Below are 46517 nucleotides of genomic sequence, written 5' to 3'. Positions count from 1 at the left end.
ATTTGTTGACTCGCAGTTGCCAGACCGCGAGACCTTTTAACAAATCAAAAGGAGTTTTGCTGTCATACTCATAGCTTTAAGCTTTTGGGAACCCCCCGCCTAGCGGGGGGTTTTCTTCATACAAAAACGGCAGCCGACGTTGCCGCCGGCTGTCGAAAAGGGAATATCCGCCGCTACGCGGGATCAGGCTTCTTTCATGCGCGTGATAAGCTCATTGAGCCGCTGGGACTGCGCGGCCAGATCGGAAACGGCCTTGGCGGCCTCGGCCATGGCTGCGGCGGTCTGCCGCGACATGTCGTTGACCTGGACGATGGAATGATTGATCTCTTCGCTGGCTGCGGATTGTTCCTCGCTGGCCGTGGCGATGGCGCTGACCTGATCCGCCGTGGCTTCCACCGTGGCCACGATTTCCTCCAGCGCCGAGCCGGACTGGTTGGCGAACTCCGTGGCCTGCTCGATCTGCTCCACGGCCTTGTCCACCGACTCCGTGCTTTTAACCGTGCTTTCCTGAATGGCCTTGATGGCGTTGCCCACATCATGGGTGGAGGCCATGGTCTTTTCGGCCAGATTGCGCACTTCGTCGGCCACCACGGCAAAACCGCGCCCGGCGTCTCCGGCCCGCGCCGCCTCAATGGCCGCGTTCAGCGCCAGCAGGTTGGTCTGGTCCGCGATGTCGGAAATCACGTTCATAATCTGGGAGATGGCCTGGGCGTGCTCGTTGAGCCGGCCCATGTCGGCCTTGACCTTCAGGGACGCCTCATGCACGGTCTGAATGCGCCGCAGGGAGCGCCCCACAACTTCGGAACCGGCCTGGGCCTTTTCCCTGGTTTCCGCCGAGGCGGAGGAGGCCGCACCGGCGTTTTTGGCCACTTCCTGCACGGTGGCGTTCATTTCGTTCATGGCCGTGGCCGCTTCGGACAGGCGCTGGGCGGATTCCGCCGCGCCCCGGTCGGACTGCTCGATCTGGGCCGCCAGTTGGGTGGAGGCGGAAGAAAGCACGGCGGCCACTTCCTCCAACTGCCCGGCGGCGGCCAGCATGCCCTCGCGGCGCGCGCCCTCGGCGGCCTTGCGGGCTTCCTCGGCCTCCTGCATGGCCTGGTGGGCCTCTTTCGTGGCCGCCATGGGCTTCCCGCGTCTTCTGCTCGCTTTCCGCAAAGAGCCGTTTGAGGTTCTCCACCATGCCGCCCACGCCCCGGGCCAGGCCGCCGATTTCATCCGAGCGGGCCGCGCTTTTTTCCAGGCTGCGGCGCTGGGTCTCGTCGATTTCAAAATGCCCCTCGGCCACGCGGGCCACGAAGCGCGAGCCTTCATCCAGCGCCCCGGCGATATTCCGGGCCACAAAGAAGATGATCAGGCCCACCACCAGACCGATGCCCAGCATCAGCACAAGGTTGCCGCGCAGCAGGGCCGCCGCGGGCGCAAGGATTTCGGCCCGCTCCACACCCACCAGCACGGACCAGTCCATACCGGGAATGGTGCGGAAATAGGCCACTTTTTCCTTGCCGTCCCAAATATAGCGCAGATGGCCGTCGCGCTGTTCCAGAACCTGTCTGACCCAGTCCAGCTTGCCGTCCTCGTCGCCGATGTATTTCTTGTTGGGGTGCATCAGCAGCAGACCCGTGCGGTCATAGACGAAACAGGAGCCGGTCCGGCCGATCTTGACGCTGTCCGTGGTTTCTTCGGCCAGGGTCTTGAGGTCCACAGTGGCGTAGAGCACGCCCAACACCGTATTGCCGTCCATGACCGGCGCCGAAATGATGGAGGTGATCTGTCCCGTGGTCTTGCTTTTCGTGTTCTGCACGGCGCTTTTGCCCTGCATGGACTGCTTGAAATAGAAGCGTTCCGCCAGATTCATACCGATGCCCTTGGCGGAGGTATGCCCGACCACCACCCCGTCAGGAGCGATCAGGGCCACGTCCGTGAGCAGAGGGAAGTCTGTGGAAGCGCTTTTGAGAGCCTGCTGCATGCCGGCCCGCAAAGAGGCCTTTTCCTCGTCGGATCCGGCTTTGAGAAAATTACGGATGCGGGCGATGGTCGCGGCATTCTTCAGCACATCCCGCAACAGGCCGGTCATGCTGTCCAACTGGCTGGTCTCACTGGCGACCAACAGATTCAGATCTTCAGAGATCTGGGCGTCCAGGGCGTTTTCCGCGCTTTTGTAGCTGAACCAGCTCACCGCGCACAAGCCCAGGAGCGCGGGCAGCAAAATAAACAGCAACAACTTGGGCAACAATCGCAATTTCATGCCATCTCTCCCTTCTTCGATCCGACGACGCGGACAGCGGCGTGAAAAAGGCGTCACAGCGCATGACGCAACCTTGACCAAGCGGCATTCGGCAAGACCGCCTGAACACAACGAAGGCCGGTGCAGATCCGGGCGAAATGAAGCCTATGCCGGATTTTCGCCGCGCGCGAAAATCCGACCGGATGCGCCCGTCAGTAAAAACGGCCTGTTACGCCGCAAAGCGGCATCTGCATGAGGACATACGGCCATCGTTGTGAAATTGGCGAACTGTTTCTCTGTGCTTTTCGCCATATCTTTGAAAAAGATTATAGCAATAGCGAATGTTCTTCCAGCCCCCGTTATTCGTTTTCTGTAGAAACACGCGGTTACAGGATGTATTTCCCTGTTATATCAAGGAAAACAAAGCCGCTGTGGAGAAGATATTTCCGACTTCCGGCTGGAATAAAAGGCAATAGTTGACATGGAGATGACAGAGAAGGCGCTTGTGGCCGCCGTTTTCGCGTTTTTCCGCTGGAAAGGCCGCCGGGAAAAGACACGCGGAAACAAACGGGGCTACGGGCGGAGCCAGAGGCGCAGCGCGTCGTCTTCGGCGTAGCGCACGTTGCCTGGGCCGAGTCCCAACTCCGCCCAGGCCGGACGCAATTCCTTGGCATGGCCCCAGAAATAGCCCTGGCAGGCGCGCGGCGCTTCCAGACGCTCCGCCAGCCGCCCTCCCGCTTCGCGGGCGGCCAGGCTCCGCACGGCCGTCAGCAGAGCCCGGCCCATGACCCGCGCGCCCAGCGCCGGATGGGCGGGACCGGCCAGAATCGCTCCGGCCAGAGAGGCCTCCGGCGCAAGGCCCATCCGGATGACCGGCCTATGGGCGGCCCGCGCCAGCAGCCAGCCTTGGGCCAAGCTGTCCAGCGTGCTTTCCATGTCCCAGGGCGCATAGTCCCCGGCGCGCCAGAGCCGGGCCAGACCGGTGCCCGCCAGCACCAGACAGGGGTAGAAACGCAACATGTCCGCGCCCGCGTCCAGAGCCCGGGCCACATCCGCGAGAAAAACCTCCGGGCTCACGCCGGGCATGCCCGGCAGCAATTGCACGCCCAACCGCAGGCCCGACGCCCGGACCAGGGCGCAGGCCCGCAGGGCCGTGGCGCCGTCATAACCGCGCCGGGCGGCCCGCAGGGCCGTGTCCGCGAAACTTTGCACGCCCAGTTCCACAACCGTGCAGCCTGCCTGCCGCAGACGGGACAATATACTCTCGTCCAGACAGTCAGGCCGGGTGGAGCAGCGGAAACCGGCAATGCGCCCCCGCGCCAGCGCGGTCGCGACGAATTCCAGACAGGCTTCCCGCTCCGCAGCGGGCAGAGCGGTGAACGTGCCGCCGTAAAAGGCCAGTTCCGCCGGCGGCAGGCCGTGCGCGGCGCGCAGCTCCAGTGCCGCGCCGGCCTTGTCCAGAATCCCGTCCGGACCGGCCTCCTGTGGGCTCCGGCCGGTCTGAATGTCCTGCGCGCAGAAAATGCAACGCGTCGCGCAGCCCCGGAAAGGCAGAAAAACCGGTACAATGGGCCGCGAACGCGCGGGCGGCGGCCAGGGCAGAGCCAGAGGCGCAAGGGATGGAAGCGGAGAAACGGACGGCATGGGGCCTCGCTGACTGCGGAATCAATGGCGAATAACTGCGCAAGCGGCCGGGCAAAAAAGAAAAATCTTGCTCAGGCCGGGACTTGCGTGTATTTATAAAAGAAAGTGTCACCTGTGTGAAGCGGATGCGCGCCATACTCCATGGCGCGGGGGATCGTCTGCGCGGCGGCGGGTGCCGCCAGCCGTATAAACGCAGCATGAACGGCCGGAGAAACTCACGATGAAAAAAACACTGACCAAAGCGGATATTGTGGAGGCCATCTACGAAGAGACCGACAAAAACCGCGTGGACGTGAAAAACGTGGTGGAGAAGCTCCTGGATATTATGAAGACCGCCATCAAGAAAGATCGCGCCCTGCTGATCAGCGGCTTCGGCAAATTTGAGTGTTATGACAAGGCGTCCCGCAAGGGGCGCAATCCGCAGACGGATGAGACCATCACCCTGCCGCCGCGCAAAGTGATGGTCTTTCGTCTGTCCCGCAAATTCCGCTCGGAACTCAACCCCTAGGGCGCTTGCCGCCTTTCAGGCGTGAACTGTTCTGCAACGGTTAATTTGAACATTACCCCCACGAAATACAAACAGTCCGATTTTATCCGCCGTAAATAAATACCATAAATGCTAAATAAAGCAAATTTTTACTAAATCAAAACGATTTATCCTTAGTGAGAAAGACAGGCTTTGCACGAAAGGAGTGTACTCTCAACAGTGTCCGACTGAAGTAAAAAGTCCGCGGTGGTGAAGCTGGAAGACAAAAGGCCGCTTCAGAACACGCCGGGGGCGACCCTCTTTGAGGGCCACGAGCAAGGGCCCACCCCGCAAAGGTTCGCGCGGGCATGTGGTTCACGGCGGCTGTTACGGCCCCGGACCGGCGGCGGGACCGAAGCATCGTTGCGTCGTCGCAACGCGCCGTGCGGGGATCCCGCGCCGGGAGTTGCCTATGCTGTTTAATTCCTATCCGTTTCTGTTCTGTTTTCTGCCCCTCCTGCTGCTGGTCTGGCATTTGACCGGCGGCTTCGGTTCCTCGCGGCTGGCCCTGGCGCTGCTGTTCTTTTCGGCCGTCTTCTACGGTCTGTGGGGCGCGGGATTTCTTCTGCTGCTGGCCGTCATGGTGGGCATGAACTACGCCTTCGGCCTGGCCCTGGCCGCGCCGGAAGGCCTCAAAAAGGGCGGTCCGCCGCTGGGGCTGTCCCGCAAAGGCCTGCTGGCTCTGGCCTTGGCCCTCAATCTGCTGCCGCTGCTCTGGTTCAAATATTCCTGGTTCCTGGCCCAAAATCTGGCCCTGCTCTTCCAGACCCAATGGGATTTCCAGCCTCCGGGCCTGCCTCTGGGCATTTCCTTCTACACCTTCATCCAGATCGCCTGGCTGGTCAGCATATACCGCCGCCAGATCGCGCCGCAGGGTCTGGTCCGCCACGCGCTCTTCTCCTCCTGTTTTCCCTATGTCATTTCCGGCCCCATCGTGCGCTATGAACAAATGGGCCCGCAGTTTGACGCCCTGGCCGGGCCCGACGCCGAAGGGCTGGCACGCGGCTTCAGCCTGTTCAGCATCGGCCTGGCCAAAAAAGTGCTGCTGGCCGACAGCATCGCCCTGTATGCCGACGCCGTGTTCAACGCGGCGGAAAAGGCCTTCCCCCTCAGCGGGGCCGAAGCCTGGCTGGGTTCGTTCTGCTATACCTTCCAGCTCTATTTCGATTTTTCCGGTTATACGGACATGGCGCTGGGTCTGGGCCTGATGCTGGGCCTGCGCCTGCCGGAAAATTTCAATTCGCCTTACAAATCCACGGGCATTGTGGATTTCTGGCGGCGCTGGCACATCACGCTCAGCGCCTGGCTGCGCGACTTTCTGTACATTCCCCTGGGCGGCAACCGGGCCGGGAGGCTCAAACAGTACCGCAATCTCTTTCTGACCATGCTCATCGGCGGGGCCTGGCACGGCGCGGGCTGGACCTTCATGCTCTGGGGGGCTCTGCACGGCCTGATGCTCAGCGTGAATCACTTTTTCCGCGCCCGGATCAAGGGTTCGCGCCTGGAAGCCGTCCTGGCCGCCGCGCCGCTGCGGCTGCTCTCCATCGCCTTTACCTTTCTGTGCATCAATGCCTGCTGGGTGGTCTTCCGGGCCCTGAGCCTGGACGGCGCGCTGCGTGTCTACACGGCCATGTTCACGGGCCCGTTCAACGCGCCTGACGGCGCGACGGCACAGGGTCTGAGCGGCGCATCCGCCCTGCTGGCCGGGTGGCTGCCCAACCACTATTTCCAGGGCTGGCAGCCCTTCGCTCTGCTGACGCTCTGCGCCGTGCTGGTCTGGGCCTTTCCCAACAGCCGCGAAATCCTTCAGGGCCGCCGCGACGGCTCCCGGCCCCGGCTGTCCTGGCGGCCATCCGGGCTCTGGGCCTCGGGCCTGGCCCTGCTGGCCTTCGCCGCGCTGATTCTGGTTTCGCGCCAGTCCACTTTTCTATATTTCCAGTTTTAGCGCCGGAGCCACACATGCGACTTTTCCGAATATTCAGAGCCAAGCCGGAGGCCGGCACGCCCCGGCACGAGCCCCGGACGCCCGCCCCCTCCCGCGTCCTGAGCGATGCGGCCTATCTGCGCCGGTATTTCAAAACCCTGCTGATCCTGGCCCTGCTGGGCGTCGTTCTGATTGTGCCCTATACGTGGTGGTGGCTGTATGAAAGCGGCGACGTGGCCGTGGAGCGCGCCGTGGCGGAACAGGCCCAGGACGGGTTCGCCCTGTTCGGCTCCGGAGTGTCCCAGGATTTCGTGGATTACAAATTACGGCTCTACGCGGCCGTCAAACCGGACATCACGGCCGTGGGATCCTCGCGGGTCATGCAGTTCCGCGCGGCCTATTTCCGCAAGCCCTTTCTGAACATGGGCGGCGTGGCGGGCAATCTGGCGGTGCTGCGCTCCACCCTGGACGCCATGCTGCGCATCCACAAGCCCCAGGCCGTGATTCTGGGCCTGGATTTCTGGTGGTTCATGCCCCAGTGGGAGGCCCGCCCCTTTGAGGACGTGCCGCCCACCAGGGGCTCCTACAATTACGGTTTCGAGAGCCTCAAAAAACCCTGGAGCTGGCTGCTGGACGGCAAAATTTCCCTCACAGAGCTGGCCGCCCCCCTGCTGGGTGCTTTCGGGCACGGGTTCAGGGCCGGGCGTTACGGCATCATGGCCCAGCAGACCGACGACGGTTTCGGTCCGGACGGCTCCTGGTACTACACGGCCGACGTTACCGGGCAAAAGCGCCCCTTCGACTATCAGTTCAGCGACACGCTCAGCCAGGTCCGCCACGGCATCAAGGCCTTTTACCGGGCCAGACCGGACCAGGAAGCCCCCAGCCCGGAACATCTGGACGCCTTTGCCGAAATCTACTGCCGGCTCAAGGCGCGCGGAATCCAGACCTTCGTCTTCATCGCGCCGCTTTCCGAGCGGGTGCTGGCGGCCATGCGCGAACATCAGGAGGGCTACCCGCACCTCTTCGCCCTGCGCGAAGCCCTGCTGGCGCGCGGCATCGACGTGCTGGACCTGACGGACCCGCGCGCCTTCGCCTCCGGCGACTGCGAATTCATCGACGGTTTCCACGGCGGGGAAGTGACCTACGCCCGGGTGCTGCGGGCCATGGCGGACCGCTGGCCCGCGCTGCTTTCCTATGTCAATATGGAGCGGCTCAATGCCGCCATCCGGGACCGGCAGGGGCACGCCTTGGTGCCCGACGAACGGCTTACCGGCCTGCCGGAAACGGATTTCATGCGCTTCGGCTGCCCCAAACGTCAACCATGAGGGGGAAATATGTCCCTTTTCCATTACGTTCTCCTTGCCGCGGCCGGTCTGGCCTGCCTTTTCTTCGACGCGGGCGCGGCGCACGCCATAAGCCAGACGGCTTCCCCCGGTCAGATGGCTGAAAAACCTGCCACCGCCGCCACGCGCGCGGTCAACGAAGCTGTGGCCGGAGAGCTGGATTTCAACGACCGGCAGGACTATGAGGACGCCCAGCGCGGCTTCATCGCCCCCCTGCCGGATCAGGGCCGCATTGTGGACAAAAGCGGCCGGGAAACCTGGAGCCTGGAAAAATACGCCTTTCTGGCCCCGGCCATGAGCCGGGACATGCCGCCCTCCCGCATCATGCCCACGCCCGCGCCGGACACGGTGAATCCCAGCCTCTGGCGGCAGTCGCAACTGGTGTTGCGCGACGGCCTGTACCAGGTCACGGAGCGCATCTATCAGGTGCGCAACGCGGACCTTTCCAATATGACCATTATTGAGGGCGACACGGGCCTGATTGTGGCGGACCCGCTGATTTCCGCCGAAAACGCGGCCGCCGCCCTGCATCTCTATTACGAGCACCGGCCGCGCAAGCCCGTGAAGACGGTCATCTATTCGCACAGCCATGTGGACCACTATGGCGGCGTGCTGGGCGTGACCACGGAAAAGGACGTCAAAAGCGGCGCGGTGCAGATCATCGCGCCCGAGGGTTTTCTGCGCGCGGCCATGTCCGAAAACGTCATGGCCGGCACGGCCATGGGCCGCCGGGCCCAGTACATGTACGGCGAACTGCTGCCGCCGTCGCCCACCGGCCATGTGGGCGCGGGGCTGGGCCTGAAGAATTCCTCCGGCGCGACCGGGCTCATCCCGCCCACGCGCACCATCGCCCGGAGCGGCGAACGCCTTGCGCTGGACGGCCTGACCTTTGTCTTCCTCCTGGCTCCCAATACCGAGGCTCCGGCGGAAATGCACTGGTACATTCCCGAACTCAAAGCCCTGACCGCCGCCGAGAATTGCACCCACACCATGCACAATCTCTACACCCTGCGCGGGGCCAAGACGCGCGATCCCCTGAGCTGGTGCCGCGCCATCAACGAAACCCTGGCCCAGTGGGGCAATGAGGCCGAAGTGCTCTACAGCATGCATCACTGGCCGGTTTGGGGCAACGCGCGGGTACGCCAAACTCTGGCCCTGACCAGCGACCTCTACCGTTACATCAACGATCAGACCCTGCATCTGGCCAATCAGGGCCAGACCATGCTGGAAATCGCGGAAAACCTGCGACTGCCGCCGGAGCTGAATCGCATTTTCGGCCTGCGCGGCTATTACGGCAGCCTGAACCACAACGTCAAAGCCGTGTACAATTTCTATCTGGGCTGGTTTGACGGCAATCCCGCGCATCTGCACTCCCTGCCGCCGCGCGAGGCTGCCCGCAAGTACGTGGAATACATGGGCGGGGCCGGGGCCGTCGTGCAGCGCGCCCGCAAGGATTTCGAGCAGGGCCGGTACCGCTGGGTGGCCCAGGTGCTGAATCACGTGATCTTTGCCGATCCCGGCAATACGGAGGCCCGCGCGCTGGCGGCGGACGCCCTGGAACAGCTGGGCTATCAGGCGGAAAGCGGCCCCTGGCGCAATTTCTATCTCAGCGGCGCGCGGGATCTGCGCGGCCTGCCTCCGGCCAGGGACAAAAACGCGGCGCAGAAGAGCAACAGCCAGTCGCGGGCCATGACTCCGGATCTCTATTTCGACTATCTGGGCGTGCGTCTCAATGCCCAACGGGCTGAAGGCCACAGGCTCAGCCTGCGGATGAACGTGTCCGATCTGGAGCAGATCTGGAATCTGCGGCTGGGCAACAGCGTGTTGCACGCCCGTCTGAGCACGGACGACCCCGACGCGGGGATCGAACCGGACGTCACACTGACCGCCGACATGCCCACGGTCATGGCCCTGTTTGAAAAACGTCTGCCCCTGGATCAGGCCGTAAAGCGGGGCATGATCCAGGGTGACCGCCAGACCCTGACGGAACTGCTGGGCCTGCTGGACAGCTTCACCCCCGACTTTCCTCTGGTATTGCCCGGAAAGGAATAATCGCGCATGTCCATTGTTTTTTCCCTCCGGCGTTTCCCGTGCCGGGTTCCGGCCGCATTCCTGGCCTTGGCTCTGATCCTGGCGCTGACCGCTCCCGGCGGCATTCCCGCGGTCCGGGCCACCGCTCCGGCGGATCAGGTTCAGACACCGCCCCAGACGCAGGTTCAGACGCCGCGTCCGGCAACGCCTCCCGCCGCTCCCAAGGCCGCGCCGACCCGCAAGAAAAAATCCAAGACACGCAAGAAAAACGCGGCGGCCCGGACCGCTCCGGCGGCAGCCGGTGCCGCCGCCGGAGCGGGCGCGACGACGCAAACACCCGCGCCCGACGCGCTCTCTCCCTCACAGGCGGAAGAAACTCCGGAGCGGGACCCGGCCCCGGCTCTGCCCGAGGGACCGGCGGGCGACGCCGCCCGCGCTTACGCCCGGGGGGATTTCCTCACGGCCAGGGATATCTGGCAAAAACTGGCCGAAGGGGGCGACGGCCAGGCCATGAACAATCTGGGCGTGCTCTATGACCAGGGCCAGGGCGTGGAACCCGACACGGGCCGCGCTTTGCACTGGTTCGCCCAATCGGCCAAGGCCGGGCACCCCTCGGGCATGAGCAATTACGGCCGCATGCTGGAGCAGGGGCGAGGCATGACCGCCAATCCCGGCGAAGCGGCCCGCTGGTTCGATCTGGCGGCCCGCCAGGGCCAGCCGGAAGCCCAGTACAACCTGGGCCTGCTGTATGAGCAGGGTCGGGGCGTGCCGCGGGACGACAAGGCGGCCGCCGCCTGGTACAGCCGGGCCGCGGCCCAGCAGCAGACCGAGGCCATGGCCCGGCTGGGGCATTTCTACCGCGCGGGGCAGGGTGTGGAAAAAAATTCCGCGCGCGCCGCCTTGCTGCTCTACGCAGCGGCTATGAACGGCGAAGACGGAGCCATCCGCGAGCTTGAGGAGATGGCCAAGGAGGGACCGGCCCGGCCGGCCGCCGTGCTCTTCGGCCACAAGCTGGACAATACCGACCGCGCCGCCATGCGCGCGGCCCTGAAAAAATCCGGCACGCCCGCCAGCCGCGAAAGCGACGACTTTATCTGCGACCTCTACGACGTGCGCCGCGTGGTTCCCGGCGCGGAGCAGATGGCCGCCTGTTACGGACCGGGAGCGACCGCGCCGCTGGGTTTTCTGAAAATCGACTATGCCGCGCCGGATAAAGCCACGGCCGGGCGCATCCTGCGCATGGTCGAAGAGCGCTTCGGCCCGCCCTCGGCCGGGGAGGGAGACGACGCCCGGCTCTGGAATCTGGGCTCCGTGGTGGTGGCCACCCAGTACGCGCCTACCCACCGCCAGATGAGCCTGATGTACATGGTGCCGCGCGTCTACCATCTGACCCGGCGGCCATGAGCCGGGCAGACAGAACGAGAAAGAGCACCGGCTTCAGACGTTCCGCAGGATTGTTGTTTTTTTGCCATATCCGCCGTTTCCGCGCGAACGGCGTTATCAAATGTTTTTGAACCGAAACCGGCCGCTGTCTTGCCCCTACGAAAAAACGCCACCCTGCAAGATTTCCGCAATGCCGGTCCCCCCGCCCGCATTCCGGCCGCACGGCGGCGTTCCCGGCAACCGGAAAGTACCGCTGCGGCCGCCGGCCAGCCAAGAGCATCCGCTGGACGGGGGAGGTTCTTTTGTCTATTATGTTGAATAATCACAATGTATTTGTATTTTGGTGAGATGGAGGCTTCATGGTGGATGACAGCGCGAAAAGCGGCCTTGCGAAGCGTATTCAGGTCAGACAGATCAAACAGACCATGGAAAAAACCGTGGCCGAGAGCAAAAATCAGGACAAGTCCTATGGCGAGGCCGTCATTGAGTATCTGCGCGATAACGGCCAGATCATCTGCATTTCCGACGACAACGCCTTTATAGATCTGCTGCGCGAGGTCGTCTGCACGCGGCTGAAAATGCCCACGGGCTGCCTGACCATCAGCAGCAACGCCGACATGCTGCTGCATACCGTGCGCCAGATGATCTCCACCAAGAACGCGCCCCTGCTGCTCATTGAACAGACTCTCAGAAACCGGGACATGACCTACCTGCTCCGTCAGCTCAAAAACGGCTTCCCGGAGCTGTGGATCATCATCGTCACCCACGAGACCAATAAGCAGCGTTTCGTCCTCCTGCACGAGAGCGGCGTGGACAACTGCATCGTCAAACCCATCGGCGTGCAGGCCCTGCTGGAAAAAATCGCCCTGACCATCAAGCCCCACGGCAAACTGGGCCGGGTGCTGGAATGGGCGCGCACCCTCATGGCCCAGGGCGAACATCTGCGCGCCCTGCAGGTCTGCAAACAGGCGCTGGATCTCAAGGCCAATTCGGCGGCGGCCCTGCTGCTCATCGGCGATATTTTCCGCGCCATGCAGCAATACGACAAGGCCTGCGAAGCCTATGAAAACGCCAGCCGCACCTCTTCCATGTACCTCGAACCCCTGCGCAAGCTGGCGGAAGTTTACGCGGATACCGGCAATACGGCCAAACAGCTGGCATGCCTGGAGCGGCTGGACGAACTCTCGCCCCTGAACGTGGAACGCAAGCTGACCATCGGCGAACTCTACCTCCAGCTGAACCGCCCGGAAAACGCCAAGAAAATTTTTGACCAGGCCATGCTTCTCTCGGACCGCGAAGCCACGGAATACGTCTCGGGCGTGGCCTTCCGGGTGGCTGACGTCTATATGGACAAGGATCCGCAGACCGCAGCCTCCTTTTTGCAGCGCGGCCTGGAGGCCAAGAAGGGATTCTGGGGTCCGGAAGATATGCTCACCTTCAACCGCGTGGGCATTCTGTTGCGCCGCGCCGGCAAATGGCGCGAAGCCGCCGAGGAATATCTCAAGGCCCTGAAGGTGGCCCCCAACGACGAAAACCTGCACTACAACCTGGGCATGGCCTATCTGGAAGGCAAAGACTTCGAAGCCGCCCGCTCCTCCACGCTCAAGGCCCTGGCCCTCAACCCGGACCTGCCGCGCAAATCCTCTCTGGTCGCCAGCAACCTGGCCACGGTCTTCGTACAAACCGGCGACAACATGCACGCGCTGCCGCTGTTGCGTCTGGCTCTGGAGCAGGACCCTGGCAACGGCACGGCCAGGGACATGCTGGCCCAGGTCGGCCAGGCGGACCAGACCAGCCGGGGAGAAAACTGATCCCACAATCCGGGGCCGCCCCCGTCCCTGAACGGAGCTTTCTGCACCGGCGTCGTCAGACGCCGGTTTTTTTGCGCCCGTCATCCGGCGGCGCGGACAGGACATTTTCACTGATGCGTCTTCGTCATATGTATTAAAAAGCATATTCCTTACTTAAAATACAACCTCTCTGTTATGCAGCAACAAACATATTGCGGATCATTGCATATACGCTATAGTTCAGCATACGTGTAGTGTATTCCGATTATCGCATCCTTTTCATACAGCCGAGGTCGCTATGGACAAAATTTTACGCATCAATGTAGACGCCGAGGGCGGACCCAAGATCAGGGAAGAACGTCTGGGCGAATATGCGGGGCTTGCGGGGCGCGCCCTGACCACCGCCGTCATCTGCAAGGAAGTGCCCCCCACCTGCCATCCCCTGGGACCCGAAAACAAGCTGGTCTTCGCGCCCGGCATGCTCTGCGCCACCACGGCGGGCTCCTCGGGCCGGATTTCCGTAGGCTGCAAAAGCCCGCTCACCGGCGGCATCAAGGAATCCAATGCCGGCGGCACCGGCGGCCAGTATATGGCCCGTCTGGGCTATGCGGCCATCATCATCGAGGGCCAGCGCCGCGGCGACGATCTGTACAAGGTCGTCATCAAGGCCAGCGGCGTGACCGTGGAAAAGTGCAATGAGCTGGCCATGCTTTCCAACTATCCCTGCGTGGCGAAACTGCGCGAGGAATACGGCGAAGGCCCCGGCTTTGTGACCATCGGCACTGCCGGTGAAATGCGCATGTGCAATTCCACCATCTGCTTCACCGACCCCGAAGGCCGGGCCACCCGCCACGCCGGGCGCGGCGGCGTGGGCGCGGTTATGGGTTCCAAGGGCATCAAGGCCATCGTGCTCGACCCGGCGGATACCCCGGTCATGCGCAAGGCCCGGAATGCCGAAGCCTTCAAGGACGCCTGCAAGCGCTTCGCCAAGGGCATCACCTCCCATCCGGTCACCGGCCAGGGCCTGCCCGCCTACGGCACCAATGTGCTGGTCAACATCCTCAACGAAGCCGGCGGTCTGCCCACCCACAACTTCAAGGAAGGCCGCTTCGCGGGCGCGGAAAAAATCTGCGCCGAAACCATGGTGGAGATCCAGAAAAAGCGCGGCGGCAACCCCACCCACGGCTGTCACCGGGGCTGTATCATGAAGTGTTCCGGCATTTGCGTGGACGAAAACGGCAAGTATCTCTCCAAGCAGCCGGAGTATGAGACGGTCTGGGGTCACGGCGCCAACTGCGGCGTGGACAATCTGGACGACATCATCCGCATGGACTACCTGGAAGACGACTACGGCCTGGACACCATTGAGACCGGGGCCACGCTGGGCGTGCTGATGGAAGCCGGGGTCATTCCCTGGGGCGACTCCAAGGCCTGCATGGAAATGATCCACGAGATCGGCAAGGGCACGCCCATGGGCCGCATTCTGGGCGCGGGCACGGCCACCACGGCCCGCTGCTACGGCCTGGAGCGCGCTCCCGTGGTCAAGGGCCAGGCCATGCCCGCCTACGACCCGCGCGCGGTCAAGGGCGTAGGCGTAACCTACGCCACCACGCCCATGGGGGCGGACCACACCGCCGGTTACGCCGTGGCCACCAACATTCTGGGCCTCGGCGGCAAGGTCGATCCGCTCAAGCCGCAGGGCCAGGTGGAGCTCTCCCGCAATCTCCAGATCGCCACCGCTGCCCTGGACTCCACGGGCTACTGCATCTTTGTGGCCTTCTGCATTCTGGACCAGCCCGAAACATTCCAGGCTCTCATCGACACTCTCAGCGCCTTCACCGGTCAGGAAATGACCGGCGACGACGTGGTGGCCCTGGGCAAGAACATCCTCAGGCAGGAACGTGAATTCAACGCGGCCGCCGGTTTCACCCGCGCCCACGACCGCCTGCCCATGTATATGCGCCGCGAACAGCTGCCGCCGCACAACACCACCTTTGACGTGAGCGACGAAGAGCTGGACAGCGTCTTCAACTTCTAAAAAACGTATCATGGCGGCCGGGTTTTGCCCGGCCGCCCTTTTTCGGATACTATCATCTCATGCCGGACGACCTGTCTCAGCTTGAATCAGCCATCCATGGCGCGGCCCGTGACGGCCGCATCACGGAACAGACCCTGCTTGAACTGGCCTCCGCCGCCGGGGTGGACCTGCTCGCGGCCCAGCGGGCCGCCTGCCGCGTCGGCATCTGGCCCGCACGCTATGTCCGCAACGCCCGGCAGCTCTCCCTCCAGGACCAGCTGGCCCTGCTGGAAAGCCGGGTCCTGCTGGTGGGACTGGGCGGTCTGGGCGGCTGGCTGCTGGAACTTCTGGCCCGCCTGGGCGTGGGCGCCATTACCGGCGTGGACGCCGACCGTTTTGAGGAATCCAATCTGAACCGCCAGTTGCTGGGCGACGCGGACAACCTGGGCCAGAGCAAGGCCGAGGCCGCCGCCGCGCGCATGGCCGTGGTCAATCCGGCAACGCATTTTACGCCTGTGGCCCGCTTCGCGGACGAAGCCCTGTCCGTCCGTCTGCTGCGCGGCATGGATCTGGCCCTGGACGCCCTGGGCGGTCTGGACTGCCGCCTGCCCTTGCAGGAGGCCGCCGCCAGAGCGGACGTACCCCTGGTCAGCGCGGGCATCGCGGGCCTCACCGGCTGGGTGGCCGTGGTTTTGCCCGGTCGGCCGGGTCCGGTCCAGTGGCTGGGAGCGGGCGCGGCGGAAAGCGCGACCGCGCCCGAGGAAGAACTGGGCAATCTCGCCCCCACGGCGGCCATGGCCGCGTCACTGCAAGCCGCCGAAGCCCTGAAGCTGCTCACGGGACGCCCTCCGGCGCCGGGCATGTTCATTTTTGATCTGGCGGACGGCGACGTTCAGCGCATCCGCCTGTAAATCCCGCCAGCCGCCGCATTAAGGAACGATTATGCGATTGAACGTCAAATGTTTCGCCACCCTGGCGGAAAAAAGCCCGCCGGGCGGCGTCTGTGAACTGCCCGAAGGCGCGGACGCGGCACGGCTCATGCTTACCCTGGGCGTGCCCGCCGCCGAGGTAAAACTCATCTTCATCAACGGCGTGGCCGCCGAACCTGACGCCGTGCTCCACGACGGCGACCGGGTGGGACTTTTCCCGGCCGTGGGCGGGGGTTAGGACACCTCACCTGAAGAAATCCCCCCCAAGACGCTTCATTTCCATCCGCCTCCAGTCCGTCTCAAACCGGCAACGCCGGATATGATCAATGCGGCGGCGTCAGAACGCTGATAAAAGCGTTTTGGCGCACATGGCCAGGATGAGGAAAAAAACCAGATTGCGGAACAACGCCGGTGGGCAGCGGGCCACAATCCGGCTGCCCAGCCAACTGAAGACCGCAATGACCGGGATCAGTTTCAGGGCAGAGATGATCAGATCGGGCGGCAGCATGCCGTTCAGGAAAAAGCTGACGGCCCTGACGAAATTGCTGATCAAAATCAACACGCAGCAGGTGGCGACGAAAACCCGGCTCTCCAGTTTGAGATGCACCATACTGAAGGCGTAGAACACGCTGCCCGCGTTGACGACATTGAACACCCCTCCCAGAAAGGAGGCCAGATACGCGGGTATGGCCGTTGCCGCGAATGAGGCCGGCAGACGGGCAGTCAGATGGTGCAGCCCCCTGCAGGGCAAAAGGTTGCTCAGGGCATAAGTCACGCCGATGACGCCGATCACTGTTTTCAGCGTATTGGCGGGCAGATGCTGCACAGCGAGGCTGCCGCACAGCACGCCGATGACGGAAAGCCCTGCCATGACTGTCAGGACAGGGGGGGCGATCCAGCGCTTCCAGTGACAACCGACAGCTATGATGTCCATGAGGAGCAAGAGCGGCGCGGTGGCGGCCAAGGCTTTGAACGGGTCGAAAATCAGGCTCAGGGCCGGAAGCAGAAAAAGCCCGGCGCCGATGCCCGCCCCACTTTTCAGAAAGGCGGCGAAGGCCGTAGCGACAAATAGAATTGTCAATTCCGCGCTTGTCATACATCCCTCAGAGGCGCTGCGGCCGCGACAAAGAAAAAGGCCCGATGGAGCCTTGCCTTCTCCATCGGGCCGGGGACGGGTTGGGTTACTTTTCAATGAACGGCTGGAGCAAATCCTTGAGGATCGCTTCGCGCCTTTCAAATATCTTGAGCATGGCCTGGCGGTCCAGTATGCGGTACGGGACGCCGGTCTTCTTCATGTTTTCGATCACGATGGGGTCGTTGAACATTTCGTAAGCCTTTTGGGCGGCCTTTTCCACGATAGCCTTGTCCACGCCTGCGGGCAGAGCGTAGCCGCGGAAGTTGGTCGTGGCATCATCCAGAGTCTTGTAACCTTGTTCAATGAAAGTCGGCACCTCGGGCATAAACTCGTGCCGTTGCAGATCGGCGATGCCCAGGACCTTGATCTTGTCCGGGGCGCGCATGGCGATGGACAGATTGTTGAAGCTGCCCATGACCTTGCCGGCCAGGACAGATTGCAGCGCGTCAGAGCCGCCCTTTTCAGGGATATAGGTCAGATTGATCCCCGCTTCTTTCTGTAAAAGCAGAAGGGCGATGTGATGACCCACAAAGAGGCCTGAACCGTTCAGGGTGACCTTGCCGGGATTCGCCTTGGCGTAGTTCACCATGTCGGCCACACTGTTGAAGGGTGAATCCTTGGCTACGAAGAGCACTACCGGGTCCGCCGCAAAGTTGGCCAGCGGCTCAAGCGTGCGGATGCTGTACTTGGCGTTCTTCTTGACGATGGATTGGGCGATGAAATTGGGCAGGTTGTAAACAGTCATGGTCAGGCCGTCGCGGCTGCCCCGGTCCATGAACCAGTTCCAGCCGGTCAGACCGCCCGCGCCCGCCTTGTTCAGGATAACGATGGGCTGGCCGAAGTATTTTTCAGCGGGCATGGCGCAGATGCGGGCCTGCACGTCGGTCTGGGAGCCGACGGAATAGGTGCACACGGCGGTGATGGGCCCGGAGGGATAGCCATCGGCCGGGCCCGCGCCCGCTGCCGCCGGCAACAGCAGGAGCGCAGCGGCCAGCACAACGCGGAAAATGCGGTTCATACCATATCTCCTTTGTTACAGATTAAACCCATGAAGTTCCCTGCGGGAACCGGACAACCTTTAAAACTGCATAAAGCCCTTGGGGATCTGGACGGTCAAAGCCACGGTAAAAAGCAGATACAGAAAACCGATGCAGACAAAGGCCACAAGCAGCCGTTTGAGCGCGCCCACGGGAGTGATCGCCATGGGCTGGGCGATCAGCGACGCGACTGTCAGGTAGATGAAGGATGCCAGATAGAAGCCCATCCACTCCAAAACGGCGATATACAGCACCGTGAGGGCGCACAGGACGCCCACCCGTTTCAGCGGATAACCCTTGAGCGTCAGTATGGCGTCGATCTTCTGCCTGTTGCGGAAAAAGGCCAGTATGTACTGTCCCGCATTGAGGAGCCCCATCAGGTACAAAAGGAACCTGGGGACCAGCAGGGATTGCTCGTCTTGCGGACCGTCCATCTGGAAGGCGAAGAAAACGATGATGAGGGTCATGGTCAGAGCGGCGGCGAATTCCCTAGGCATGACTGGCCTCCTTTTGCCGGGCGGCGAGCCTGGCTCTGGCCCTGCGGGCGAACTTGACCTCGCTGTATGCGGCATAGACCAGCGACAGCAGGCAAAGGCCGACGAGAACCTGGTTCAGCGTACCGCCGAAGAAATATTGCCACATCCCCACGTCGGTATTGGCTATCATCCTGCCGCGCAGGAAGTTCTCTTCCGCCAGAGGACCGAGGATGATGCCCAGCACGATGGGAGCGCTGGGAATGCCCAGTTTTTTGAACAGCAGCATCAGCGCGCCCAGGCCGAACATGATCAGCACGTCCTCGAAACTGTTCTGCACGCAATAGGAGCCGAAGACGCAGAGGATCATCACGGTGCCGAACATCATGTAGTTGGGCACATTGCTCACGACATGCGTATAGCGCGAGGCGAGGATGCCGAAGCCAAACATGAAAAACTGGGCGATGAACATGCCGATGATGAAGGGATAGGTGATGTCGGCATTCTTGGTGAAAAGCTCCGGTCCGGGGAGCAGCCCCTGGATCAGCAGGCCGCCCAGAAGAACGGCGGCCGTCGGGCTGCCGGGGATGGACAGGGTCAAAAGCGGGATACAGGCCGGAGCCACGGTGGCGTTGTTGGCGCATTCGCTGGCGCAGACCCCCTCAGGATCGCCCGTGCCGAAACGTTCCGGATTTTTATCCATCTTCTTCACCTGGTCATAGGCCATCAGACCCGCCACCTGCGCGCCCGCCCCGGGGATGACGCCGATGATGGTGCCGAGGATGCTGCCGAGGGTCAGGGTACGCAGATATCTGGCATGGTTTTTGATAACCTTGAGCAGAAGGCCGCCCTTGATCTGTACCTTCATTTTTTCAAAAACGACATGTGAATCCTCCATCATTTCGACCACCTGCGGAATGGCGAAGAGGCCGATAAGAGCAGGCACAATGGCTATGCCCGCGGTCAGCATCTCATGGAAGATGAAGCGGCCCTCTCCTGTGACGTTGCTTTCGCCTATGCAGCCCAGGAAGAGGCCCAGAGCGCCGCCGAAAAGACCTTTGAGCATGGCCCCTGAAGAAAGTCCGGCAATGACGGTGATGCCGAAGACGGTTGTCCAGAAAAGTTCGGAGGGGCCGAAGCGCATGGCGAATTCGGACATGGGCGGCGTAAGGAAGATCAGTGCGAGAGCCCCCACAACACCGCCGACCAGGGAGGAAACGAACGTGGTGTACAGCGCTTCCTGCGCCCGGCCCTGTTTGGCCATGGGATAGCCGTCAAGCAGGGTGGCAATGGAGGCGGGCGCCCCGGGGATGCTTAACAAAATGGCCGAAATGGAGCCGCCCGCCACGGCGGAAGTATAGACCGCACCCAGCAGGAGCAGGGAAGGTACAGGCGGCATGTAGAAGGTAAACGGCACCAGCAGGGCCACGGCCATGGTGGGACTCAGCCCCGGCATGGCTCCGAAGAAAAGCCCGCCGACCGACCCGCAAACAAGCACCAGAAAGTTGGACCAGGTCAGGACATTGGGTAAATACTCAAGCAGTTGTTCCATGGTCAGTGCTCCTCGATCAACTTTACGATAAACCCGGCTTACCGGCTTTTAACGTTAAAGTTGACGCATCCGTCGGCCTTGATCTTGTCCACCAGGCCGGATTCCCAGTCAAAATAGTCTTGCATGGCTTCTTTTGAGGCGTTGACGTCGGTATAGGGGCGGTACCAGATATCGTCTTCGGCGCACAAGGCGCAGGGCATGCCTGTTTCAAGAGGCAGGCCCGCCCTTTCCCAGGCAGGGGTGCCGCCCTGGATGAAGCTCACAGCGGCGTCCGGCCAAAGAGCGCGCGCGTCTTGCGCCGCCAGCGCCGCATGGGCGCTTTGCTCGGCGGTCAGGATGATGCGCCCGGCCTGAGGGTAGAGAGCGCGCACCCGCGGCAGATACGCCCGGGCGACCCATTTCGCGCCGCATATATGGCGGGCCCGATGCAGGTTGCTGGCTCCCACATTGATGCACAATATCCCGGCCCGGCTTTCCATCTGCCGGGCCGCTTCCTCGGCGCTGACGCCGCCTGCGGGGGCGCGGCCTTCGGGGCAGTCCCCGCCCTCGGTCAGCCCCTGGGGGGCCAGCACGGCGGCATTGAAAATACCGCCCTTGAGCACGAAAACCTGAGGCAATCCCATCTGCTGCAACCAATGAGCCGTCATGATGGCGCGCAGTTCGTCATCGTCCATGAGAATGTAGCGCCCGTTGCGCACGGCCGCGTATTCGTCCGTAGCCTGGACCAGTTGGCCGCCCTGGGCGGAGATCGAGCCCGGGATATGGCCGGACGCGTATTCCCGGGGCTGGCGCACGTCGAAAAGATAGAGCGTCTTGTGGCCCGCTTCCGCCTGCCAGGCGGCAACCTGCCGCGGGTCGACGAAGCGGACATGGTACATTTCGGCCACCTTGCGGATACGCTGTTCGGCCATATGCCGGCCTTCCTCCGTGATGGGAGGCACCGGCCGGGTGGAACCGTATTCCAGGTCAAAACCCGCAAGCTGCCAGTTCATGGTGCCGCCCTTGAGGGCCACAACCCGATTGGGAACAGCGGCGTTGAGCAAAGTCTGCGTGCCGATGATGCTTCTTGTCCGCCCCGCGCAGTTGATGATGATGGTCGTGCCGGGATCTTTGACTACTTCGGCCAGACGGTAGGTCACTTCGCAACCGGGCAGATTTATGCTGCCCGGAATGTTCATATTGCGGTATTCGCCTGTGGGCCTGACATCGATGACAATGGTCCGGACCCGGATGTCGTCGAGCAGTTCCTTGATTTTTTCGGGGGGTAGGCGCGGCGTTTGCTGCACGACTTCAACGTATTCGCCAAAACCCTTGCTCAGGGCCCCGACCCCGTTAACAGTGACGAAACCCGCCTCCCTCCATGCCTTCAGGCCTCCGCCAACGACGCGGACAGCGCGGTAGCCCATGGCCGCCAGAACCCGGGCGGCACGTTCACCACGATTGAGGTCTTCAGACAGACCGTCATCCATCACAAAAACAGGTGTTTTCTTGCAGGGGACGAGCCTCTCGACCATCAATTCCAGTCTGCTCAGAGGTGCGCAACAGGCCAATAAAATATGCGCTCTGGAAAATTCTTCTTGCTCCCGCACATCAAGCAAGGCAAATTCCGTCTCTCCTCGCAATGTGTTATGCAAGTCATGTACAGAAATGTCGGCAGCTACAGTAGTCATACATGGCTCCTTCTGGACAATGCATTATCCTGTTGACGAATAAAAACACCTGTATACCGGTGCGGTATGTTGCTGTTTCGCATAAGCAGGATTTGTGCCAATGTTCACATAGCCTTATTTTTTCTATAACACACTTAATTTACTATATTTTAGCAAAAATCCCCTTGAGGCTTGACGTTACCATCACTGAGAATATATGCATATTTTGAGATTTTTTCTTTTTTTTAAGAATACGGTTGCGCAGAAATTCTGCTCGCCGGAATATGACTCTTGCTAATATTTAAAATGACCTGTGACGCAAAGTCCAGCATGCTAAAATTATAATGTTGTTTATAATTGGCAAAAATAAACTTCTTATAATATTTCATTTATCGAAAGGTATATGACAATGAAGCAGGAAAAATATCGCTTTGCCCTTCTCGTACATTCATATGAAATAATCGAAGAATGCAAAAAGGCCATGGACAATTCGCCTGATGAGATCCGCTATGAGCTTGTCGATTTTGAAACCGGACCGAAAATGGCGCGCGAATGTCTTGATAACGGCTTTGAAGTGATCTTGTGCCACGGTGGTACGGGTGACACCATTTTCCGCTCCGTGCCGCATTCCGTCGTCAAGATCGAACGCTCCGACATGGACGTGCTCAGAGCCTTGCGCGTGGCGAAACAGTATTCCGACAAGATCATCCTGGCATCATACCAGGATGAATTTCATGACACTATTGCTGTGGAAATGGAACGTCTGTTGAACATCAAGGTGCAAAACGCCACCTATGACTCACCGTCAATGATGCGGCAAGCCATACAGCAATGCGTACTGCAAGGCTTCAAGGTGCTCATCGGCGGCGGCGTGAGCAAGGCCTGCATGGAAGAATACGGCGGCCGCGGATTCATCATCAAGCCCACGCACCGAAGTATTCAGCTGGCGTTCAAGCGCGGCCGCCATCTTGCCCATTCCCAGCGCGAGGCCAAACGCCGCAACGGCAACATGATGATGATCATGGAGCATTTGCAGGAGGGCGTGCTCTGCATTGATTCGGAGCAGCACGTCCTTATTGCCAATAAAGCGGCTTACCAGTTGCTCAAGGTGCCGCCTCAGGCGGATGAAACGTTTTTCAGCTCTTTTTTCCAGCCGCTCGGCCTTCTCGACACCCTGCAGGATCTGACTCCCCGGGAAAACAAGCTGGTCGACCTGCGGGGCGAGGCCTTCATCGCCACAACATATCCGCTTATCTTGTATTCCGACACGCCGTGCGCGGTCAGCCTTTTTCGCGACACCCCGTCACTGCAGAACATCAGCAACAAAATCAACAAGGAGCTTTACTCCCGCGGCTTGTCCGCCCGCACGACCATTGACGACATCAAGGGGCAAAGCCAGCCGGTGCGGCTAATGAAAGAAAAGCTGCGCCAGTATGCGCCGTCGGACGTGAACATATTCATCCAGGGAGAGACAGGCTCGGGCAAGGAACTGGCGGCCCATGCCCTGCACGCGGCCAGCCTGCGGAAAAACAAGCCCTTTGTGCCGGTCAACATTTCCGCAGTGCCCGTGCAACTGATTGAAAGCGAACTCTTCGGCTATGAGGAAGGCGCTTTTACCGGGGCAAAACGCGGCGGGAAAGCCGGTTTTTTTGAAATGGCTCACAAGGGGACGCTTTTCCTGGATGAAATCGGCGATATCAGCGAGGAAATCCAATTGCGCCTGTTACGCGTTCTTGAGACGCGGGAGGTGCTCCGGGTGGGCGGCAATCGCATGTATCCCGTCGATGTGCGCGTTATCTGCGCCTCCAACAAGCCTCTTCTCCAGTTGGTGCAGGCGGGCCTGTTCCGCATGGATCTCTATTATCGCTTGTCCACATTCAAGTTGAGCGTGCCGCCATTGCGTCGCCGTCTCGAGGATATTCCCATCCTGCTGAATGATCTGCTGAAAAAATACCATTGCGGCAAAAAGGCGTTATCCGCGCCGATCCTGGAATGCCTGCGCCGCTACCAGTGGCCGGGCAATGTGCGGGAACTGTTGGCTATCATGGAAAACTACCTGCTTCTTCTGGGGGACAATCCGCCCGATCCGGCGTTGCTGACCAGCATTATGAACGAGCATAGCACGGACAGCGTGGAGGCCCTTCCCCCGGCAACAGCGCCCGCTTCCAGGCCGCGCCGCAGCCCCCTGCCCTTTTCTCCGCAAGAAGCGGATCCACCGGCGGATCCGCGCCGGACGCTCAAGCAAAGTCTGGACATGGCCCGTGACGCTATTTTGAAAAAAACCATGGACTTCTATGGCGGGGACAAAAAGCAGGCGGCGCAACACCTCGGCATCGGATATTCCTCCTTGTGCCGTCTGCTCAAAAAATACTGAAGGCGACTATGCGCAGGAACGGTCCGCCATTGCCGCCGCAAAAAAAGGCTTGCGGAAAAACGCAAGCCTTGAAAATTCCCCAAAAAACGGCTCAGTTTACTGCCGCCAGGGCGCTTCACTCCTGAAATCTGACGCCACACACCGCGCTTGCGTCCCGTCCGGCCCGGCGCTACGCTGTATCTTCTCGCCGCCCGGCGGCGTTTTTTCTGACGGGGAATGCCATGGTTATTTTCGCGGCCATGCTCCTGCTGGGGGCTGTGATCGGCTTTGTGGGCGCGGGTGGGGCCGGCGTGATGATCACCCTGCTCACCGTGGGTTTCAACGTGCCCATCCATACGGCTCTGGGCACGTCTCTGGCGGCCATGGCCTTCACTACCCTCTCCGGTTCGTACAGCCACTTCCGTGAAGGCAATGTGCTGCGCCGCCTGGGCCTGGCCATGGGCCTGTTCGGCGCTGTGGGCGCGTTCTGCGGGGCGCTGATCTCCTCCTCGCTCCACACGGAAGTCCTCACGCCGCTCACAGCGGCGGCCCTGCTGCTGTCGGCCTTGCTGATCCATCTGCGTATCTTTCATCCTCAGAGCCCGATCTTCCGTCAGGGCTTCTTTACGCCCAAGGGAGGCAGGTTCTGGCTGCTGGCAGGCCTGACCGGCATGGTGAACGGACTGATCTCCGGGGCCTGCGGCATCGGCGCGGCCTCCTTCATCCAACTGAGCCTGCTGCTGGTTTTCAACGTGCCGCTGTACCAGACTGTGGGCACCACAATGCTGATCATCCTGCCCATCGCGCTAATGGGCGGCGCAGGCTTTCTCAGCGCCGGGCATCTGGAGCCCCTGCTCTTTGTCCAGGTGCTGCTGGGTCAGGTCACCGGCGCGTTTTTCGGGGCCAAACTCACCCGTCTGGCCCCGCAGATACTGCTCAAAGTCGCCATGGTGGCCCTGCCCGCCGCGGGAGGAATCATTCTGCTGATGGCCCGCTGACCCGGCCCCCGCTTCGCGCAATGTTTCCGCCGTGCTGCGGAAATTGCAGGCATCTGGCGACAAGTCTGAAAAATGCTTAATAATACAATACGTTTTTTCAGTGGAGCAGTCCTGCACAGTCTGGTTCAAGTTCGGGGCCAAGTACATGACCGCTTCCGTGCTGCTGGTCATCGGCGCAACCTATGTGACGGACCTCTCCCTGGTCATCAACACCCTTTCCATCGCCAATACCCTCCAGGTCATCACAGTGGTCCTGGACGCGGGCCTCGGCGGCGTGCCGGTGGGCTTCCACTTCATTGAATCCAACGTTTCCGCCGGGCTGTTCATGGCCAATATGGGCGGCGCCGGCAACGTGGCCGTGCTTTCGGCGACCCGGCGTATGGTTCTGATGCCTTTCGCCCGGATTCCCTTCCACCTCGACGGCGTGCTCATTCTGGCGCTGGTGGGCCTGGTGGCGCCGCTGCTGATGCGGTAACCGTTCCACACGCAAAGAGCCTCATCCGTTTCCCGCGGCTTTCTGGTCGGCGGGGACTTTGCCGAGGCTTCCGCTACGCCCTCTCTTGGACTGCGTTACAGGACCACCACCGGCTTGATCAGATCCCGGGGTTTGTCTTTCATCATCAGAAGGGCCTTCTCAATGTGTTCAAAACCCTGGAAACGGTGGGTCAACAATGGAGCCACATTCAAACGTCCGGTGACCAGCAGGCTGGCCAGCTTTTCCATGCGCAGCCGCCCGCCGGGCATCAGGCCGCCGGCCACGGTTTTATGGCCCATGCCACACCCCCACTCCACCCGGGGGATTTTAACATAGTCGCCCGAACCCAGATAGTTGACGTTGCCGATGCGGCCACCCGGCTTGAGCACACGGATTACCTCCGCGAAGGTATCCACATCGCCGCCCGCTATAATAGCCTTGTCGACGCCCTTGCCCCTGGTTTTGTCCATGACCTGGCTGACGATGTCGCCATCGCGGTAGTTAATGATGTCCGTCGCGCCATAAGAGCGCGCCGCTTCTGCGCAAACGGGGCGCGAGCCCACGGCGAAAATCTCTCCGGCTCCGCGCAGGGCGGCGCCGGCCACGCCCATGAGGCCCACCGGGCCGATGCCCACCACCAGCACGGAGTCGCCGTACTGCACATCGGCCAGTTCCGAACCGTGCAGGCCCGTAGGAACCATGTCGCTGAGCATGACGGCCTCGGCGGGGTCAATGGCGGGCGGCAAATGCGCTAAATTGCCGTCAGCGTCGTTTACGTGAAAAAATTCACCGAATACGCCGTCCTTGAAATTGGAGAATTTCCATCCGGCAAGCATCCCACCGGAATGCATGGAGAATCCAGCCTGAGCCTCCAGCGAATTCCAGTCCGGAGTGATGGCCGGCACGATAACCTTGTCGCCGGGCTTGAAGTCGCGCACAAGCGCGCCCACTTCCGTCACTTCGCCCACGGCCTCATGGCCCAGAATCATATCATGTCGGTCGCCCAGAGCCCCCTCCCAGACCGTATGGACATCCGAAGTGCAGGGTGAAACGGCAATAGGCCGCAGCAGCGCATCCAGAGGACCACATTGAGGCTTTTCCTTTTCAATCCAGCCGATCTGGTTCAGAGACAACATCGCGAAACCTTTCATGGCAGTGCTCCTTGCGTCAGGATTCCTGAACGGGTTGTTTATTCAACCTATCCAGCGCCCGGCACAGGGTCAAGTTCTTTTTTTCACATTTATTGATCTTCTAGTATTTCGGCATATTACCTTCCTACGGAACAATTCGCGCCGCACGCGTATCCCGCTGCAAGAAGGGGCGTCCCTGCGCGGCAAACACGCCATCCCGGCAATGAATATTTTCCCGCACGCGGCATGAAACGGCATCCGCACCGCGAACCGTGCATGTTTTCCTGAACAGCGATCAGTATTGAACTGCCGGCACGGGGATTTTTGTTCTCCGCCAAATTCCAGAGATACAAGAAATTCTTCCACTCAATCCCGCCAGTACCGAAGAGCGTATAGTCCTTTGCATATCTTTGCCCGGATACCACCGCGCGACGGCATGGTTTACATTCATCACGGCGGAAACCTTCTGCGCTGAGCAGCTTCAGCCCATGTGATCTATCTTACTTCATTGACAGTTTCGCTTATTGGGGAATGTGGATCTGTTATCTTTAAAAAAATTGGCGCCATCATTTCCAACTGGTAGCAAACTTTTATTTTTCGTGCTATCAATCAAAATCAGTGACACGTTTTTACAAAAAATAATATTTTTATCATTGAACAATTCCAGGAGTTCAATGCCCCCTATGCAAAGTACAGCGGATTTTCTTGCGCAACGCCGCCGCAAATATTTTGCCCTGGCGGCCTTGTCCGGCTTCGCCTGCGCGGCTCTTGCGCTGGGCCTCGGCCTTGGCCCCCACGGCTGGTCGCTGCCCTTTGCCGGAGCGACGGCCTCGGAATCGCGTATTTTCTGGCAGTTGCGGCTGCCGCGCGTGGTCATGGGCGCTCTGGTAGGCGGCGGACTGGCCATGGGGGGCGTGCTGTCCCAGGCGGTGCTGCGCAATCCCCTGGCCTCACCTTTTACCCTGGGCATTTCGTCCGGAGCCGCTTTCGGCGCGGCTCTGGTCATTGTGGGCGGCGTTTTCGGCATCTGGCAGATGGCGGCCGGGGCTTTTCTTTTCGCGGCGCTGACCGCGCTGGTCATCCTCGGCCTCGCCGGACTGCGGGGCAGCCGCCCCGAAACGCTGATTCTGGGCGGCGTGGCGGTGATGTTTCTTTTTTCCGCCGCCACCTCCTTTCTGCAATATCTGGGTACGGAACAGCAGGTGCAGGCCATTGTTTTCTGGAGTTTCGGCAATCTGGGCCGGGTGGGTTGGCCGGAAATTCTGACTGCGGCGTGCATGATCCTTCTGCCCTTGCCCCTGGCCTTGCGTCTGGCCTGGGATTTCAACGCCCTGGCCGCCGGGGAGGAAAGCGCGGCGGCCCTGGGCGTATCCGTGAGACAGCTGCGTACTCTGGGCATCCTAGCCGCGTCCGTCATGACCGCCGGGGCCATCTGCTTTACCGGGGTGATCGGTTTCATCGGGCTGGTCGCGCCGCATGTGGCCAGATTCTGCCTCGGCGGCGACCACCGCCTGCTGCTGCCCGGCGCGGCTTTTTTCGGCGCCGGTCTGGTGACCCTTGCCGACGCCGTAGCCAGAACCCTGCTCGGGCCGCAGGTCATTCCCGTGGGTATTGTCACGGCCTTTCTCGGCGTTCCGTTCTTTTTCTGGCTTTTGCTGTGCCGCGGCCAAAACCGGGCGGGAGGGCTCTGATGCCGTCCCGTCTGGAAGCGCGCGCCCTCGCTTTTGGCTATCCCGGCCACGCGCCTGTGCTTGACGCTGTGGATCTGACCCTGCGACGCGGCGAGGTGTGCGCCCTGCTCGGTCCCAACGGCGCGGGAAAGACCACACTTCTGCGGCTTCTGCTGGGTCTGCTGCGTCCCACCAAGGGGGAAATTCTGCTGGAGGGCGTTTCCCTGCAAAAGCTGACCGGCAAAGAACGCGCCCTGCGCATGGCCTATGTGCCGCAGGAGGCGCTGCCGCGCTTTCCCATGACGGTTTTTGAGGCCGTGCTGCTGGGCCGCAAGCCCCATATGCGCTGGGGACCGGGCAAAAACGACCTCGCCCGCACGGGCGAAACCCTGGCCCGGCTGGGCCTGGAAGCGCTGGCGCAGCGCCCTCTGGACGCGCTTTCCGGCGGACAGCGGCAAAAAGTGACCCTGGCCCGGGCGCTGGCGCAGGACACGGATTGGCTCCTGCTGGATGAGCCGGTCAGCAATCTGGATCTGCGGCATCAGATCGAAGTGCTGGATCTGGCGCGCCGCGTGGCGGAAAAGCGACATCTCGGCGTGCTGCTCTCGCTGCACGATGTGAACATGGCCGTCCGTTTCGCGCACACTGTGGCTCTGCTGGTGCCGTCGCCACGGGGGGCTCGCGTCGAAGCATGCGGCGAACCAACAATGGTGCTCACGCCCGAACGCATGCGCACGGTCTACGGCATCGCCATGCAAACCTACCACGGGGAGAACGGGCAAGTTCCCCTCTGGTTTCCCTCGCCACCGCAACCCTAACCTGGAGTGTTCCGTGAAGTTCCGACGTTCGTTGTCAGTCATCTGTCTCGCCGCCTGTTGCCTTACCCCGTGGTCCTCCGCCCTGGCGGAGCCGGATGATCCGGCGCGGGCAGAAATGAACCCCGTCGTTGTCACCGCCACCAGGACCAAACACAGCCTCGGCGATGTCTCCGCCGCCGTATCGGTGGTCACCCGCAAAGAACTCGACCAAATTCCGGCCCAGAATGTTCTGGACGTGCTGCGGACCATGTCCGGCGTCACCGTGGACAGCGACCGCAGCTCTTTCGGCAGCAGTACCTACAATAAGGTCATCATTCGCGGGATGGGCGGCAATACGCAGGGGCGCGTGCTGGTGCTGGTGGACGGCATGCCCGCCATGCCCGCGGGAACGAATATTTTCGAGTGGAACAGCATCAATCTGGACGCCGTGGAGCGCATTGAGGTGGTGCGCGGGCCGTCGTCGGCGCTGTACGGCTCCAGCGCCATGGGCGGCGTCATCAACATCATCACCCGCACCCCGCCCAAAGACGGTTTCACCGCCACCCTGGACACCAAGTACGGCAGTTATAACACCTGGGATTCCAGCCTGTACCATGCGGGCGCGGTGGGGAAATTCAATTACTCCCTTTCCGGCAGCTATCTGACCTCCTACGGTTTCAACGGCATCCCGGAGCACAGTTCCAAGCCCGGCAGCAATCAGAAGCCCGGCTATAATGACGACGGCACCGGCGTGCGCAATGTCACGGGCGCGGCGCGCGTGGGCTATCGCTTCGACGACACCGCCGACATCACCCTCAGCGCCGATCTGGCCTCCAATCTGCGTACCGGGCAGTACAATTTCGACGACGATTACCGCCTGTACGAATATCACAAGACGGGCTTCGGCCTGCGCCTGCACAAGGACTTCGGCGTGGTGGACAGTTCCCTGGCTTTCCGCGCGGACTTTCTGCACACGGATTATGACAGCATAGGAGGCACGGCGTCCAGCGGGTACCGGGTGGACTATGTGTCGCCCACCAGGCAGGAACAGTACACTCTCGACCAGCAGAATACCTTCGCCCTGGGCGAGCACCAGTTGGTCACCGTGGGCGTCGCCGCTTCATACGGGCGCTCGGACCAGTCCCTGGATTACTCCCCTCTCTCCACCTACAAGGACCGCGTCCGCGAAAAAGGCGGCAGCCAGTATACCCTGGCCGGGTACATTCAGGACGAAATCAGCCTGTTCAACAACAGTGTGCAGATCATTCCCGGCCTGCGTTACGACGTCATCGGCACGGACGGCTATGACGAGGACTCCACCAACAAGACGCGCGACTGGCGGAAAAACTACGGCATGGAAGTAGACAGCCGGCTCACGCCCAAACTGGGTCTGCGCGTGAATCCCTGGGACGGCCTGCTTGTATTCCGCGCCAATTACGGCGAGGCCTTCCGCTCGGCCAGCCTGGACGAGCGTTTCGGCGAGTATGCCTACGGCAGCACCCTGTACAAGGGCAGCCCGGATCTCAAACCGGAACTCTCGCGCACCCTGGATGCGGGTTTTGATTTTTCGCCGCTCAAGGAACTGACTTTCGGCGTCACGGGCTACATCACTTGGGCCGAAGACTATATCGCCTCCATCAAAGATGATACGAAGACGGGCGATTACTTCATTTCACAAAAGCAGAACATCGACAGCGTGCAGATCACCGGTCTGGAAGGCGAGGCCAGCTGGAAGGCCACGGAGTATCTCACCCTGTTCGCCAACGGCACCATTCTGAACCCGCAGATCACCTCCGGGCAGTACAAGGGCAACCAGATTCCCTTCACCCCCACCTCCAAGGCCACGCTGGGCTTTACCTTCGCGCATCCGGACTGGTTCACCCTGCGTGTGGGCGCCACCTGGACCGGCCCCATCTGGACGGATCAGGCCAATCAGGAAGCCAATCAGGAAGGCAACTTCTGGCTGGGCGAAGTGCGCATTTCCAAGCGTTTTGATTTCCGGGACTGGTGGGTGGAGCCCTACGCGGAACTGCTGGCCGCCGCCAGCAAGGAAGAAGTGCGCTATACCAATACCTCGCGCATTCCCACCAACATGACCTTTGTGGGCATAAAAGCGGGATTTTAATCGCGGGGAGTCTTGCGGAAGGTCCATCCGGTCCTTCCGCTCCCCATATTTCCGACCGGGCGGCATACCCGGAGGTGCGACGCAATGAAATCACCAATCGTTCTGACCTGCATCGTGTGGTCGAGTCATGTCACGGCCCTGCGCGAGGCGACGAAATCCCTGGAGGATGACGTTGTTGTCCACGTATTCTGTTCACGTGATCTTGAGAAACGCCCGGAAGACTGCCTGCGGGCCGTTGAACAGGCCGGGGCCGTTTTTGTCTTTCGCGGGGCCGACGCGGCCTGGGAGGTGCTGGACGCTCCCCTGCGCCGGGCCGGGGAGCGCCTGCCGGTAATCTGCGTCGCCTCGGACCCCGCCGCCTGGACGTTATCCTCGGTCACGCCGCAAGAGGCCGAAAGGGCCTACCGCTATCTGTCCTACGGCGGCACGGACAATGCCGGAGCCCTGCTGCGCTTTATGAAGGCGCTGGCCTGTGGCGGCGACGTCGCCGCGCCCGAGCCGCAGCCCATGCTTTGGGAAGGGCTGTGGCATCCGGACGCGCCCGTGCCCGCGTTCGGCGAAGTCAGCGCCTATCTTGCCTGGTATGCGGAGCATGCGGCACGAAAAGGTCTGCGCGGGGCCTGCGTGGGTTTGCTTTTCGGACGGCACTACTGGGTCAACGCCATGACCCAGGCGGAAGAAGCCCTGGTGCGCGCTCTGGAAAGCAGAGGCCTGCGCGTTCTGCCCGCCTTTGCCAACGCCCTGCGCGACGCGGCTCTGGGCAACAGGGGCGGAACCCGCTGGGCGGAAGAGGTTTTCGTGGATAAGCAAGGCCGGAGCCGGGTGGACGCCCTGATCAAACTTTTGCCCTATTTCTCGCGCGAAAAGGGCATGGAGGAGGAAAGCCCGGCCTTTGTGGGCGACGATTCCCCGGCCGGGGACAATGTGCGCCTTTTCCGTCGGTTGGACGCGCCGGTTTTCCAGCCGGTGTTTTCGTCCTCCAAAACAGTGGAAGCCTGGCGGACCGACCCGCAGGGACTCGGTTCCGAAGTGGCCTGGGCCGTGGCCCTGCCGGAGTTTGAAGGCGTCATTGAGCCGTTTTTTCTGGGCGGCACAGTCCCTGAAAAAAGTCTGGACGATACGGCCTACCGCGTGCCCCTGCCGGAACGCGTGCAACGTCTGACGGCCCGCGTGGAACGCTGGCTGCGTCTGCGCGCCAAACCCGTGGCGGAGCGGCGCGTGGCTTTCATGTTGCACAACGATCCCTGTTCCTCCGCCGAGGGCACCGTGGGCGGCGCGGCCGGGCTGGACACGCCCGCCTCGCTGCACGCCCTGCTGCGCGACATGCGCGCCGCCGGATATGCCGTTGACCTGCCGGAAAGCGGCGAGGCTCTGATGCGCATGATCCTGGACCGCAAGGCAATCAGCGAATTCCGCTGGACCACGGCGCGGGAAATCGAAGGCAAGGGCGGCGTGCTGGCGCGCGTGCCCCTGGCGCAATACCGGGAATGGACCGCCGCCTGGCCCGAAGAAGTGCGCCGCCGGGTGGACGAGGCTTGGGGACCGCCCGGAGAGGGCAAGGACGGCCTGCCTCCGGCCATGACTCTTGACGGGCATCTGCTGGTGACGGGCGTGGCTCTGGGCAATGTCGTGGTCTGCGTGCAGCCCAAGCGCGGCTGCGCCGGTTCCCGTTGCGACGGACAGGTCTGCCGCATCCTGCACGATCCGGACATCCCCCCGCCGCATCAGTATCTGGCCACCTACCGTTGGCTGCAGGACGGCTTCGGCGCGGACGCCGTCGTGCATGTGGGCACCCACGGCACGCTGGAATTTCTGCCGGGAAAGGCCGCCGGGCTTTCCGCCGCCTGTCTGCCCGACGCGGCGCTGCACGAAGCGCCGCATCTCTACATCTATAATGCCGACAACCCCGCCGAAGCCGTGATCGCCAAACGCCGCGCCTATGCCGCGCTGGTCAACCATATGCGGCCGCCGCAGGTCACGGGCGGGCTGGATGAAAAACAGGAAGCCCTGGACAGCCATCTGGGGCAATGGACTGAGGTGCGCGGGCGCGATCCGGCCCGGGCGCATCAGCTTGAGCATCTGGCGCGCAAGGCCATGAAGGCCGCCGGACTGGCCGAGGTGGAACGGGAACTGCTGCAAAAGAACCCGCGTGCGGACTTCGCCGCCCTGGCGGCCCGGCTGCATGAAACGCTGGGGCTGTTGCGCACGACCAGGGTGGACGACGGTCTGCACGTGCTGGGAGAACTTCCGGCGGGCAAGACGCGGGCGGACTTCATCTACGCCCTGTTGCGGCACGACACTGGCGCGCCTTCGGATTTGCGCCGCCTGCTCTGCGCCGCCAAAGGCCTGGATATGGACGCGCTGCTGGCCGCTCCCACGGAACGCGAAGCGGACTCAGGACCGGACCACAGCGTCCTGTTGCAGAGCCTGGACGAACAGGGCGCGGCGCTCGCCGCCGCCTTGCTGGAGGCGGCCGCACTACCTGATGCGGAAGCGGAAAGGCGCCTGGCAGGCCTGATGCCGGGTCTGCCCGCGTCCCTGCACGGCGCGCTGCGCGGGCTGCTCACGCGCGTCCGCGATCTGGCGGCCCGGCTGGACGCCTCGGCGGAACGCTCCTCCTTTCTGCACGCTCTGGCCGGGAGGTACGTGACGCCCGGCCCGTCCGGTCTGCTGGCGCGCGGACGTGACGACATCCTGCCCACGGGCCGCAACTCCTATACCCTGGACCCCCGCCGTCTGCCCACGGAAGCGGCCTGGCGCGTGGGGTGCAACCTGGCCGGCGGCATTCTGGACAAGCATCTGAAGGAAGAAGGCCGCTATCCTGAAAACGTGGCCATGTTCTGGATGTGCAACGACCTGATGTGGAGCGACGGCGAGGGCCTGGGTCAGTTGCTGGCCCTGCTGGGGGTGCGGCCCGTCTGGCGCGGCGGGGTGGTCTGCGGCCATGAAATCATCCCCCCGACGGAACTCGGACGGCCGCGCATCGACGTGACAGTGCGGGTTTCCGGCCTGTTGCGCGACTCCTTTCCCGAGGCCGTGCGTTTTCTGGACAGCGCCGTACAGGCCGTGGCGGTGCTGTCCGAGACGGATGAGGAAAATTTCGTCCGCAAGCACTGCCGCGAACGCCTGAAGCTGTGGCAACAGCCGGAAGAAGACCAGAGCGCCTGGCGCAAGGCCACCTTGCGCGTGTTTTCCTCCCGCCCCGGCGTCTATCAGGGCGGCGTGGATCTGGCGGTTCACGCGTCGGCCTGGCGCACGGAAGCGGATCTGGCCGGCGTCTTTCTGCGCTGGAACGGCTATGCCTACGGCAACGGCGTCTGGGGGGACGAGGAGATTCCGGCGCTGACGGCCAGCCTTTCCAATGTGGACATCACCTACAACAAGGTGGTCAGCGACGAGCACGACCTGCTCAACTGCTGCGCCGTTTACGGCATTCACGGCGGTATGACCGCGGCCGCCGCGCATCTGAGCGGGCGGCCCGTGCGGGTTTACTATGGCGATACGCGCGAACCCCGGCACGTGCGGGTGCGGGACATGGCCGATGAAATCCGCCGGGTGGCGCGCGGCAAACTGCTCAACCCGCGCTGGATAGCGGGCATGAAACGCCACGGCTACAAGGGCGCGGGCGACATGGCCAAACGCGCTGTGCGCGTCTACGGCTGGGACGCCACCACCGGCATGGTGGATGACGGCATTTTTGACGACATGGCGCGCACCTTTGTGCTGGATGCGGAAAACCGCGCCTTTTTTGAAGAGCACAATCCCTGGGCCCTGGAAGAAATCGCCCGCCGCCTGCTGGAGGCCCAGGCCAGAGGTGTCTGGCGGGCCGATCCGCAGGTGCTGGACGCCCTGCGCCAAAGCTATCTGAACATGGAAGGCTGGCTGGAAGAACGCACGGAAGCCTTCGGCGGCAGTTTTCAGGGCGGCGGCGTAGACGTCATCGTGGCGTCAAACACGGATATTCAGGACAGTGAGGACAAGATATGAGCATGATCCGACGGTATTCCTACCCCTTTTCCGCCATTGTGGGACAGGAGGCTCTGAAGGAGGCCCTGCTGCTCAATGTGGTCAATCCCGGCATCGGCGGCGTGCTGGTGCGCGGCGAGAAGGGCACGGCAAAATCCACGGCCGTGCGGGCGCTGGCGGCCATTCTGCCTGAAATGGACGTGGTGCGGGACTGTCCCTGCGCCTGCGACCCTGACGACGCGGACACGCTCTGTCCGCTCTGCCGCGAAACGCTTTCCGCCGCCGGAGAGCTGCCCAAGGAACAACGGCGGGTGCGCGTGACGGAACTGCCCGTGGGGGCCAGCGAAGACCGCGTGGTCGGCTCACTGGATATGGAAGCGGCTCTGGCCGACGGCCGCCGCTGTTTCGAGCACGGCCTGCTGGCCGCCGCCAACAGAGGCATTCTCTATGTGGACGAGGTGAACCTGCTGGACGACCATCTGGTGGACGTTCTGCTGGACGCCGCGGCCATGGGCGTCAACACTGTGGAACGCGAGGGCCTTTCCTGGTCGCATCCGGCGCGTTTTACCCTGGTGGGCACCATGAACCCGGAAGAAGGCGAACTGCGGCCGCAATTGCTGGACCGTTTCGGCCTTTGCGTGGAAGTGCGCGGCATGGCCGAGCCGGAACAGCGCATGGCGGTCATGGCCCGCCGCATGGATTTTGAGCGCGATCCGGCGGAATTTTGCGAACACTGGCGGGAAAAGGACCGGCTTCTGGCTGAAAGCGTCATGACGGCCCGCCGCCTGCTGCCGGGCGTGCGGGCTGACGAGGCCTGCATGCGCGCGGTGGTGGAACAGGCCATCGCCGCCCGGGTGGACGGGCACCGCGCCGACATCGTCATGCTCAAGACCGCCAAAACCCTCGCGGCCCTGGACGGGCGCGAAGAAGTCCGGTCGGAGGACGTGCGCAAAGCCGCCGCCCTGGCCCTGCCGCACCGCATGCGCCGCAAGCCCTTTGAGGCCGTGGGCGGGGGGCCGCGCCCATGAACGCGGCCGTGCCGCCGGTGCGGCTGTTCCCCTTTGCCGCGCTGGCGGGCCAGCCCCTCATGCGCCGCGCGCTGCTGGCCAACGCGCTCTGTCCGGAGATCGGCGGCGTGCTGCTGCGCGGGCAAAAAGGCACAGCCAAATCCACGGCGGTGCGGGCGCTGGCGCGGCTTTTGCCGTCTGTTTCCGTGGTGGCGGGCTGCCCGTGTCACTGTGCCCCGCAAGGTCCGCTCTGTCCGGCCTGCGCACGGGCGGCGGCTGACGGCCCCCTGCCGGTGGAGTCCCTGCGGGCCCCGCTGGTCACCCTGCCGCTTTCCGCTACGGAAGACAGGCTGGCCGGCGGCCTGGATACAGAGGCGGCCCTGCGCGCCGGACGGCGCGTGTTCCAGCCGGGGCTGCTGGCCGCCGCGCACCAGGGCATGCTCTATGTGGACGAGATCAACCTGCTTCCCGACCATCTTGTGGATTTGCTGCTGGATGCCTGCGCGGACGGCGTCAACAGGCTGGAACGCGACGGCTGTGCAATGGAGCATTCCGCCCGTTTTGCCCTGATCGGGAGCATGAATCCCGAGGAAGGCCCGCTGCGGCCGCAATTGCTGGACCGTTTCGGGCTGTGCGTGGATGTGCTGGCCCCGGAAGATCCATCCCTGAGGCTGGAAATCCTGCGGCGGCGGGAAGCCTTTGACGCCGATCCCGCACGGTTCACGGCGCAATGGAAGGCGGCTCAGGAGGCCCTGGCCGGGCAACTGCGCGAGGGCCGCGCCTTGTTGTCCGAACTGCGCGTGCCGGAAGCGCTTTTGCGGGACATGGCCCTGCTGGCGGCGGAGGCCCGCTGCGCCGGGCACAGGGGCGAACTGGCGCTGCTGCGCACGGCGCGGGCTCTGGCCGCGCTGGACGGCTGCGTCGCCGTGCGCGACGAGCACGTGCGGGAGGCGGCGGCTCTGGCTCTGACGCACAGGAAACGCCTAGACGCGCCCGCCGCGCCCGAGCCGAAAGAACGCATGGAAACGCCAAAACCGGAGCTGAAAGAACGGCAGGCGGAAGGAGAATACGCCTCTCACGGCGGCGATCCGCTCCCGGATAAGGGAGACATGGCGGGGGATGCGGCGGGCCATGACAGGGCATCCCACAGGCCGGACACTCCGGCGGGCACGGAGCGCGAACAAGTTTTCGCCGCCGACAATCCCTATCAGGTGCGGCCGTTGCAGCCGCCCGTGGACAAACGCCTGCGCAAGGGCTCCGGCCGCCACAGCCGGACGCGCACCGCGCAAAAAAGCGGCCGTTGCGTCGGCTACCAGGCGCATCCGCCTCTGCGGGACATACCGCCGGACATCGCTCTGGAGCCCACAATCCGGGCCGCGGCTCTGCGCTTGACTGCGGGAGAGGGAGTGGGCATCAGGCCGCCCCTGCGTGTGCGGCCTGAGGATTGGCGCTATAAACGGCGGGAACGCCGGATGGGCAATCTCATTGTCTTCGCCGTAGACGCCTCCGGCTCCATGGGCGCGGCGGGCCGCATGCGTGAGCTCAAAAGCGCCGTGCTGTCCCTTCTGCTGCATGCCTATCAGAAGCGGGATCAGGTTTCGTTGGTGGCCTTTCGCGGCCAGCGGGGTCAGACCCTGTTGCAGCCCACGGGCAGCGTGGAACTCGCCTCCAGAGAGCTGGAGGAACTGCCCACCGGCGGGCGCACGCCCCTGGCCGACGGGCTGCGGGAAGCCCGCCGCGTCATCGGCAACGCCGTGCGGAAAAATCCGGACACCCGGCCGGTGCTGGTCCTTGTTTCGGACGGCAGAGCCAATGTCACGCCCCCCCTGGAAGCGGGTTCGGCTCTGGACGCGGCCCTGGCTGAAGCCCGCCGTATCGGAGGGGATGCGCGCGTCTATTCTCTGGTGATTGACGTGGAACAGGGCGGACTGCTGCAATTCGGCCAGGCCCGGCAACTGGCGGAAGTCATGGGGGCCGGATACCTGCCGGTGGAGGCCTTGCGCGCCTCCACGCTGGTGGGCCTTGTACGGGGCCTGGCCGGATGATGCCGCCAAAGATACTCTTGTACTGTTGTCTGTGGCTGCTGCTCTGCGCGCCACAGGTTCAGGCGGCGGCACGTCTTGTGGTTCTGCCTGTGGACGCGCTGGAGGTGGTCCGGCTTCTCGGCGGCATGCCCCAGGTGGTGGGCGTTGCCCAACATGCCGCCGGACGGAACGCGCTTTTGCCGGAAGCTGCGGGCATCCCCGGCGTGGGCAAGGGCTTTGCGCCCAATCTTGAAACCATCGCGGCCCTGGCCCCGGACGTGCTGGTGGCCTGGAAAGGCTATCCCGGCCCGGAACTGGAGCGTCGTTTGGCACCGTTCGGCATCCGCGTTCTGCGTCTGGACATGCATCTGCCGGAAAACCTGGCGGCGGGGGTGCGTATTCTGGCCGGACTGCTGGGGGAAGACGCCGTCGTCAGAGGCGAGGCCTATTTGCGATGGACCCGGCAAACGGAAGCGCGCCTGCGGGCCGCCATTCCCGAAGACGCGGCGCGGCCCACGGTGCTGGCTGAACACTTTGCGCCGGACCGGCTGGCTGGACCGGGTTCGGCCCTTTTTGCGCTGACCTTGAAGGCCGGAGGACGGAATTTGGCGGCGGAATTACGGTCGGCCTCGTCGCCGGTCAGCATGGAGTGGGTGGTGGAGCGGAATCCCGACGTGGTGATCAAAAGCGTCGCCCTTTCCTCGCTGGATACAGCAAAGGGTCTTGCGCAACTGGAAAAAGCGCGTGGGGAACTGCTCGCCCTTCCCGGCTGGAAGGATTTGCCCGCCGCCCGGAAGGGCCGGGTTTACGCTTTTTCATCCGACATTCTGGGCGGCCCGCGCTGGGTGGTGGGGATGGCGGCGCTGGTGGCGGCGTTCTACCCCGAAGCGGCGGACAAGGCCGATGCCCAAGCCCTGCATAACGAGTATCTGCATCTGTTTCAGGGCGACGGCGCGGGAGGCGCTCTTGCTGCCCCTTGACCCGCTTCCCCCGGCGAAACGGAGGGAATTTTCAGCGTCCAGGGCGGTGGGACTTTCGTTTCTGCTGCATGGGGCGCTGGCCGCCGTTCTGCTGGCGGCGGCCCTGGTCCTGCCAGGCTATCTGCCGGTACAGTCCGGCGGCATATTGACGGTCAGCTGGGCTCCCGCAGGAACAGGCCCCGCCGCGAATACAGATATGGCGGATGCGCCGGGCCGAGCTGGCCCGCCGTTGCCGGAGCCGCCCGCAGAGGCAACGCCCGCCGACGAAAAATCTTCCGCCGTCGCGGCACAGGAACCGGAACAGGCTGTGCCGGTCCGACGGACCGTGCAACGCCGGGAACAGATCAAAAAAAACGAAGTCGCCGTAACACCCCGCCATAAAAAATCTGAAAAAGAAGCCGTTGCGCCGCCCGTGAAAACCTCCGGACAGCGGCCTGCAAAAAGCGTGGCGAAACAGCAAGCGGCGGAGGAACAAGGCGGCCTTGGAACAAGCACGCCCGGCGCGGCGCAGGCGGAGGGCACGCCACAGCCGCAGGTTATGGCCTGGAATGCCGACGGCGGCCCCCGCTTCCTGCGACAGGCGCCGTTGCGCTACCCGCGCGCGGCGCAACGGCGCAACCAGGAAGGCAAGGCCGTGGTGGAGGCCTCTCTGGATGGGGAAGGCAGACTGTTGCGCGCCCGCGTGATACGGGCCGACCATACGGACTTCGGCGCGGCGGCGCTGGCCTGCATACAGGCGTCCACTTTTGCGCCCGCCCGTATCGACGGCAAACCTGTTCCCTGCGTGGTGCTCATTCCCATGCTCTTTGTCTTGAAGGAATAGCCGGAAACACAGAACAGCAGATCCTGTAATTCTACAAATGTTATCGATATATTATGAAGAAAAAGATGATGTCTTCAAAGCTCTTGCCATGGCAGGGGCTTTGATTGGTGGAGACCCCTCGCCAAGCGGGGCCTCCATACAAGCAAAGCCCTTACGATTTTAGGCGTAAGGGCTTGTTGAAATATATGGTGCCGAGGGACAGAATTGAACTGCCGACACGGGGATTTTCAGTCCCCTGCTCTACCAACTGAGCTACCTCGGCCCGTGTGAGGAAGTTTTCTACCCGCTTGGCAGGGCTTTGGCAAGTATTTTTTTGGAAAATTCCCCCCGAAAACTTGAATCTTGCGCATCTTCCGGCCATACTCGCGCTGTTTGCAGCCCCGTCAAGGAGTTCATGTGCCGTTCCGCGCTTCCGTCCCTCCAATTTTACGTGAAATGCAGGCCCTGCGCGCCCTAGGCGTGTGGCGGCTCATGCTGCAGGCTCTGGTCACGGGCGGCATCACCGGCGCGGTGATCGGCCTGTTCCGCCAGGCCTACACTCTGATCAACGCGGCGGTGGTGGATTATCTGCACGGCCACAGCCTGTCCGATCCGCTGGTGGGCGCAAGCATTTTCATCGCGCTGATTCTTCTGGGCCTTCTGGCCTGGCAGTTGCTGCGGCACGAACCGCTGATCAGCGGCAGCGGCATCCCCCAGGTGGAGCTCACTGTGGCCGGGCATCTGCCCATGCGCTGGGTCACGGTCATCTGGGCAAAATTCGCGGGCACCCTGATCTCCCTCACCGGCGGGCTTTCCGTGGGCCGCGAGGGTCCCTGCATTCAGATGGGCGCGGCCGTGGGCTGCGGCGTGGGCCGCATCTGGCATGACGACAAGGCCCAGACCATGCCGCGCTATCTCATCGGCGGCAGCGTGGCCGGGCTCACGGCGGCCTTCGGCGCTCCGGCGGCCGGGCTCTGCTTCGCCTTTGAAGAAATGAAAACCGTGATCAGCGGCCCCATGCTGCTGTTCACCGCGCTGGCCGCCGCCTCAGCCTGGTTTGTGATTGAGGTCCTTTTCGGTTTCGGCAGGGTCTTTCCCTTTCAGAACACGGACACGCTCTCGCTGCTGCAATGGTGGATCGTGCCCCTGCTGGGCGGCATGGCGGGCATGCTGGGCGCGGTCTACAACGCCGTACTGATCCGCCTGACCCATTGGGCCGACCGCAGCCCCCTGATGCCCCAGCCAGTCCGGGTGCTGGCCCCCTTTCTGATCAGCGGCCTGCTGCTCTACTGCTACCCGCAGGTGCTGGTGGGGTTCGGCGTAAGCGCGCTGGATCTGGAAAATCCGGCCTTGCCGCTGGGCGCGCTCTTGTTGCTGCTGGCAGTGAAAATTCTGTTTTCCTGCGTAAGCTTTGCCTCCGGCGTGGCCGGGGGCCTGCTCATGCCCATGCTGCTCGGCGGCGCGCTGGCCGGCGGCTGCGCGGCTTCGGCCCTGCTCTCTCTGGACTGTATCGGCCCGGACCAGACCGCCACCCTGCTCATCCTGTGCATGGCCGGGCTGTTCGCCTCCACAGTGCGCGCGCCGCTCACCGGCGCGGCCCTGCTGGTGGAAATGACCGGTTCGCTGCACAATGCACCGGCCATTATCGTCACGGGCTACCTGGCGGCCCTGACCGCCAACTGTCTGGAGTCGCCGCCGGTCTACGACAGCCTGAAGCAGCGCGCCGTGGACCAGGAAAAAGCCAGGCAGGCAGGCATTGATCAGGCCGCAGCATCGGCAGCCGCACCATAGCCCTTTATAACCTATTGAAATACAATAATAAATAAAAAAATGCTTGCAATCATACAGATCATTGCTTACATATGGGGCCTCCCATCAATATTACAAGGCGAACGTCCATGACCCGCAAAGACCGTACCGAAGGCATCTATAGCCGCCGCGAAGTGCTTGACGAAAGCGAACGACGCCAATACTGCCTGATCCAGCTCAAGGATCTGCTCTCCTACGCCTACCGCTATTCCGAAGACGTCAAAAAACGCTTCGACCGCGCGCAGTTCAATGTGGAGAAGTTCAAGACCCTCTCGGACATCAAGCACATCCCCATTCTGAAAAAGAAGGAACTGATCTTCCTGCAATCCATGGGGCCGCGCCTGGGCGGGCTGCTGACCAAGGACATCGGCGAACTCAAGCGCATCTTTCTTTCGCCCGGCCCCATTTTTGATCCCGAAGACCGCGGCGAGGACTACTGGGGATACACCGAGGCCTTTTATTCCGTGGGCTTCCGCCCCGGCGACGCGGTGCAGAACACCTTCAACTACCAGCTTACGCCCGCGGGTCTGATGTTTGAAGAACCCCTGCGCAATCTGGGCTGCGCGGTGATCCCGGCCGGCCCGTCCGACGCGGCCACCCAGCTGGACATCATGCAGAAGCTGCGCGTTTCCGGCTATGTGGGCACGCCCAGTTTCCTCATGCACCTCGCCCAGAAGGCCGAGGAAAAAGGCCTCAACCTGCGCAAGGACCTTTTCCTGGAAGTGGCCTTTGTCACCGGCGAACGCCTCTCGGAAAAAATGCGCTCCCAGATGGAAAAAAAGTACGACCTGATCATGCGTCAGGGCTACGGCACGGCGGACGTGGGCTGCATCGGCTACGAATGCTTCCACAAGACCGGCCTGCACATCGCCAACCGCTGCTATGTGGAAATCTGCCATCCGGATACGGGCATTCCGCTGAAGGACGGCGAAGTGGGCGAAATCGTGGTCACGGCCTTCAACAAGACCTATCCGCTGATCCGCCTGGCCACGGGCGACCTCTCCTACATCGACCGCAGTCCCTGCGCCTGCGGCCGCACCAGCCCGCGCCTTGGCAGCATCGTGGGCCGTGTGGACACCACCGCCCGCATCATGGGCATGTTCGTCTATCCGCATCAGGTGGAGCAGGTCATGAGCCGCTTTGAAGAGATCAAACGCTGGCAGATCGAAGTCACCAACCCCGGCGGCATCGACGAAATGACCCTCTTCATCGAAACCAGCGGCTTCAAACGTGAAGAGGAGTTGCTGCACCAGTTCCGCGAAAAGATCAAGCTTCGTCCCGAGTTGCGCATTCTGGCTCCGGGCAGTCTGCCGCCGCAGATCAGACCCATCGAAGATAAACGCCACTGGGATTAATCTCTTACCATACAGCCCGGCCTTTTGGCCGGGCTTTTGTCTACCCCAGCAAGGAGGACTGCATGTCCAATCAAAATACCGCCCAAAATACCACCCCAAATACAGCAGAGGCCCTCTCCCGGGTTATTCAATGGCTCAGAGAGCGCCATGACCGGATCATGGCCGTGGAGGCCGAAGGCCTGCGGCTGCTGGAAGCCGGGGACACGCCCGGCCACAACGCCAAAATGCGCGAAAAAGCCGAAATGCTGGCTGCGCTCTGCACGGACGCCAAGCCTCTGCTGGCCCAACTGCCCGGCGAACTGCGCTTCAAGCTGACCTTGGCCCTGGAGCACTTTTCAGGCAACGCCCGCAATGCGCTGGGCTTCAATTCAGTCTTTTATATGTCCGCTCTGCTCTATCCCGACAATCATAAAAAGGGTGAACCCGACAACCTGACTCTCTGTATCGACCGCATAGAACAGCAGGGGGAAAACTTTTTATAGCCTCCACTCCGCCCCGGTTGCCGCGAGACTGGACAGGGGCGGCGGATTGATTGATACTCTTCTTCCCGGCGGCGAGGAGCCGACGGGCACTCTGGTCGCGCGTGACGTGCCGACGGAGGATTCCATACCAAGGAGTAAACTATGACGCGAGTACTGCGTTTTTCAGCTCAGCCGGTTTTCTGGCAGATGTTCGCCCTGTTGGCGCTGGCGGGTCTGCTGGCCCTGCCGACTCTGACGCGGGCGGCCGACGATCCGGCCAAGGCCGCCCCCAGGGACAAATTCGAAGAAATGGACACAAACAAGGACGGCAAGGTGGTTCTGGAGGAATTCCAGGCCGCATTCCCCAATATGAAAGAAAGCGCCTTTGTGGTCATTGACAAAAACGGCGACGGCGCCATCGAACGCGTGGAATGGGATGAATTCCTCAAGGGACACGCGGCGGGCATGAAGCCCGGCATGGGCGGCATGCCGCCCAAGATGGGCGCTCCCATGAACAATATGCCCGGCGATCCCATGATTCCGCCGCCGGGCAGTGCGGACATGCCTCTGGTTACGCCGCCCAATGGCCGCTGACAAACATAAGGCCCCGCCTTTTCCCGTCCCCTGGCGTCCTGCAACGGTGCCGGAGCGGGAAGAGGCGGGCGCGGCTTCATCGCGCCGGTCGGAAACGTCCGGCGCGCCGCTATCTTCAGCGGAAGAAAAACGCCCCGTGCGTTCGCGCGGGCGGCAACGCCCACGTCGTCAGGCCCCGGCGGCCGACTCCGCGGCGGCACGGCCCCGCATGCCCCGATTCCCCGATGTTTCCATGGCGATACGGGAAACGACGGCCCTGCCGGGAGCTCCAACTTCCCCAAGCGCTTCATCCTTTCCGGCCCAGCCGCGTTTTCTGCCCATGTCCCGTGAGGAAATGCTGGCTCTGGGCTGGGATACTCTGGACGTGCTGCTGATCACCGGCGACGCCTATGTGGACCATCCCTCGTTTGGCTGCGTGCTGTTGGCGCGCTGGCTGATTCACCACGGCTTCCGCACCGGTCTGGTGGCCCAGCCCCGCTGGGACAAACCCGACGATCTGCTGGTCATGGGCCGACCCCGCCTGTTCGCGGGCGTCAGCGCCGGAGCCCTGGATTCCCTGCTGGCCCATTACACGGCCTTTCGCAAAAAACGCCACGACGACGCTTATACGCCCGGCGGCAAGGCGGGCGCGCGGCCCAACCGGGCCTGCCTGGTCTACGCCAATCTGGCGCGCCAGGCATTTCCGGGCCTGCCGTTGGTGCTGGGCGGCATTGAAGCCTCCCTGCGGCGGGTCAGCCACTACGATTTCTGGACCGACGCCCTGCGCCGCCCCATTCTCATGGACGCCAAGGCCGACCTGCTGGTCTGGGGCATGGGCGAGCGCGGCATCTTGGAATGCGCCCGCCGTCTGGATCAGGGGATGGGCGCGGACGGCCTGACCGGCATTCCGGGCACGGCCTGGCTGGACAAGCTGGACGCTGAAGGCCGTCCGGCCCATTTGCCCGCCGCCCTGGCGGACGCGCCGCTTATCGCGCTGCCCGGGCATCAGCGGATGCTGGACGAGCCGGAGCAGTTGCTGCGGCTCACTCAGGCGCTGGAGCAACAGGTACACAGGGGCGACGCCTGGGCCTTTGAGCCCGTGGACGGCCGCGCCCTGGTTCTGGCCCCGCCCGCCGCGCCCCTGAACACCACAGAAATGGACGAACTCTACAGCCTGCCTTTCTGCCGCGAGGCCCACCCCGTCTACAAGGAACCCATCCCGGCGGCGGAAATGCTGCGTACCAGCATCACCAGCCACCGGGGTTGCGGCGGCGGCTGCTCGTTCTGTTCCCTGGCCCTGCACCAGGGGCGGCACATCAGTTCGCGCTCGTCGGAGTCCATTCTGAGCGAGGCCCGCGCTTTGGGACAAACGGCTACCGGCAGACGGAGTAAGGGCGGAGTGGCCATTTCCGATGTGGGCGGCCCCACGGCCAATATGTGGCAGGCCCACTGCGCTCTGGAAGAAGAACTTGAGGCGGAATCCGGCGGCGCAACGGGACGCAAAAGCCGCTGCCGCCGCTCCAGTTGCTGTTTCCCCTCGGTCTGTAAGGCGTTTGTGGCCCCGCAACGCAAACATGTGGAACTTCTGCGCGCCGTGGCGGCCCTGCCTGAGGTCAAGCAGGTGCGTGTGGCCAGCGGCGTGCGCGCGGATCTGGCCCTGCGCGATCCCGAGGCCCTGGCCGCCTATACCGGCGAATTTACGGGCGGGCAGCTCAAGGTGGCCCCGGAGCACTGCGCGCCCTCGGTGCTGGCCCTGATGCGCAAGCCGCCGCTGACGGTATTCGAGGCTTTTCTGGACAGTTTTGTCTGTCAGAGCCGGGCCGCCGGACGCGAACAGTACGTGGTGCCCTATCTGATGAGCGCCTTTCCTGGCTGCACGGACGAGGACATGTACACGCTGGCCCACTGGTTGCGTCAGCGCCACTGGAATCCGCGCCAGACGCAGTGTTTCATTCCCACGCCGGGCACCATTGCCACTGCCATGTACTATTGCGGCAAAAATGAAGCGGGCGAGGATATTGAGGTCGCACGCACCGACGCGGCCCGCCTGCGCCAGCACCATATTCTCATGCCGGTAGCCGACGCGGCGGAGGCACGGCGTAAGCCGCCGAACACGCACGGGCCTGAAAAGCAGCCTGTGCGCAGGAAGCGCTGAGTAATGAAGATTTTTGTTTTTTGCCAGGGATCGCGCAGTCACTTCTCTGGACACGATTCAAAAATTCCCTGCCGTCTTTATCCGCAGTTTTCTTCGTCGTAGCGGCTAAAGAAAGGTAAACTCAGGGGCGGAGGGAACATATCCAAGCCCGGCCGTCGCACGCACGGGGCGCGCCTG

Annotated in this window: 35 protein-coding genes and 1 tRNA gene; 26 read left to right on the top strand and 10 right to left on the bottom strand. The window is 62.7% G+C overall.

Annotation, left to right across the window (positions count from 1 at the left end; translation table 11 throughout):
• Positions 1–183 precede the first annotated feature (183 nt).
• The 3 genes from FYJ44_RS15040 to FYJ44_RS08540 all read right to left on the bottom strand — a co-directional run bounded on the left by FYJ44_RS15040 (position 184) and on the right by FYJ44_RS08540 (position 3868).
• Entirely contained in the window at positions 184–795 is a 612-nt protein-coding gene (locus FYJ44_RS15040) for a methyl-accepting chemotaxis protein (RefSeq protein WP_407643779.1), read from the bottom strand.
• Positions 758–2245: a cache domain-containing protein gene (locus FYJ44_RS14695; protein ID WP_154511144.1), complete on the bottom strand. Its 1488-nt coding sequence runs from the start codon at positions 2243–2245 to the stop codon at positions 758–760. Before FYJ44_RS14695 ends, FYJ44_RS15040 begins: the two co-directional genes overlap by 38 nt.
• A 552-nt stretch (positions 2246–2797) precedes the next feature.
• The gene (locus FYJ44_RS08540) at positions 2798–3868 is read right to left on the bottom strand and encodes an elongator complex protein 3 (protein WP_154511142.1); all 1071 of its coding nucleotides are present in this window, start codon (positions 3866–3868) and stop codon (positions 2798–2800) included.
• Between the two features lie 220 nt (positions 3869–4088).
• On the opposite strand from FYJ44_RS08540, the gene FYJ44_RS08535 reads away from it, so the two are divergent.
• The 9 genes from FYJ44_RS08535 (at position 4089) to FYJ44_RS08495 (ending at position 16052) form a co-directional block, all read left to right on the top strand.
• Positions 4089–4376 (top strand): integration host factor subunit alpha, encoded by a 288-nt coding sequence (locus FYJ44_RS08535; RefSeq protein ID WP_154511140.1) that lies wholly within the window; start codon positions 4089–4091, stop codon positions 4374–4376.
• A gap of 430 nt (positions 4377–4806) precedes the next feature.
• The gene (locus FYJ44_RS08530) at positions 4807–6339 is read left to right on the top strand and encodes an MBOAT family O-acyltransferase (protein WP_154511138.1); all 1533 of its coding nucleotides are present in this window, start codon (positions 4807–4809) and stop codon (positions 6337–6339) included.
• 14 nt (positions 6340–6353) lie between these two features.
• Positions 6354–7646, top strand: a complete 1293-nt coding sequence (locus FYJ44_RS08525) for an alginate O-acetyltransferase AlgX-related protein (protein ID WP_154511136.1) — start codon at positions 6354–6356, stop codon at positions 7644–7646.
• 9 nt (positions 7647–7655) lie between these two features.
• Entirely contained in the window at positions 7656–9716 is a 2061-nt protein-coding gene (locus FYJ44_RS08520; RefSeq protein WP_154511134.1) for an alkyl/aryl-sulfatase, read from the top strand.
• 6 nt (positions 9717–9722) lie between these two features.
• The gene (locus FYJ44_RS08515) at positions 9723–11099 is read left to right on the top strand and encodes a tetratricopeptide repeat protein (protein ID WP_229772613.1); all 1377 of its coding nucleotides are present in this window, start codon (positions 9723–9725) and stop codon (positions 11097–11099) included.
• A gap of 338 nt (positions 11100–11437) precedes the next feature.
• Complete coding sequence (locus tag FYJ44_RS08510; RefSeq protein WP_154511132.1) at positions 11438–12889, top strand: tetratricopeptide repeat protein; 1452 nt, start codon at positions 11438–11440, stop codon at positions 12887–12889.
• A 277-nt stretch (positions 12890–13166) separates the two neighbouring features.
• Positions 13167–14906, top strand: a complete 1740-nt coding sequence (locus tag FYJ44_RS08505; protein ID WP_154511130.1) for an aldehyde ferredoxin oxidoreductase family protein — start codon at positions 13167–13169, stop codon at positions 14904–14906.
• Positions 14907–14965: 59 nt separating this feature from the next.
• Positions 14966–15796 carry a ThiF family adenylyltransferase gene (locus FYJ44_RS08500; protein WP_154511128.1) on the top strand — a complete coding sequence of 277 codons (831 nt, stop codon included), beginning with the start codon at positions 14966–14968 and terminating at the stop codon, positions 15794–15796.
• Between the two features lie 31 nt (positions 15797–15827).
• Positions 15828–16052, top strand: coding sequence for a MoaD/ThiS family protein (locus FYJ44_RS08495; RefSeq protein ID WP_154511126.1), 225 nt, complete (start codon positions 15828–15830; stop codon positions 16050–16052).
• A 99-nt stretch (positions 16053–16151) separates the two neighbouring features.
• On the opposite strand, the gene FYJ44_RS08490 is transcribed toward FYJ44_RS08495, so the two are convergent.
• From FYJ44_RS08490 to FYJ44_RS08470, 5 genes are all read right to left on the bottom strand, one after another.
• On the bottom strand, positions 16152–16895 hold the full coding sequence (locus tag FYJ44_RS08490; RefSeq protein ID WP_195840983.1) for a sulfite exporter TauE/SafE family protein: 744 nt from the start codon (positions 16893–16895) through the stop codon (positions 16152–16154).
• 100 nt (positions 16896–16995) lie between these two features.
• On the bottom strand, positions 16996–17967 hold the full coding sequence (locus FYJ44_RS08485) for a tripartite tricarboxylate transporter substrate binding protein (protein WP_154511122.1): 972 nt from the start codon (positions 17965–17967) through the stop codon (positions 16996–16998).
• A 60-nt stretch (positions 17968–18027) separates the two neighbouring features.
• A complete protein-coding gene (locus FYJ44_RS08480; RefSeq protein WP_229772612.1) occupies positions 18028–18483 on the bottom strand; it encodes a tripartite tricarboxylate transporter TctB family protein in 456 nt (151 codons plus the stop codon).
• Entirely contained in the window at positions 18476–20011 is a 1536-nt protein-coding gene (locus FYJ44_RS08475) for a tripartite tricarboxylate transporter permease (protein ID WP_154511118.1), read from the bottom strand. The genes FYJ44_RS08480 and FYJ44_RS08475 overlap by 8 nt, the downstream gene beginning before the upstream one ends.
• Before the next feature lie 38 nt (positions 20012–20049).
• Positions 20050–21681, bottom strand: a complete 1632-nt coding sequence (locus tag FYJ44_RS08470) for a rhodanese-like domain-containing protein (RefSeq protein ID WP_154511116.1) — start codon at positions 21679–21681, stop codon at positions 20050–20052.
• A gap of 460 nt (positions 21682–22141) precedes the next feature.
• Between FYJ44_RS08470 and FYJ44_RS08465 the strand changes: the two genes are divergently transcribed.
• The 3 genes from FYJ44_RS08465 to FYJ44_RS08455 all read left to right on the top strand — a co-directional run bounded on the left by FYJ44_RS08465 (position 22142) and on the right by FYJ44_RS08455 (position 25486).
• Entirely contained in the window at positions 22142–24034 is a 1893-nt protein-coding gene (locus tag FYJ44_RS08465) for a sigma 54-interacting transcriptional regulator (protein ID WP_195840982.1), read from the top strand.
• 221 nt (positions 24035–24255) lie between these two features.
• Complete coding sequence (locus tag FYJ44_RS08460; RefSeq protein WP_154511112.1) at positions 24256–25011, top strand: sulfite exporter TauE/SafE family protein; 756 nt, start codon at positions 24256–24258, stop codon at positions 25009–25011.
• Positions 25012–25111: 100 nt separating this feature from the next.
• Positions 25112–25486 (top strand): 2-hydroxycarboxylate transporter family protein, encoded by a 375-nt coding sequence (locus FYJ44_RS08455; protein ID WP_288230673.1) that lies wholly within the window; start codon positions 25112–25114, stop codon positions 25484–25486.
• Positions 25487–25581: 95 nt separating this feature from the next.
• Here the strand turns inward: FYJ44_RS08455 and FYJ44_RS08450 are convergent, their stop codons facing one another.
• Positions 25582–26637 (bottom strand): NAD(P)-dependent alcohol dehydrogenase, encoded by a 1056-nt coding sequence (locus tag FYJ44_RS08450; protein WP_154511110.1) that lies wholly within the window; start codon positions 26635–26637, stop codon positions 25582–25584.
• Here FYJ44_RS08450 and FYJ44_RS08445 point away from each other — a divergent pair.
• The 9 genes from FYJ44_RS08445 to FYJ44_RS08405 all read left to right on the top strand — a co-directional run bounded on the left by FYJ44_RS08445 (position 26636) and on the right by FYJ44_RS08405 (position 40008).
• Positions 26636–26866 carry a hypothetical protein gene (locus FYJ44_RS08445; RefSeq protein WP_154511108.1) on the top strand — a complete coding sequence of 77 codons (231 nt, stop codon included), beginning with the start codon at positions 26636–26638 and terminating at the stop codon, positions 26864–26866. The two genes, FYJ44_RS08450 and FYJ44_RS08445, sit on opposite strands and share 2 nt — an antisense overlap.
• A 433-nt stretch (positions 26867–27299) precedes the next feature.
• The gene (locus FYJ44_RS08440; protein ID WP_154511106.1) at positions 27300–28307 is read left to right on the top strand and encodes a FecCD family ABC transporter permease; all 1008 of its coding nucleotides are present in this window, start codon (positions 27300–27302) and stop codon (positions 28305–28307) included.
• The gene (locus FYJ44_RS08435) at positions 28307–29104 is read left to right on the top strand and encodes an ABC transporter ATP-binding protein (RefSeq protein WP_154511104.1); all 798 of its coding nucleotides are present in this window, start codon (positions 28307–28309) and stop codon (positions 29102–29104) included. Before FYJ44_RS08440 ends, FYJ44_RS08435 begins: the two co-directional genes overlap by 1 nt.
• Before the next feature lie 115 nt (positions 29105–29219).
• Entirely contained in the window at positions 29220–31208 is a 1989-nt protein-coding gene (locus tag FYJ44_RS08430; RefSeq protein WP_154511102.1) for a TonB-dependent receptor plug domain-containing protein, read from the top strand.
• Between the two features lie 84 nt (positions 31209–31292).
• Positions 31293–35195: a cobaltochelatase subunit CobN gene (gene cobN, locus FYJ44_RS08425; protein ID WP_154511100.1), complete on the top strand. Its 3903-nt coding sequence runs from the start codon at positions 31293–31295 to the stop codon at positions 35193–35195.
• On the top strand, positions 35192–36202 hold the full coding sequence (locus FYJ44_RS08420) for a magnesium chelatase ATPase subunit I (protein ID WP_154511098.1): 1011 nt from the start codon (positions 35192–35194) through the stop codon (positions 36200–36202). Before cobN ends, FYJ44_RS08420 begins: the two co-directional genes overlap by 4 nt.
• Complete coding sequence (locus FYJ44_RS08415) at positions 36199–38226, top strand: VWA domain-containing protein (protein ID WP_154511096.1); 2028 nt, start codon at positions 36199–36201, stop codon at positions 38224–38226. The genes FYJ44_RS08420 and FYJ44_RS08415 overlap by 4 nt, the downstream gene beginning before the upstream one ends.
• Before the next feature lie 17 nt (positions 38227–38243).
• Positions 38244–39185 carry an ABC transporter substrate-binding protein gene (locus FYJ44_RS08410; protein WP_195840981.1) on the top strand — a complete coding sequence of 314 codons (942 nt, stop codon included), beginning with the start codon at positions 38244–38246 and terminating at the stop codon, positions 39183–39185.
• The gene (locus FYJ44_RS08405; protein WP_195840980.1) at positions 39172–40008 is read left to right on the top strand and encodes an energy transducer TonB; all 837 of its coding nucleotides are present in this window, start codon (positions 39172–39174) and stop codon (positions 40006–40008) included. Before FYJ44_RS08410 ends, FYJ44_RS08405 begins: the two co-directional genes overlap by 14 nt.
• Positions 40009–40194: 186 nt before the next feature.
• Here the strand turns inward: FYJ44_RS08405 and FYJ44_RS08400 are convergent.
• Positions 40195–40270, bottom strand: a tRNA-Phe gene (locus FYJ44_RS08400).
• A 134-nt stretch (positions 40271–40404) separates the two neighbouring features.
• On the opposite strand from FYJ44_RS08400, the gene FYJ44_RS08395 reads away from it, so the two are divergent.
• The 5 genes from FYJ44_RS08395 (at position 40405) to FYJ44_RS08375 (ending at position 46340) form a co-directional block, all read left to right on the top strand.
• On the top strand, positions 40405–41778 hold the full coding sequence (locus FYJ44_RS08395; RefSeq protein WP_288956905.1) for a chloride channel protein: 1374 nt from the start codon (positions 40405–40407) through the stop codon (positions 41776–41778).
• Between the two features lie 107 nt (positions 41779–41885).
• The gene (locus tag FYJ44_RS08390; RefSeq protein ID WP_154511090.1) at positions 41886–43151 is read left to right on the top strand and encodes a phenylacetate--CoA ligase family protein; all 1266 of its coding nucleotides are present in this window, start codon (positions 41886–41888) and stop codon (positions 43149–43151) included.
• 62 nt (positions 43152–43213) lie between these two features.
• Positions 43214–43633, top strand: a complete 420-nt coding sequence (locus tag FYJ44_RS08385) for a hypothetical protein (protein ID WP_154511088.1) — start codon at positions 43214–43216, stop codon at positions 43631–43633.
• A 141-nt stretch (positions 43634–43774) separates the two neighbouring features.
• The gene (locus tag FYJ44_RS08380) at positions 43775–44206 is read left to right on the top strand and encodes an EF-hand domain-containing protein (protein WP_154511086.1); all 432 of its coding nucleotides are present in this window, start codon (positions 43775–43777) and stop codon (positions 44204–44206) included.
• A gap of 319 nt (positions 44207–44525) precedes the next feature.
• Entirely contained in the window at positions 44526–46340 is a 1815-nt protein-coding gene (locus FYJ44_RS08375) for a YgiQ family radical SAM protein (protein ID WP_154511169.1), read from the top strand.
• Positions 46341–46517 lie beyond the last annotated feature (177 nt).

Source organism: Desulfovibrio porci, assembly GCF_009696265.1.
In the GTDB taxonomy this organism is placed as follows: Bacteria; Desulfobacterota; Desulfovibrionia; order Desulfovibrionales; family Desulfovibrionaceae; genus Desulfovibrio; species Desulfovibrio porci.
The sequence above is the reverse complement of the archived record's forward strand: the minus strand, read 5'-3'. Positions and strand labels throughout refer to the sequence as shown.

Coding starts and splice junctions, on each gene's coding strand:
- FYJ44_RS14695 (WP_154511144.1), bottom strand. CDS start 2,245: ATGAAATTGCGATTGTTGCCCAAGTTGTTGCTGTTTATTTTGCTGCCC.
- FYJ44_RS08540 (WP_154511142.1), bottom strand. CDS start 3,868: ATGCCGTCCGTTTCTCCGCTTCCATCCCTTGCGCCTCTGGCTCTGCCC.
- FYJ44_RS08535 (WP_154511140.1), top strand. CDS start 4,089: ATGAAAAAAACACTGACCAAAGCGGATATTGTGGAGGCCATCTACGAA.
- FYJ44_RS08530 (WP_154511138.1), top strand. CDS start 4,807: ATGCTGTTTAATTCCTATCCGTTTCTGTTCTGTTTTCTGCCCCTCCTG.
- FYJ44_RS08525 (WP_154511136.1), top strand. CDS start 6,354: ATGCGACTTTTCCGAATATTCAGAGCCAAGCCGGAGGCCGGCACGCCC.
- FYJ44_RS08520 (WP_154511134.1), top strand. CDS start 7,656: ATGTCCCTTTTCCATTACGTTCTCCTTGCCGCGGCCGGTCTGGCCTGC.
- FYJ44_RS08515 (WP_229772613.1), top strand. CDS start 9,723: ATGTCCATTGTTTTTTCCCTCCGGCGTTTCCCGTGCCGGGTTCCGGCC.
- FYJ44_RS08510 (WP_154511132.1), top strand. CDS start 11,438: ATGGTGGATGACAGCGCGAAAAGCGGCCTTGCGAAGCGTATTCAGGTC.
- FYJ44_RS08505 (WP_154511130.1), top strand. CDS start 13,167: ATGGACAAAATTTTACGCATCAATGTAGACGCCGAGGGCGGACCCAAG.
- FYJ44_RS08500 (WP_154511128.1), top strand. CDS start 14,966: ATGCCGGACGACCTGTCTCAGCTTGAATCAGCCATCCATGGCGCGGCC.
- FYJ44_RS08495 (WP_154511126.1), top strand. CDS start 15,828: ATGCGATTGAACGTCAAATGTTTCGCCACCCTGGCGGAAAAAAGCCCG.
- FYJ44_RS08485 (WP_154511122.1), bottom strand. CDS start 17,967: ATGAACCGCATTTTCCGCGTTGTGCTGGCCGCTGCGCTCCTGCTGTTG.
- FYJ44_RS08480 (WP_229772612.1), bottom strand. CDS start 18,483: ATGCCTAGGGAATTCGCCGCCGCTCTGACCATGACCCTCATCATCGTT.
- FYJ44_RS08475 (WP_154511118.1), bottom strand. CDS start 20,011: ATGGAACAACTGCTTGAGTATTTACCCAATGTCCTGACCTGGTCCAAC.
- FYJ44_RS08470 (WP_154511116.1), bottom strand. CDS start 21,681: ATGACTACTGTAGCTGCCGACATTTCTGTACATGACTTGCATAACACA.
- FYJ44_RS08465 (WP_195840982.1), top strand. CDS start 22,142: ATGGACAATTCGCCTGATGAGATCCGCTATGAGCTTGTCGATTTTGAA.
- FYJ44_RS08460 (WP_154511112.1), top strand. CDS start 24,256: ATGGTTATTTTCGCGGCCATGCTCCTGCTGGGGGCTGTGATCGGCTTT.
- FYJ44_RS08445 (WP_154511108.1), top strand. CDS start 26,636: ATGGCAGTGCTCCTTGCGTCAGGATTCCTGAACGGGTTGTTTATTCAA.
- FYJ44_RS08450 (WP_154511110.1), bottom strand. CDS start 26,637: ATGAAAGGTTTCGCGATGTTGTCTCTGAACCAGATCGGCTGGATTGAA.
- FYJ44_RS08440 (WP_154511106.1), top strand. CDS start 27,300: ATGCAAAGTACAGCGGATTTTCTTGCGCAACGCCGCCGCAAATATTTT.
- FYJ44_RS08435 (WP_154511104.1), top strand. CDS start 28,307: ATGCCGTCCCGTCTGGAAGCGCGCGCCCTCGCTTTTGGCTATCCCGGC.
- FYJ44_RS08430 (WP_154511102.1), top strand. CDS start 29,220: ATGAACCCCGTCGTTGTCACCGCCACCAGGACCAAACACAGCCTCGGC.
- cobN (WP_154511100.1), top strand. CDS start 31,293: ATGAAATCACCAATCGTTCTGACCTGCATCGTGTGGTCGAGTCATGTC.
- FYJ44_RS08420 (WP_154511098.1), top strand. CDS start 35,192: ATGAGCATGATCCGACGGTATTCCTACCCCTTTTCCGCCATTGTGGGA.
- FYJ44_RS08415 (WP_154511096.1), top strand. CDS start 36,199: ATGAACGCGGCCGTGCCGCCGGTGCGGCTGTTCCCCTTTGCCGCGCTG.
- FYJ44_RS08390 (WP_154511090.1), top strand. CDS start 41,886: ATGACCCGCAAAGACCGTACCGAAGGCATCTATAGCCGCCGCGAAGTG.
- FYJ44_RS08385 (WP_154511088.1), top strand. CDS start 43,214: ATGTCCAATCAAAATACCGCCCAAAATACCACCCCAAATACAGCAGAG.
- FYJ44_RS08380 (WP_154511086.1), top strand. CDS start 43,775: ATGACGCGAGTACTGCGTTTTTCAGCTCAGCCGGTTTTCTGGCAGATG.
- FYJ44_RS08375 (WP_154511169.1), top strand. CDS start 44,526: ATGTCCCGTGAGGAAATGCTGGCTCTGGGCTGGGATACTCTGGACGTG.